Here is a 51,512-nt window from a genome sequence, read left to right on the forward strand (position 1 = left end):
CGCAGGTGTGAGGCGAACCAATCACCATCTTCGGGAAAGCTCAGCTGGCCTTGCGCGTGCACCACCTGATAGTTCCAGGTAGGCACCACACGTCCATGAACCTGCTTATCGGGATACCAGCTCGGGGAGATATAGGCATCCGGGCCCTGAAACACCGCCACCGCGTGCGCCAACCGGCGTTGCCACAGACGATTGCCACGTGCGATGTGCCCTCGCAGTACAGTACCTCCCGACGTCTCCGTGTACAGCAGCGGCAGGTGGTTGATATGCATACCATCGTCGCCATGGGTCACCAGTGTTGCGAAGGGATGGCGCTGCATCACTGCCACCATGGCGGCATGCTCCGTCATGGTAAAGTGCTTGGGTTGGTACATAGTTCGTGTGTCCTTGGTAGGGGTATAGAGGCGTCAGGTGTGGAGTGAATGGTGGCGCGTCAGATCTACGCACCACGCTCGACAACCGCCTTTGTCATGGCGGACAGTGACCGCTTCTGCCGCCCGTGCTGATCAAAGTTGTCAGCTGCCAGCCACTCACGATAGAGCGGCTCCAGCAGGCGCCATTCGTGATCCAGCAGAGAAAACCAGGCGGTGTCGCGATTGCGGCCTGCCACTATCCGGTGCTGGCGAAAGATGCCTTCAAAGGTGAAGCCAAGCCGCTCGGCGGCACGCCGCGAGGGCGCGTTCAACGCATCGCACTTCCATTCAAGGCGGCGATACCCCAGCGCAAAGGCATGAGCGGCCATCAGTATCAGGGCTTCACTGGCCATGCGCGTGCGCGACAGAGCGCGCGAGAAGCTGATGTGTCCCAGCTCGATGGTGCCATGCTCAGGTTCCAGATTGAGCCAGGACGCGGTACCCAGCGCCTGGCCTGTGTGATGGTCGACGATGGCCACAAACACGGGGTCCGACTGCTTGGCCCGTTGCTCTGCCCAGCGGTAGCAGCCAGCTGCGTCATGGAAGGGACGCCCGCCCAGGTAGGTCCAGCGCCCGACACCATCGTCTGGATCGCTCGGATCGTTGCCTTTCCAGGCCTCCCACAGCGAGCGCGCGTGACGCTGGCCATCGAGTCGCTCGACCCGGCATTGCTGACCTTGCAACGCCTCGCCAGAGGGGATTGGACAAGGCCCATTCCAGCCCTTCACCTCGGCACCCACTGGTTGACCGAAGGCACTTTTACCTTCCCTGCTACCGTCCATCGGCATAGTTCACTCCTTTCTCTCTTTGCTGCCCGAGGGTAGCTGCCTGAGGGTCGCTGCCCGAGGGTCGCTAGCTATGCCATCAAGCGCCGGACGAGGGGGCCAAGGTCAGGGTGTAGCCAAAGAAGGCATCGTTGCGTTGCCAGCCGAGCGCTTCATAAAGCCGCTGGGCAGTGTGGTTGTGGGTCTGCGTCAGCAGGGTCAATTGGCCAACACCGTGTTCCTCGGCCAACCTGACGGCTGCCTTCATCAACGACCTTCCCACCCCCTTGCCACGCCCTTGCGGGGCCACGAAGAGATCGGCAAGCGTCCAGCGTGGACCTAACCGAACCGATGACAGGGTGGGATACAGTTGGACAAAGCCCGTGAGCCCCCCGTCGGCCTCCCACACCAGAATGCGCGAGTCCGCCAAGGCCAGCCGCGTGGTCAGGAAGTCACGAGCGGCAGCGGGATCACTTGGCTGGTCGTAGAACACGCGATAGCTGTCGAACAACACAGACAAGCGATCAAGATCCGCCGTTGTGGCGGGACGAATCATCGACATGTGACTTCCTCCAGAGGTGACAGACCCTGAGTGTGAGAGCATAGTGGTTCTACTTGAAGCACCAGTTACGAATAAATTGAGGGAACCAGTGAGCCACTCATCGTCCCATGCCTCGTGGGTTATCGAGGCCCTGGCACTGACGTTTGCCACAGATGCGGAGGGTACGCTTTCTCATCGGCTGTATATGGCACTGCGCAACTGGATCGTCCAGGGAGACCTCCCCCAGGGCTGCGCCTTGCCATCGTCGCGCCGACTGGCTTCAACTCTGGGGATGGGACGCAACACCGTTCTGGCCGCGGTGGAGCGGCTCAGCGCCGAGGGTTTTGTGGTGTCTCGACCGGGAGCGGGCCTTTACGTGGCGCGTCTCGACCTGCACGACGCCTGGCCACGAGACGTCGATGTTGCCGCCTCCCTCCCCTCCTCAGAACCGACAGCCATCCCCTACTCCAACCGCGGTCAACAGCTGCTGGCCAGCTGCGGTGCCATGGACGGGCAGCGCCGGGCCTTTACCCCCGGGATGCCGGCCATCGACCAGTTTCCCCGAGAGCTGTGGCAACGCTTGCTCAAGCGACACCAGCACCGTGCCGATGACGATGTCTTTGGCTACGCCACAGGAGGTGGCCACGGGCCGCTACGGGAGGCATTGTGCGACTACTTGCGGTTGTCACGCTCGGTGCGCTGCCACCCACATCAGATCCTGATCACCCAGGGCGCTCAGCAAGCGTTCGAGCTAGTGACACGGCTGTTGGCAGACCCAGGCGACCGGGCCTGGGTCGAAGACCCCGGCTACGCGGGGGCCAAGGCGTGCTTCGCCTCATCGGGACTCGAGCTGACGCCCATCCCGGTGGACGATGAGGGCCTAAAGACTGACGCGGCGGACAGCGCCAAGCCCCCTCGCCTGATCTATGCAACACCGTCCCATCAGTACCCCAGCGGTGCGACCATGAGCATGGCCCGGCGACTGGCGCTGCTCGAGTGCGCCCGACGCCATGGCGCCTACATCATCGAAGATGACTATGACAGCGAGTTTCGCTACACCACTCCTCCGTTGGCATCACTGCAGGGGCTCGCCGGAGGAGACCCGGTCATCTATGTAGGAACCTTCAGCAAGGTGCTCTACCCAGGTCTGCGGCTTGGCTATCTGGTCCTGCCGGAGCCGCTGTTCGATGACTTTCGACGGGCCAACGCGAGACTGCACCGGGAAGGACAATATGTGGCCCAGGCGGCGCTGGCCGACTTTATCAAGGAGGGGCACTTCTCTCGCCATGTTGCCCGCATGCGGCGCTGCTACCGTGAACGCCAGGCCTGCCTGCGACAGGCCTTGGCCCCCGCCGTGGCGTCAGGCCTGTCACTGTCATCGGGGCAATCAGGCATGCACCTGGTGGCCCATCTCGATTCGGTGGCTCAGGAGCAACAGCTGATACGTCGTGCACATGAGGCAGGCATTACGTTATCCGCACTGTCCGATCACTATCTCTGTGCATCACCCAGGGCGGGGCTGGTACTTGGCTACGCGGGATCTACACCGGTACAGCTAGAGCAGGCCGGGAGCTGGCTGGCAACAGCCTGGCTAGCGCAGCGCGGGGGGTAAGCCAGCAACCACGGGCTCCGCCGCTCCCTAGCCAACAACGAAAAAGGGCACCCCTTAGGGGTGCCCAACAACGTCAATCGACCAATACGCACTACCGGGGTGTCTTCTTTCTGCCCTTCAATCGCCCGGCGTGGTATGGGCCGTCTTGACCGCCATCCGCTTTCTGAGGATGGGACCCACGATATACGGCAGGATCAGGCCAATACCGGCGAACAGCCACAGACCGATGGCCAGACCGCTGTCCCACAGGATCGTCCAGTCACCGTCAGAGATATCCATGGCATGACGCAGGTTCTTCTCCATTTCCGGACCCAGCAGCAAGCCCAGGATGACCGGTACCAAAGGTATCTCGAGCTTGCGCAGGACATAGCCACCGACCCCAAAGGCCACCATGAAGTACAGATCGAAGGTGGTGTTGGAAATCGAGTAGATCCCCACGAAGGCCACCATGGTCACGATCGGCAGCAGGTACATCGGCGGCACCGATAGCAGCTTCACGAAGATGCCCACCAGCGGGATGTTCAGCACCAGCAGCAGGAAGTTACCGATCAGCAGCGCGGCGATGACGCCCCAGACGATATCGGCGTTCTGGGTGAACATCAGCGGACCAGGGGTGATGTTCAGGGAAATCAGCAGCGCCAGCAGTACCGCAGTGGTGCCGCTTCCCGGCACACCGAGGGTCAACATCGGCACCAGGGCGCCGCTGGAAGCCCCGTTGTTACCGGCTTCAGGGCCTGCCACACCGCGCGGGTCGCCCTCACCGAAGTAGCCCTTCTTGCCCACCACCTTCTTCTCGAGGGTGTAGCCGATAAAGCTGCCCAACGAGGCACCGGCACCTGGCAGCACGCCAGCGATGAAGCCCAGGATGCCGCCGCGAATGCTCGAGGGCATGATGCCCTTGATGTCTGCCCAGCTCAGCTTGAGCTTATTGACCTTGATAAGCTTCTGACCTTTACCGACACGGTCCTCGATAAAGAACAGCAGTTCCGAGATGGCAAACAGGCCAACGATGGCGATGATGAAGTCGACGCCCTCGAACAGCTCCAGGGTGCCGAAGGTGTAGCGCTGAACACCGGTGTTATCGATACCGATCGTCGCAATCATCAGACCGATACAGGCTGCCACGACGGTCTTCATCGGGTTCTTGCCAGTGATGCCGCCCAGGGTCGCAAAGGCCAGCAGGAACAGGGCGAAGTACTCCGCAGGTCCGAAGGTCAGAGCGAAGTCGGCCAGCACCGGCGCCAGCAGGATCAGTCCCACGGTGGCGATCAGGCTGCCCATGAAGGACGCCACCGCAGAGATGGCCAGAGCCTCGGCCGCCTTGCCCTTCTGCGCCATGGGATAGCCATCGAGGCAGGTCATCATGGCCGGTTCGTCACCGGGAATATTCAACAGGATCGATGAGATACGCCCGCCATACATGGCCCCGGCGTATACCGCGGTCAGCATGATCAGGGCCGTTTCCGGCTTCAAGCCAAGGGTGAACGCCAGCGGAATCAGGATCGCCACGCCATTGGCCGGACCAAGTCCAGGCAGGGCCCCGATCAGGGTACCGAGAAAGGCACCCAGCAGAGCAAACATCAGGTTATGAGGCGCGAGAGCGACCCCAAAACCATCGATCAGGTAGCCAAGGGTTTCCATCAGCCCACCTCCAGGAAGGACAGCACGCCCAGAGGCAGGGGCAGGTCCAGCGCAAAGTTAAAGATCAGATACACCGCGACACCGGAGATGCCACCCACCAGGTATGCCTTGCCGGGACGCGCGCCCATGCGCCAGCACAAGGTACCGACCGCCAGCAACGTCGACAGGATGAAGCCCAACGGCTGCAGCAGGCCGGCGTAAAGTACCAGCACAACCAGTGCGATGATCAGCTCGACACCCGTACGACTCCACGGCCAGGCATTGTCCGGGTCAGGGCGCACCACCATATAAAGGCTGGAAAGACCCAGCACTACCGCCAGCAGGTAGGGAAAGGTCTCGGGGCCGACCGCTTCGGCCCCACCAAACGGCTCGGGAAACTGGGAAGCGCCCCAGCCGTACGCGACGGCCAGGACGATCATCAAGACCCCGAAGATGCGGTCGTTGAACATGCTCATTGCTGAATCAGTCCGATGTCTTTGGAGAGCTGGTTGATGTCGGCGATCTGATCCTTGACGAAGGTTTCAAATTCCGCCGCGCTCATGTGGAAAGGCATCAGGCCGTTGCTTTCCATCACGTCCTTCCACTCTTGGCTCTGGTAAATGGTGTCCATGGCATCGACCCAATACTGCTTGGCGTCGTCGGAGATATCAGCCGGCATGTAGAAGCCACGCCAGTTGGGGCCCACCGCATCGATGCCCTGCTCCTTGGCGGTCGGAATATCACTGAATTCCCCCGGCAGCCGCTCATCGGACAGCACCGCCACGACGCGCAGGTCACCGGACTCCATAAAGCCCTGGGCTTCGGTAATGTCACCGGTGAAGGCGTCGACGTGGCCACCGACGACCTGAGTCATGGCTTCGCCACCGTTGTTGTACGACAGGTACGGAATGCGCGGCAGGCTCTCGACGCCAGCTGCCTGTGCCGCGATCAACACCTTGAGGTGATCCCAGCCACCCTTGGCGCTACCGCCTGCAAACTTGACCGAGCGGGGATCTTCCTTCAGCGCGTCCATGATGGCGTTGAGGTCCTGGTACTCGCTATCAGCACTCACCGCGATAACGCCGTAGTCGGCACCCAGCGCACCGACCCAGTTGACCATGTCAGCGGTCATGCCCGGGAACTGGCCCTGGGCCAGACGCGTCGTCGTCGCGGTCGATGCCGCCACCAGCAGCTGCTCATCCCCTGCGCGCTTGCTCACGGTGTGGGCGTAAGCCACACCGCCGCCAGCGCCCGCCATGTTGACGGTCTGGACGCCACGGGGCACCAGATCCAGCTCCTCCAGCACCGTACCGACGCTGCGGCAGGTGAAGTCCCAGCCACCACCCGGATCCGCCGGCGCCAGACACTCCACCTTGCCCTCTGGCTCAAAGGCAGCAGCAGAACCGGCGGCGCCGGTGATGGCAGCAATGGCAATCCATTTGACTGGCGTGTTCATGGACATGAGATAGCCCTCTGTTGTTGTCGGGTGAGCGATGTCACCGCTGATGACATCTGGTCACGGTTGACGCCGGGATGACGTCTGAAAAAGGTCCTTGTTGGGAGCTGACGCCTAGCTTACAATTCTGTAAGGCAGAATGCCGTTCCCTTGGGTGGAAAGCTAAGCCCGTGCCGTTCCGCGGTCAACGCGCAAAGGCACAATTCCGACCAAAGTTGAATGCAAGACGCATCGCGTTATTGCCACAAAAGGAATGTCCCAGCCATGGCACAGGATCGCGTTGAAGCCGTCGAAAGAGCCCTATCGGTGCTGAACGTCTTCGATACACCCCAGGAGAGTTTCAGCCTGGCAGAGCTCGCCGAGGCGACGGGCTATTACAAGAGCACCCTGCTGCGACTGCTGGCATCTCTTGAGCGTTTCGACTACACACAACGTGGCAGCGATGGTCGTTGGCGGATCGGCAGTGCGCCGGTGCGACTAGCCCGCAGACACGCCCCCAGCCGTGAGCTCGCTGCTCAGGTACAACCTTGGCTTGACGAGCTATCCCTCGAGCTTGGCGAGACCGCCAGCTTGCTCGAGATGATCGATGGCATCGTCCAATGCCGATTGGCGGCGCGGCCCGACCACAGCCTGCGTCACGATCTATTGCCAGGCCATCAATGGCCTGCGCCATCCCCCAGCGACCCGTGCGCGGAGATGCCAGGGGGAATCATGGTCTGCCGTCCTCTCGAGCTGGTGGACCAGCCAGCCATGTGGCTGGCCGTATCCGGCCCCAACGGGCGTGTGAATGAAGATCAGGCCACACTCAGGCTGGATCAGGCGGTCAAGGCACTGACCGCGGGACATGATCATGACGGGAGACACTGATGACGCTGCTGCTGGTGGAAGACGACAGGTTGCTGGCTGAGACATTGGTCGATGCACTGGGCATCGGCGGCCAAGACGTCCACCACCTGGACAACGGTGATACGGCCTACGCCCTGCTGAAACGACAGCACGACTACGAATTGATCCTGCTTGACCTCAATCTTCCCGGGCGCGGGGGACTCGACGTACTCGAAGCCCTGAGAGCACATGATACCGTCACGCCTGTGCTGATACTCACGGCTCGCGGGGCCGTCGAAGACCGAGTTCGCGGGCTGGATCTTGGCGCGGACGACTACCTTGCCAAGCCTTTCTCGCTGGAAGAGCTGGAGGCCAGAGTGCGCGCGCTGCTGCGACGCAGAGCGCCATCTGGGCTGATGACCGTGGGAGAACTCGGTTTTGACAGCCTGGCGCAGCGTTTCACCCTGGGCGACGAGGCGCTCGCCCTGCCCCCGCGCGAGCAGCGACTGCTGGGCTGTCTGATGCGCCATGCAGGCCAGCCGGTGGACAAGGCGACCCTGGTCCATGAAGCCTTTGGCGATGAGGAGCTGGGCGACAACGCCGTCGAGGTGTACGTGCATCGTCTACGCAAGCGACTTCACGGCCACCAGGTGACGCTGCGTACCGTGCGAGGACTGGGCTATCTACTGGAAGCCTCATGAGAGGCGATTCCCTGCACAGCCGACTGCTGACCTGGCTGCTGTTGCCCATGTTGCTGGTGGGTACCGTGGTGCTCTGGCGCGCCTGGCTCGATGCGCGCCAGACGGCAGATCGTGCCTTCGACAGACTGCTGGATGCCGCGACCCTCGCCATCGCCGAGCAAGCCCAGTGGCAGGAAGACCGACTCTGGCTCGACCTACCACCAGCGGCTCTCGAGATGCTGGCCACTCAACATGATGAGCGGGTGTTCTACCGTCTGGTGGACGCCCGCGGTGATCACGTCACCGGCAACGCTGACCTACCCGGCATCGATCTCAGCGGTCGTCGTGCCAGCGACATGGGCTACGCCAACATCAGCTGGAATGGTATGCCAATGCGTCTGGGCGTGCGGCGCTCGCGCCTGGAGGATTGGCGCCTGAGAGAACCCTATGAAATCCGGGTCGCCCACACCCTGGAGGGTCGTGACGCACTCAGCCAGGAGCTCTTCCGCCAAAGTCTGGCCTACCTGCTGGCGGTGGCAGTGCTGTCCGTCGCCGCCCTGATCGTTGCCATACGCCTTGCCCTGGAACCGCTGACCAAGCTTCGACGCCAGATCAGAAGCCGAGACCCGCGCACGCTGGCCCCCCTGGAGCTTGCGTTGCCACGGGAGCTGGCCGAGTTGAGGGACACGGTCAACGAACTGCTGGCTCGCATGCGCCGCGTCAAGGCCAATCAGGAGCGGTTCATCGGCGATGCCTCCCACCAACTGCGCACCCCTCTTGCAGGCCTTTCCGCCCGCGCCGAGCTGGCCTTGCGTCAGACTGATCCGCAGGCCTGGCGGACTGCCTTGAGCGCCATGCATGCCACCAGCCAAGGCGCATCGCGACTCGCCATGCAGCTGCTGTCGCTGACCCGCCTGGACAACCCTGAGTACCAGCCCCAACTGACGCCCACAGGACTGGTGCAGGTAGCCCGCGAGGCCGTGATGACCCACTGGCAACGCTGCCAGCGCAGCGGCGTGGACCTGGGCCTTGATGCCCCTGAAGGGGAGGTCACGGTGCTCGCCCTGGACTGGCAGCTAGGCGAGGCGCTGGCCAACCTTATCGACAACGCCTGCCGCTATGGCGCTCGCCACGTCACGATCGTCGTTACCGATACACCCCCCACCCTGTCGGTAGTGGACGACGGCCCCGGCATCCCCAGCGAACGGCGGCTACTGGCGCTGCGCCCATTCCATCGCGGCCAGCAATCCGGCGAAGGCTCAGGCCTTGGCCTGGCGATTGTGGACGGTATTGCCAGGACCCATGGTGCCAGGCTAACCCTGGCCGATGGCGGCACTGCACCTTCTCCCGGCCTTAGCGTGAGCATGGAATTCCAGGCCACGGTAACGCCCGACGACCCACCGGTGACGACAAGGCACTCGCTATCATGACGCTGTCCCGCTACGCCTCATCCTCCTGGCGCCGTCTGGGCGCCGTGCTGCTGCTTGGCCTCGCGGGGGTCGTCAGTTCGGCGATGGCGCAGCAGGACGAGACTCCCCAGCAGCCCCTGCCCCCTCACGAGCAGGCGCATTTTGCAGCAAAGACGGATGAAGGCGTGCCCCTGATCATTCACGCGGCACTCGACATTCCGTACGCCATGCCGCTGCTCGAGGACTTCCACCAGCGTCACCCGCAGTACGACATTACCTACCGCAACTTCTCCACCCTGGACGTGCATCAGCGTTTTCTCGATGCGCCCGCAGAGGCCGACGTGGTGATTTCCTCCGCGATGCCGTGGCAATACCTGCTGGTCAACGCGGGTCACGCGCAAAGCATCGAAACCCCCACGACGCGACGCTGGCCCAGCGACGCCAAATGGCGCCACGAACTCTTCGCCTTCACGTTCGAGCCCATCGTCATGGTTGTCAGTCGGGCCCTTGAAGAGCGCGTTGGCCCAATCAACAGCCATGCCGACCTGCTCAGCCTGCTGGTGGAACAGTCCGACGCCCTGCAAGGGCGAGTCGTTACCTACAGCCCCGTCAGCGCGGGTGCCGGCTATACCTATGCCATTGAGGAGTCACGCCTGTCACCCCGCTATTGGGATCTGGTAGCGGCACTTGGGCGTGCCGACACCCAGCTGGTGGACACCACCAGCAGCATGCTGGATGGCCTGGCCGACGGGCGCTTTGACATCGGCTACAACGTGCTCGGCAGCTACGCCAGAGAAAGCGTCGCCGCTAGCCCGTCGCTGCGCATGGTGATCCCCGACGATTACGCGTTGGTGATCCGGCGACTGGCCTTTGTCCCTCGCCAGGCCCCCCACCCCTCAGCGGCACGGCGTTTCATCGATTACCTGTTGGGCAGCCACGGACAACGCGTGATCGCTGAGGCCAACGAGCTGGGGGCGTTGCACCCGGAGCTCGATGGCCCAGGCACCGCCAATGCATTGCGCCGCGCACAGCCGGAAGGCCTGCGTCCTACGCCGCTCAGCCCCGGCCTGCTGGCCACGCTGGATGACCTCAAGCGTCGAGCCCTGCTAAGCCGCTGGCAGAGAGAATTCCACGACCAGATCGCCGGCAAGCCAGTCCACGGTCGCTAGACTGGCGTCACCAGCACAAACGCAAGAAGGCCCGCCCGTTGAACACATATCCAACAGGCGGGCCTTCTCATTTGACGACTTAGCGACTTCAACGACGTGCCGGCGCTTGTGACCCCTGGGAGATGCTGTGGCGTTGCTGGCCAAAGCGCCCTGTTACCACTCAGGGAAGGTAGGTCAAAAGGACCGGCGCGGTACCGCGTTTCAACATGCCAAGCTGGCGAGCTGCCTGCTTGGAGAGATCTATCACACGTCCCTTGACGAAGGGGCCGCGATCATTGATCTCCACTTCCACACTCTGTCCCGTATCCCGTCGAGTCACCAATACCTTGGTACCAAAAGGCAGGCTTCGATGGGCCGCGGTAAGAGCTTGCTGGTCGAAGGTGTCGCCACTGGCCGTGCGACGTCCCTGGAACCGATCACTGTAGAACGACGCTTGGCCACGCTGGGAGGCGACATCGCCGTCATCCCTGGCCATCGCCGGGTCACTGGTCAGTGACGTTATCGACAGCAGGATAGCGGCCGCCCAGGCGGCCTGGATCGATCGCGCAAAGCGTCGACGTTTACGCAAATGGGAGAACATCATCTTGACCTCAGCTAGCCCGCGATGCGCGGGGTTCGTTGCCTGGTGCGACATCTCCAGCAAAGGCGCGCGCTCAATCCGAGCGTTCCCGGGGCGACGGATGCTTGCCATGCATCCACCCACTACTCCCCGCTTGCGCATTATCGAACCAGGCTAATTGTTTGTGCAGCGACACAACGCTACCAACAATAATCAAGGTGGGCGGACGAATAATATCCCGATCATTCAATGTCGGCAAATCACCCAGACAGGTCAGATGGACGCGCTGACGTTGGGTAGTGCCCTGCTCTACCAGCGCTACCGGCGTGTCAGACGCCAGTCCTGCTGCCCCAAGCCCATGGCTGATATGCTCAAGACTGCCCAGTCCCATGTAGAACACCAGCGTCTGCCCGGGGCTGGCGAGGGCCCGCCAATCCAGCTCGCAGCCGCCCTCCTTGAGATGTCCGGTGATAAACCGCACCGACTGAGCATGGTCACGATGGGTCAGCGGGATGCCTGCGTAGGCGCTGCATCCGGAGGCCGCCGTGATGCCGGGCACCACTTCCACCGTCACCCCAGCCTCCACCAGCGTTTCAAGCTCCTCACCGCCTCGCCCGAAGATAAAGGGATCGCCCCCCTTCAGCCTGACCACGCGCTTGCCCTCGCGGGCCCACTTGACCAGCGCCAGATTGATGTCTTCCTGGGGCAGACTGTGATCCGAGCGCGCTTTGCCGACGTAGTAGCGCTCAGCCGTCTCCGGCACCAGCTCGAGGATCTCCGGACTCACCAGACGATCATGCAAGACGACCTCGGCCTCGCCGATCCGCCGCCATGCTCGCAGCGTCAACAATTCAGGATCGCCGGGCCCAGCCCCTACCAGACTGACGCTGCCTGCCGGGAACGGGCTTCGATTCGGCAAGGGATTGTGACTCATGGGATGCGACTCCAACGTCAGAACATACGGACGGCGACAAGGCGCCATTATGCCATAATGGAATCAATCATCCAGTTCTTATTCCCTTACTCCCTTTAAAACGAAAGACGCCGCGACGACTGACACGTCACGGCGTGTTGTGCTCATGCCGCAAATGGCTGCGACGTGTGAGCGTTGATCTAGTCGCTGGTCTGCAAGCTGCGACGCAGCCTCGGGCTTACCAGTTCACCGGCCAGGGTCAGGACCAGCAGAATCAGTACCAGCCACAGCCAGTGGGCACCGAAGTCCACGGCCACCAGACCCAGCGCATCCACAAAGATCACCAGGATGGCCAGCGGGCTCACGTAACGCACCATGAACAGCCACAGCGCGTAGATGCCGGCCGGCAGATTCAACTCGTCCTTCACCGCCTGACTCTTGAGTACGAAGCCAGCCAGCAGCGCCATGCCAAGACCACCCAGCGGCATCATCAGTCGCGATGTCAGGTAGTCAAGCCAGTCAAAGAAGTGCTTGCCTGCCAGCGTCCAGTCGGCGCCAACGTTGAAAGAGAGCATCGCCAAGGTACTGATCACCCATAGCACAATGCCGGTCCCCCAGGCGGCAGCCTTACGGCTGACCCCCTTGTTATCGGCAAGCCATGACACGGTTGCCTCGACCATGGAGATGGACGATGTCAGGGCGGCCATGGACAGCATGATGAAGAACAGGATGCCGAAGAGCGTGCCGAGTGGCATCGCCTGAAAGGCCAGCGGCAGGCTCATGAAGATCAGCCCCGGACCGCTGTTGGGCTCCATGCCATTGGCGAAGATGACGGGAAAGATCGCCAGGCCAGCCATCAACGCCACCAGCGTGTCGGCAATCGCCACCGTCAGGGTGGTGCGGCCGATGGAGGCGCGACGCGGCAGGTAGCTGCCATAGGTCAGAATGGCACCGGAGGCCAGGGACAGGGTGAAAAAGGCATGGCCCATGGCCGCCAGCATGCCCTCGCTGGACAGACTGGAGGCATTGAAGGCAAACAGGAAATTGACGGCCTGACCGAAACCTCCGGAGAACATGCCGTAAATGATCATGACCAGCAGCATGACCACCATCCCCGGCATCATCCAACCCACGCTTCTTTCGATGCCTTGCTGAACGCCCTTGCCCACAATCACCATCGTGGCGACCGTCACCAACGTACTCCAGGCGCCAAGAGTGAAAGGATTGGCGTTATTGGCACCAAAAATCGCCGCCATATCGTCGACGCTGGACCCGGCCAGGCCACCGGAGACCATCTTCCACAAATAGGCAAAGGACCAGCCCGCGACGACCACATAAAACGACAGGATCATGAAGCCACAGAGCATCGCCATCCAGCCCAGCAACGACCAGCCAGAGCTACGGCCCGACTCGGTGACAACGCGCCGAATGGCATCGATGGGACTACCTCGACCACGACGTCCGAGCGCAATCTCGGTCATCATGATGGGCACGCCGACGCACAAGATGCAGGCCAGGTAGACCAGTACAAAGGCCCCTCCGCCATACTCTCCGGTCATGTAGGGGAACTTCCAGATATTGCCCAGACCGACGGCAGAGCCGGTAGCGGCCAGAACGAAGCCCCAGCGGCCAAGCCACTGAGTACGAGAGGGTTCGTTGGTTGTCATGAATCACCAGAGATCGCTTGCGCACTATTGTTTGCCCACCATGGCGGTGGCGTCCTCCACATCAGCCTGTGGCCGAATCAGGGTGGAGGCCAGCGCGCCATTGTGACGGATTTTGTCGCGCTTGGGCAGGCCCGTCATCGTCGCGACTGGCTGCCAACGCAGTGTATCCCGGTTGACGCCACACCAGCCTCGACGATAACGCTCCTGCCTTGTGCTCAATCGGCGTCGAGCACACCTCGGCGGATCTGGTCTTCCTCGATGGATTCAAACAGCGCCTTGAAGTTGCCCTCACCGAAGCCGTCGTTGCCCTTGCGCTGAATGATCTCGAAGAAAATCGGGCCAATCACTGTCTCGGTGAATATCTGCAACAGCACGCCCTGATCAGGCCCGCCATCGATCAACAGGCTCAGTTCGCGCAGGTCCTCTACCTGCTCTTCGTGATTGGGCACGCGCACATCGACCTTTTCGTAGTAAGTATCCGGCGTGGAGAGGAAGCGAATACCGTTGGCCCTGAGGGCTCGCACCGTGGCGTAGATATCGTCTGTCGCCATCGCCAGGTGTTGAATGCCCTCACCCTTGTACTCGCGAATGAACTCGGCGATCTGTGAGTTATCGTCGGCTGATTCATTGATCGGAATGTGCATCTTGCCGCAGGGCGCTGTCATGGCCCGGGAATGCAATCCGGTCTTCTTGCCCTCGATATCGAAGTATCGATTCTCCCGAAAGTTGGCGATCCGGGTATAGAAATCTGCCCACGGATCCATCTGCCCCCGCTCCACATTGTGCGTCAGATGGTCGAGGTAGCGCAGACCAACGCTATTGTCGTTGGCTGAGCGCCCCTCGATGGCGTCGAAGTCAATGTCGTAGATGGTCCTGTTGTGCTCATCGGTTCGCTCGTCGACAAAGTAGAGCAGCGAACCTCCGATTCCCTCCACGGCAGGAATACCCACTTCCCCTGGCCCCACCGGGACATCAACGGGACGCGCGCCTTGTTCCACCGCATAATCCAGCGCCTGTCGTGCATCAGCGACCTTCCATGCCATGGCGCAGGCACCGGGCCCATGCTGCTGGGCGAAGCGCGCCGCGTGGCTGTCAGGTTCCGCGTTCAGTACAAAATTGACGCCCGCTTGCTGGAACAGACTGACGCCTTTGCTGCGGTGGCGCCGGGTCTCCGTGAACCCCATCGCCACGAACAGCTCACGCAGGGCCGCAATTCCTTCCGCGTCGGGAGCACTGTACTCAACGAACTCGAAACCATGGGTGCCGATAGGATTATGTATGTCGATGGGAGCTACTGCGGTCATGTGTGCCTCCGATAGTGTCATGGTGGTGTCCGTAAGAGCCGAACCCATGCATCTATCCTAGGCGCCCCCTCCTTCGAGCCACATGCCTCCGAGCGGCGGGCTGCCAGCTGTGTGGCTGCCCAGGCTACCCTGAAGAGCCGCGAGGTGTAGCGCTGGCCTGACAGCCCTCGACCTTGCACAGGCCCTGCGTAACGCTAGCGTGACAGGCCGTCATGAAACGCTGACAGTTGACGACCTGGTACTAGGCGGGATCCAAGATGAGGATCTGCCACGCCACCAACAGCATCACCGCCGCGATAGCGCCATCGACCCACTGCCAGGCGCTTGGACTGGTCAACCGAGGCGCCAGCGCGCGGGCCAGTGCTACCAATCCGAAAAACCAGGTGAACGATGCCATGGTCGCCCCCATGTAGAAGCCCAACGGGCTGTCCTGCAGTGAGCCGATGGCTCCCAGCATCACCAGGGTGTCGAGATACACCTGGGGATTCAGCAGCGTCACTGCCAAGGTGGCCACAATCACACTGCCTAACGTGGTGCTGGCGTCCCTGCTGGCTTCCAGCCCTCGCGGATGCATGACGCGCTTGAAGGCCAGCCACGCCTGCCAGACCAGGAACCCTGCACCTCCAATACGCGCCAGCCACATCGCTCCCTCGCTTTGGGCAATCAGTGCGCCGAGCCCGAGAACCCCCAGACCGATCAATAGCGCATCGCACAGGGCGCAGATGCCGGCAACCCACCAGATGTGCTGGCGCCGAAGCCCCTTGGCCAGGACAAAGGCGTTCTGCGCGCCAATCGCGATGATCAAGCCTGCGCCAGTTACCACGCCTTGCAACACTGACAACCACATGCCGAAAACTCCTTTATCAAGGGCAACACCGCTGATCTCATCTCTCGCCACGTCAAGCAAGGCGGGGCGCGACAAGGCCGGCATGCCGGGCAACGAAAGCCATACAGGTCCGGGTGCAAGCCACCCAGGTAGACAAGAGTAAGGAGCGCGCTAGAATTAGAGAAACAACTTATCCGACTGCCTCATTAGAAATTCTAATGAGACAGCGTCACTTCCAGGGCGACCCATGCTCGATTACAAGTTATTGAATGCCCTCGCCGCGGTACTCGAGCATCAGGGTTTTGAACGCGCCGCCCGAGCGCTGGGACTGACACAGTCCGCCGTGTCACAGCGCGTCAAGCTATTGGAAGCACGCCTGGGACAGCCCGTACTGATCCGCGGCACGCCCCCTACCCCCACCGGGCTGGGCCGGCGACTGCTCAACCACGTCCAGCAGGTTCGCCTACTTGAGGCCGAGCTTATCGAGGAGGCCCCCTCACTGACCGTCGGCTATCGACAGCTGCGCATCGCCATCAACGCCGATAGCCTGGCGACCTGGTGGCCCCAGGCGGTGGGCGACTATCTCAAGCATCAGGCCATCACCCTCGATTTGGTCATTGAAGACCAGGACGTGGGGCTTGAGCGCATGCGCAAGGGGGAAGTCGCCGCCTGTCTATGTGCCAGCGACACCCCTGTACAAGGAGCACGCGTCATTTCACTCGGTGCCATGCGCTACCGAGCGCTGGCGAGTCCCGACTTTCTTGCGCGCCATTGTCCTCAAGGCGCTACCGCAGAGGCGTTGCAGCACTGCCCGGCCATCATCTTTGGCCCCAACGATCAGCTTCAGCACCGTTTTCTGGATGCCCAGGGCGTCACCGGGCCCTTCCCTCACCATCGCTGTGCCAGCGTCGAGGGATTCATAGGACTGGCCAAGGCGGGTCTGGGCTTTGGTCTGGTGCCGGACATTCAAGCCCGGCGAGAGCTGGCCGAGGGAACGCTGGTCGACGTGGTCGACGGCTGGTATCTCGATGTGCCGCTGTTCTGGCATTTCTGGCGCCACGGTGGCGATCCACTTGAACGCCTGGGACATCAATTGGCACAGGCTGCAGCCCATCACCTCATTCCTCTTACCTAAGCCTTAGGAAGGACGGAGCACGAGAACGTGCCTAGTGACTACTGCAACAGCACAGCCGACATGGCGCTGGCGAGCCTTTTTAGAGCGCGCGTCATCGGCGCAAGAAGTTCCTGTAACACAATGTATTACATACACATTTGTCACAGGCGCCCGCAGCATCCAGATACTGCATACCTGTAAAAGCAGAAAAACGTCGTTTTTTCTTAGCCCTTAAGGCTGATATACCCCTTTCGGCTAGCCCTTAAGATGGTGAGTTAAGCCCGATACCTCGGGTTGATCACTCTTCCTGCGGCCAAGGACTGCCTGACCATGGATGACTGCGCTAACACTTCCGCGACCAAGACGCATGCCGATGCGCAGCGTCTTGCTTGCCTACAGCGCGTACCCGGCGTGCTCTTCACTCTTCAACGTGACGCCAGGGGTCGTCTGCAGCTTCCTGCCTTGACCGGCGACGACCCGATGACCCGACGGCTCGCTCCCCTGGCCACTGCCAATGACGTGCGCCAGCGGCTCGGCGACCTGCTGGGAGAAGCCTACGGGGAATTTATCCGCGCCATCGAGCATTCCGCCCATTGGCTGTCTCCCGTGTCCACTCGGCTGCGCCTGCCCGTGGGCGAACTCAACCCCCACTGGTATTCCCTGGAAGCCCTGCCGGAGCGCTGTGACGACAGCATTCTGTGGCATGGGCTACTCATCGACATCGAAGATCAGGTCGCGGAAGAGCAGCGCCTGCGCTACCTCTCTGGTACCGATGAGCTGACAGGACTGGCCAATCGTCGCTCGCTAGTCAGCCAACTGGACAAGGCAGTGTCCATGTCCAACCGCCACGGCGTGCCGCTATCCCTGCTGTTCGTCGACCTGGACCATTTCGCCCTGATCAATGACACCTGGGGGCGAGGGCTTGGCGATCGCGTGCTCTGCCAGATCGCCGCGCTGGCCTCCAGCCAGCTGCGCCAGGAGGACTATCTGGCACGCATGGGCAGCGATGAATTCGCCCTGCTGCTGCCCATGACCCCCGCCGGCCGGGGGCGCGAGCTGGCGGAGCGCCTGCGCGAGAACATCTCACGCCATGACTTCGGTATCGGCCGGCACAAGGTGACGGTCAGCGTGGGGGTCAGCGACTATCAGAGAGGAGTCACCGGCGCCCAACTGATGCAGCAGGTGCACGCCAACCTGGTGGAGGCGAAACAGCAGGGGCGAAACCGGGTCATCCAGCGCTGGAGCCCACAGCGTAGCGATTAAGCCTCGGCCCTTTCTGTACGCTAGCGAGTGTTGCCCAGCGTGTTCCCACGGTGTCACTGCTGCGGGCCGACTGCCAACCTGTACTTCATCCCCGGCCCACAACAAGGTAGCCTGTCACGCTGCAAATACTGCCACGTCACCCCAGCCTGTCCGCTAGGTGGCAAGGCTCCATTTTAGAGACTACCTATATTGCCTTCTGCCTCTCCCCGCATCGATGACACCTTGGCATCGGTCTTCGGATATCGTGAGTTTCGTCCCGGCCAGCGCGAGACGATCAACGCCCTTATCGCGGGTCGCAGCGCTGCCGCCATTTTCCCTACCGGCTCCGGCAAGTCACTGTGCTATCAGTTGCCCGCCCTGCACCTTCCTCATCTGACGCTGGTCGTGTCGCCGCTACTGGCGCTGATGCAAGACCAGCTCGCGTCCTTGCAACAGCGCGGTATCGCTGCTGCCAGCATCGACTCCAGTCAATCGCCAGAGCAAACGCAGCAAGTCATGTCGGCGGCTCGATCGGGCCACCTGCGTGTGCTGATGGTATCGGTCGAGCGTTTGAAGAATGAGCGCTTTCGCCACTTCTTGCAGGACGTACGGGTATCGTTACTGGTCATTGATGAAGCGCACTGCCTGTCGGAATGGGGACACAACTTCAGACCCGACTACCAGAAGCTGCCGCACTACCGTCATGAATTCGGCATCCCTCAGGTGCTGCTGCTGACCGCTACCGCCACGCCCAAGGTGATTGACGACATGCGGGCCGCGTTTTCCATTGCCCGTGAAGACGTGATCACCACGGGCTTTTATCGCGCGAACCTCGACCTCACCATCGCTCCCGTGCCCGCCGATGAACGGCCCCGATATCTTGCCCGCTGGCTGATCGCCCAGCGCGACCAGGCCCATGGGGAACATGGCAGCACCGTCATCTATGTCACGCTACAGCAAAGTGCACAGCGGCTCGCCGCCTATCTCAAGGCCGCTGGCCTGGAAGCGGCGGCCTACCACGCGGGCCTGGACGCAGACACCCGTGCCCAGCTTCAAGCGGCGTTCATGTCAGGCCAGTTACCGATCATCGTTGCCACGATTGCCTTTGGTATGGGCATCGACAAGTCAGACATTCGCTGCGTCGTGCACTTCGACCTGCCCAAATCCATTGAAAACTACAGTCAGGAAATTGGTCGAGCAGGCCGCGACGGTGCCCGCGCCGAGTGCCTGATGCTCGCCGGGCGAGAAAGCCTCCCTGTGCTCGAGAACTTCGTCCATGGCGATGTACCACCCCGGGCAGGCATCCAGGCGGTACTGGATGATCTGGCGGCGGCGCCGGGTGCCTGGGAGCTATCGCTCAATGCATTATCGCGGCAGACGGATATTCGCGAACTGCCGCTGAAGACGCTATTGGTCAAGCTAGAGCTGATGGGCATCATCCGCGCCAGCCACAGCTATTTTGCCGAGTACCGTTTTCGCCTCGAGATTGAGCAGGAAGCGCTTCTCGCTCGCTTCCCTGGAGAAAGAGGGGCTTTCCTGTCCGCCATCATCGAGGCGTCCGACAAGGGGCGCAGCTGGTATCGCCTGGACTTTGAACGCCTGTACCAGCTTGGCAAGGCGCGAGGCCTGGATACCTCCCGGGCAAGAGTGCTGAAGGCACTGGACTATCTCGACCAGCAACAGTGGATTCGTCTCGAGAGCAAGCAGATCACTGAGGTGTATAGCGTCCTGTCCGACGTGGACTCCCAGCATCTGGCCAGCGAACTCCATCAGCAGTTCGTGGCCCGTGCCGACATGGAGCTTCAGCGCCTGGAGGCCATGCTGGCGCTGTTCGAATCCACCACCTGCATCAGCGCTGGTCTTGCGGACTGGTTCGGAGATAGCGACGCGCCAAGGGCGTGCGGACATTGCTCGGCCTGCCGCGGAGAGCGGGCGAGCCTGAGCGCCGCCTCGCCGACGCTGCCTGCCGATGAGCAAACCTTGCATGGCTGGTTGACGGAGCTCAGCGACGCGCTGAGCGCAACGAAACCGCCCAGAAAGCTGGACGCTGACCTGGCCACACGTTTTCTGTGTGGCATCGTCAGTCCTGCGCTAAGTCAGGCAAAGGCGCGTAAACTCGCCGGCTTTGCGAGTCACGAACAGGTTCACTATCCCCAGGTGCGTGCCGCCGTGATCCAGGTCATAGGATCCTGACACGCCCTGCTCAGGTGCCCCCCAGCCCGTAACGCTTCAGCTTGTTGGCAATGGTGGTGTGGGAGACGCCAAGCCGTCGTGCTAACTGCCGGCTGGAGGGATGCAGCGGATACAGCGCGGCCAGCACCCGACGCTCCACGTCGGCCAGAATATCGTCGAGGGTGCCGTCCAGCTCGATGCCGGCCAGATCGCCAGAGGCCGGCCCCTCAGGCAAGCGCAGGTGCTCCGGCTCGATGCGACCGCTTTCACACAGCGATACCGCCTGGAACAGCACGTTTTCCAACTGCCGCACATTGCCCGGCCAGTCATAGCCGGCCATTCGCGCGACAGCGGCGCTAGAAAGCTCGGGCAACGGGCAGCCAATCTGCCGGGCAGCGCGGTCGACGAAATGCTCTGCCAGTGCCTGAATCCCGTCCAGGCAGTCTCGCAATGGCGGAACGTTCAAGGACAGCACGTTCAGGCGATGGTAGAGATCCTGGCGAAACAGCCCCTGATCGCATAGCGACAGCAGGTCCTGCTGAGTGGCGCACACCACCCGCACATCAAGATAGGTCTCTTCGTCAGCGCCAACTCGACGGAAGCCGCCGTCCTGCAAGAACCGCAGCAGCTTGGCCTGAAGGCGCGGACTCATCTCTCCCACTTCATCGAGGAAGATGGTACCGCCCGAGGTCAACTCCAGCAGGCCCAGCTTGCCCTCTGGCCTGGCGCCATCAAAGGCCCCCGGTGCGTAGCCAAACAACTCCGTCTCGGCCATGGACTCCGGCAGGCCAGCGCAGTTCAAGGCCATGAAGGGTGCCTGCCCACGGGGGCTGGCCAGGTGACACGCCCGCGCCAGTAACTCCTTGCCGGTGCCTGTTTCACCGAAGATCAGCAGCGGGGCATCCAGCGGCGCCATTCTACGAGCTTCATGAATCAGCGACGCAAGCCGGGGGCTTGCGGTGAACATCGCCTCGAAACCGCGCATTTCCTGGCGCTGTATCTGGTAGATCCGCTCGCCAATGCGATCAGCGCTATGCAGTGTCACCACCGCCCCCGCCAATGACTCGACATCGTCATGATGCTCACGGTGCAGCGGAGCGATATCGGCAAGAAAGGTCGCGTTCTTCAGGCGGACTCTGAGTCCGTTGACCCTGGCATTGTTACGCCGAATCACATCGGGCAAGTCACAGTCCGGCAGATATCGATCCAGGGACAGACCTGGCACTTCATCTACCCGCACCCCCAGCAGCTGACTCGCCGCGCGGTTGGCCGCGACCAGATGCCCCTCCATGTCGATGGACATGACCGGGTCTGTCAGCGATGAAAGCAGCGCCTCGAGCTCCAGCTGGTGACGCTCACTCGGCATCAGGCTGACCTTGCGCACGCCAAAGACGCCAGACACGTCTTCCAGACGAGGCTTCAACGTCACCCATTGCGCGTTAAGCAGCAATGGCACGTGGAGATAGATGGCATTGCCGCGCTCGCCACCCACTTCGCCACGCGCCACGTTGGCGCCGTAGTCAGCAAGAAGGGACACGATGTCACGCAGGATACCGATGCGGTTCTGGCAATGTACTCTCAGGCGCATGCTGGCTTAGCGCTCCTTATCGATAGGCAGAAGACCCACGGGCAGAAATTTGCTGTCACGGCGTCCGACCTCCATTGTCACGTTTTCCTTACAGCTTATCGAAGTCATTGCACACGAGACCTGCCTCTTTGGTCGAGCTATGGCCATGGGCTAGTGCCCTTGCGGCCCTGCTGTCACGTTTTTCTTACACTCGCCTCCCCTTCGTCACCAGATCGACCCGGTTTCTCTACCATAACCCCCTCGCACATGGCCTGCACTCGACCGACACTCTGTTGCAGGACAACACCCGCCTTTTCCGCTCACCATTATCTGGAGGCGCCATGAGCGCACCGTCTACGCACTCGCCTCTCGTTGGCTCACTTCACTCTCCTTCGAACCACTCCGCGGATGCGTCCGTCTCTGGCAAAGCGACGGCCTACGAGGCTCACACTCCTGACCACGATGGCAAGATCCACTGGAGCGAGACAGAGCACCGCACCTGGCAGACCTTGATGGAACGTCAACTGGCGCTGATCGAAGGACGTGTTTGCCACCAGTACCTGGAGGGGCTGGAGCGCCTTGCCCTGCCCACCGATCATATCCCGCAGCTCGATGCGATAGATCGGGTGCTGGACGACGCCACGGGATGGCGAACCGCCGCAGTCCCGGCGCTGATCCCCTTCGATACCTTCTTTGAGCTGTTGGCCAACCGGCGCTTCCCCGTCGCGACCTTCATCCGCACCCCGGAAGAGCTGGACTATCTCAAGGAGCCGGATATCTTTCACGAGATCTTTGGCCACTGCCCCATGCTGACCAATCCGGCCTTCGCTGAGTTCACCGCCACCTACGGGCGGTTGGGCCTAGCAGCCGAGCCCAAGGATCGGGTGTATCTGGCCAGGCTCTACTGGATGACGGTCGAATTCGGCCTGGTGGACACGCCAGAGGGCCGACGCATCTATGGGGGAGGCATCATTTCATCGCCACGGGAGACGCTCCACGCGCTTTCCGACGCACCGGTAACGCGTCGCTTCGATGCCCTCGATGCACTGCGTACGCCCTACCGCATCGACATCCTGCAACCGCTTTACTATGTTCTCGACAGTCTTGACGACCTCCAGACACTGGCCCAGCAGGACCTGATGGCGCTGGTGGAACAGGCCAAGGCGCTAGGACTCTTTGCCCCGCTGTTCACGCCCAAGGCGCGGTCACCCCGCGCCTGACGACCGGCAATTTCTGCCCTACCACTAGCATTTGGAGCTATCCCATGAGCGAACACCCATCGTCCCTGTCACAACAATCCTGCGAAGCCTGCCGCTGGGACGCCCCTCATGCCAGCGAGAGCGAGATGGCCAGCTGGCAAAAACAGCTGCCCGAGTGGCAGATCGTCGAGCGCGATGGCATCATGCAACTGGAGCGGAGCTATCGCTTCCGCAACTTCAAGCAGGCCCTGGCGTTCACCAACAGAGTCGGCGAGATCGCTGAAGAGGCTGGTCACCATCCGGCGCTGTTGACCGAGTGGGGCAAGGTCACCGTGACCTGGTGGTCCCACGAAATGAAGGGCCTGCACAAGAACGATTTCATCCTAGCGGCTAGAACCGACGAGGTAGCAAGTTAAATGTTCGAGAAGATTGAGCGGGTTCCCGGGGATGCCATCCTCGGGCTCATCGAGGCCTTCAAGAAGGACACCAATCCCCAGAAGGTCGATCTTGGCGTCGGCGTCTACCGCGATGCAAAGGGCAACACTCCGGTGATGCGTGCGGTCAAGGAGGCCGAGGCCCTGCTGCTCAACAACGAGACCACCAAGACCTACATCGGCTCACACGGTGCTCCCGAGTACGGTGCCGTGGTCTTGCCCATGGTGCTGGGCCAGGACTCACCGGTGCTGGAAGCTGGGCGTGCCAGTGCCACCCAGTCTCCCGGTGGCACCGGCGCTCTGCGCCTGGCGGCCGACTTCGTTGCCAGCCAGCTGCCTGGCAAGGGCATCTGGGTCAGCGATCCCACCTGGCCAAACCACCACGGCATCTTCACCGCCGCCGGTATCGCACTGCACAAGTACCCCTACGTGGATGCCGACAACCGTCTCGACTTCGACGGCATGCTGGCGGCTCTGAAGCAGATTCCCCAGGGCGACGTGGTGGTCCTGCACGCTTGCTGCCACAACCCGACGGGCTTTGACCTGAACCACGAGCAGTGGCAACAGGTGCTTGAGGTGCTGCAGGAGCGTGACCTGCTGCCGCTGGTGGACTTCGCCTATCAAGGTTTCGCTGAAGGCCTGGATGAAGACGCCTACGCCGTGCGACTGTTGGCCGCGAACCTCGACAATGTGCTGATCACCAGCTCCTGCTCGAAGAATTTCGGCATCTACAACGAGCGTACCGGTGCGCTGATCGTGGTCGCGAAGAACAACGAAGAGATGGAAAACGTTCGTTCGCAAATCGCCATTGTCGCCCGCGAGAACTATTCCAACCCGCCCGCCCACGGCGGAGCTATCGTCGCCGAAATTCTGCACTCGGCCGAGCTCGCAGGCGTCTGGCGTGAGGAACTCACGGAAATGCGTGACCGCATCAACACCCTGCGTCGCGACTTCGTCGAAGCACTGAAGCCTTACGGGCTGAGCGAAAAATACGCGCACATTGCCGAGCAGCGTGGCATGTTCTCCTACACCGGTCTGTCACCGGAACAGGTGGATCGCCTGCGCGATGAGTTTGGCATTTATATGGTGCGCTCCGGCCGTGCCAACGTGGCGGGCTTCTCTCAGGAAAACCTGCCCTACCTGGCCAAGGCGGTTGCCGCGGTCAATAGCTGAGACACCACTGACGCCTCGCCACTACCGCTAAGCGGTGAGGCGTCAGTGGAGAAAGAGATAACGCCCGGGTCCAGCCCGGGCGTTGTCGTATACAGGTCAGCGCAGCAATGCCAGTAGCGCCGTTCAGCCCAGGCCATGCTTGGTTGCCCACACCGCCGCTTCCACTCGGGAGCGCAGGTCCAGCTTCTTGAACAGATAGGTCGCTGCGCTCCCCCAGAGCCTGCGGCTCTAGCTCTCCTAGAGAACACACGTTCACAACAGGAGCTAGGTTATGGCTACATTCAGGCAACTCAAGTCCGGAAACTGGAATGCTCAGGTGCGCATCAAGGGCAAGCCTGCCCAATCTGCTACCTTCCTCACAAGGGAAGAGGCTGAACAATGGGCTAAGCAAAGAGAGGCATCCTCGAAGGAGCACAAGGTACACACCATCTACACGGTGGGGATGTCCTATTGTGAAAATATATTGAGGGATAAGCCTTCCCTTCGTAATGCGAGAAGGATAGTGGAGAGCCTAGCCCTTGCCTTTCCCCAAGCAATACAAGACATAACGCCTCAAGAGATCAACGCTTATAAGCATGAACGGTTAAGGAAGGTGAAGTCCTCTACTTGTAGGGCGGACCTCTCTTTCATGTCTCGCTGCTTCCGTTACGCAAGGAGAGAACTCCTGTTGGAAGGGAGTAAAGGGGAGCCTTTAACCAATCCTGTAGAGCTTATAGCTCTTCCTCAACCATCCAAGCCTAGTGATAAGGTGGTAAGCAAGGAGGAGCTAGAGCTTCTCTTGAAGGCTATGTCTCCTCTCATGGCCACCATTACCGAGCTAGCTTACGAGACAGCTATGAGAAGGGCAGAGATAGTTAAGCTAACGCCCTCTCGCGTACACCTAGAGGAGCGGATAGCAGATGTAGTGGATGGGAAGAATGGTACTAGGTCTGTTCCTCTCACCTTGCGTGCTGTAGAGCTTCTAAAGCAGGTTATGATAAAGCCTCTAGGTCCGAAAGAAAGGCTCTTCAATGTGAGGGTGAACAGCGTGTCTGTAGCCATACTGAGGGCGAGAAAGAGGGCTGGGTTAGGGAAGGACGTTAGGCTTCACCAGCTACGCCATACGAGGATAACCAACATAGCCAAGAAAGGGTTTAACAATGCTCAGATCATGGTGGTATCGGGCCATAGGGATACGAGGAGTGTGGCTAGGTATTCCCATTTGAGCGTTAGGGATGTCATCCCCCTGCTAGACTAGCTAGAGGCTACGGCTCCCCTGCACCAGACATCAGGAATAGCCCTATATCGAGCCAAAAGTGACCTAGGAGACGTTCTAAGCCCCTTACCCATCCTGCCCTACGCCTCCCCTCTACAAGCCCTCACAGAGTCTCGTGGGGGCTTCCTGCCTATAGTACTTTTGCCCTCTCCCGTCCCTACGGAACACCTACTCTCAAATCTTTTTCAATATCCTTGTCTCCTTTTTTCTCAAATCTGGGTATATATCTATAGGGATATAAATAATAACAAGTCCAAGTAAGTAAGCACAACCAACAGGAGAAGTAAATGTAATGACAAGCTTAAAAGAAATTGAAGCTCTTCCGCAAGACCTTACCCTTACATCCAGAATCTATTACCTACTGATTAAAGACAAGGCTGACGGAGAAGGTTGGTCCGCTATCAGTCTTTCTGAATTCATGCGAGTGACAGGTATGACACAGCTAGGTGTACAGCAGGCTCTGAAGAAGCTGATAGAAAGGGGGCTGATTGAGAAAGCTCCCCGAGTATCTCCTAACGCAACCAATCAATATAGAATCATCAATAAGGACTGAACAATGACTAATGCATTTGAAGAAAAATCTAAGGAACTGGAACCTATCGCGCGTGAAGGAGAGGGTCCTGTTACGAATGAAGGACAACCTACCCCACCACCTGTCAACATGAAAGACCTCTCCCCAGAAGAGCAGATGAAGAAAATTAAGGAAGAAACCCTAAAGCGTCTCTATCAGAACGATCCTGTTATCCGTGAGGGTATTGATGCTCAACTAGCAATCGAGGCAAGTAAGGCTAAAGCTGCTCCTGAAGAGCCTCCCTTTCAGTATGACGCAGAAGGGAACCTCATTGGTGTTAAACCTGAGTATAAGCACAAGGTTAAGCCACATGAGCAGATGGCAGAGATTAAGAAGAACACCATGCGTAAGTTTGGAGGACAAAAGCAATGAGAACGCAAGAAGAAGTAGATCAGGACTATCTTAAACAGCAGCGTGAGCGTAAGCAAGCCATTGCTGAACAGGCTAAGGCTGATAACGCTAAGCTTGCCTATCCCAAAGACTACAGGGGCGTACGTTATTACAAGACTCAGTATTCTACGTATATAGTTCCTGATGTAGAGGGGCTAGAAGGGAGCTTCACCACCCCTCGTGAAGTACATTTTGCTATTGATAGGTACTTGCTCCTGAAGGAGAAAGACCTTGTCAGTAAATGACATTATCTATTCCGCATTAAGGGACCAGCCAGGCTCCACGCTTAGTGGGAAAGTTTGCAACTGGTAAGGCTCTCAGGGTACACGTCCCCGTGTATGAAGCGAGTAGCTAAGTATGAGTATGGCAGTAACAAGGGTTGGTAGCTGTGGTGGAGAAGTTTACAGGAGACCCTTAAGGAATCTACTAGGTATATCTCTGGGGAGGAACGACTACTGCTACGTACCCCCACTAGACCTAAAGGTATACGCTGAAGGGAAGGAAGTAGTAGTAACCTTCCTCTTCAGGAAGTCCTAACATATACCTAGATGCCCTTGACCTTATTCTTTTCATGCGTATGTCGAACGACAGTGAGACGGTACGAGCTTGGCGAGTCAACTGGTCTAGCTCATAACGCAGCTCCGCTGCACGTATAGGAATACATATTGACAAACAAATCTAGTCGATTCAAAAACACCCTACCCTATTAAGAAAAAAATGTATCAGTCTAGTTGGTCTAATCTAAGTGAGCGCTAGAGTATATATCAGAGGGAGGTAATGATTGCCCCCCTCTCAGGCTATTCTTAAACATATACCTACACACAATGTTTTTGTCTTTTCCCTTTCTGCGTTAGTGAGCGTAGCGAGCATGGGTTTCCATGGGGGCAAAGGGGTTGTTTGTCCCTCTTCCTTCCTCCTAATTCTTAACATACTCCTGACGCAGCGGAGCTGCACATATTCCCTAGCTTATATCCTAGCGAAACAGCTCAGAAAACCTCTTCCTTTTAGGTGATGTAAAAAACGGAAGTGTTTTAATTATACGCTGAATTATCAATAACTTATATTACTCCCTCCAATGGGGGAAGCCAATCCCTAAAACAGGGTCTTGTAAAAATTATTGGAGATTGAATGAAGGTACAAGTACTAGACGCCATCATGGGATATGGCAAGTCTACCTACGCTATCTCAACTATCAATTCAGAGCTTGATAATTACTACTTCGTAGTGTTACCCCTGCTAGATGAAGTGGAGCGGTACAAGAGCAACTGTATCAACGTGGAACTAGTAGAGCCCTCTGAGGAGGAGACAAGTAAAAGCAATGATCTCTTAGATATTATCCGTAATCGTCAGAATGTGGTGACTACCCATCACCTATTCGAGCGTCTAACAGATGAGCACTTGTCTACCCTACGTAAGCTTCCAATGGTCAAAGGAGAGAAGGTGCTCATCCTCGATGAAACTATCGATCTTGTACGTAGCGCTAGTGACGCTAGTCTGACCAACAAGAACCTTAGAGCGGATAGAGACAACGGCTACATACTCGTGCACGAGGGTACCGGTAAGGTGGCTTGGAACCCCCTAAAGAATTGTGGGTATAACCACCATGAACACCTAAAGAATCTTTGTGATACAGGTATGCTCTTCTTCCTTGATGAGGAGTTCGTGGTAGTCGAGGTATCTACCGAGTTCTTGTCTTGCTTCGACCGTATCATCGTCATGACTTACCGATGGGATAGCTCCATCATGGCGGTACAGCTTGGGCAAGTACATGGAGTAGAGGTTGAGAATCTCCCTCTTATGGAGGATAGGTTACTTGAATGCTATCGCTACATTGCTGACCATCTTGTTATCCCTGACGACTACTGTTCAGAAGACTTCAAGCTCTCTTGGTATCAGATGAGGGGGCGCACTCAAGAAGCTGCTTCCTTAGTGAACAAGTTCACGAAAGAGGCAATGAAAGACTACGACATCCCTCTTGAACTTACACGCTATACCACCTTCAAAGAGGCTCATGGCTTCGACTTTATCGACTACTTTAAGTCCGTGAAGATTGGTCAGTGGTGGAAGAGGGATAGTAAGGGCAAGACCATACCTGCTTCGTTCCTTAGTCATACCGCCTTAGGTACTAACGAACATGCTCATTGCAAGCTGATGGTGTACGGATTGGATAAGAACTTAAACCCTGGCATAGGGCGGTTCTTCAGCAAGCATGACGCCTCTATTAGCTACGATGAGTGGTCCCTATCTAGCATGCTTCAATGGTTATTCAGGGGATGCGTAAGGAACAGGGATGCTAACGAGAAGATGATAGCGGTAATCCCCTCTCCTCGTATGCGTAAGATGGCTCAAGACTGGCTAGCTGCCATCGCCTACCAAGCTGAACATGGCATCAATCCGTATGACGGAGCCTTTGCTAGGTTGGATAGGGTGAAGAGAGGTAATGTAAAGAGAGCGCACAAAGGCTTTCTTAAGAACTACCCTCATGCTTCTCACATCACCTTAGATGAGTTCGCCCATAAAGGAATGGCTAAGCTCAAGAGAGAATACAAACAGGCCGCATAAGGAGCCCCTATGTCTATCAACACCAGCCTCTATAAGCCCAACCAACAGGAAGGACTTCCCCATCCCTATCTAGACCACTTCTACCAAACCCGTCTCTTCTACCTTCAAGTCCAGTTAGACTATCTCATTGCGTCTAACGGTAATGGCCTTTGGGAGATGCAGCAAGTAGAGGCCAAGATAACCAACACTAAACAAAAACTAAAGGAGCTTCATGACCATGTCTAATTCTCAACTATTCCTGTCGGATGAAGTAAAAGAGAAATATATTACTGCTCACTCCCATAACCTACTAGCCAAAGAGCTAGGCATCAGTCTTCTCTCCCTAGACAAATACGCTAAAGAGCATTTCTGGGATGAAGAGCATAAGCTTTATTGGCAGGACCTGGCTACAGCCAAACTTAAAGAGGGAGCTGAAGGGGGCAACCACTTGGCAATTAAAGAACTCCTCAAGCTTGTAGGCTTAGCCCGTCCAATAGGAAGACCTCCGAAGGCTGAAGTAGAGCGGAAGCTAGCAAAGGAAGTGCAAATAGAGAAAGAGTACCAACAAGATATGAAGAGACTAGCGACTATTAACTAATAGGCTAGTCCTTCCTGTCCGCCTCTCTACGCGCTTCTAGGTCCTACCCCTAGTCGCCTCCTCCCTATCCCTTAGAACGCCTTATAGAGCCTCCTAGGCCCTCGTACATGTATACACATGCCTAAAAGGATAATTATTTATTAAAAGAGGAGAGGGGCCTTGTCTTTCAAGGAGTAGGACCATTGCTATAACAAAAGATTTTTTAGCACTAGCACTACCCACTCTCTAGGGATAAGCCACTTCGTCTCTCCACCTAGCTAGTATCAGCTTCGAGACTCCACCACTGCCTTGCCATGCCCCTCGAAGCGTAACGCGGCTGTACTCATAGCGACTCGAACTCGGACGCTACCCGCAAGCTAACTACTAGTCTGACCTTCACAGACTGTACGCTTATACTATTCGCAGACAATCACAGGGTCCGTAATCCGCCTAGGCGTCAGCATTGACTAGCATAGCTACGCTTAGACCACTTATACCTATGTCTTTGCTTAGTACTGGCGTAGATTCGCCTTTGCTTCACCGATGTCACGCCTAACTTATAGGAGCGAGGTTATGGACAGATATACTTCAATCTCTTGTACTCCCATAAATATACGCTTGTCAAGACTTTTCTAAAAGTGGATAATTTCACTTAGAAAATATAAAGGGGCTATGCATATATGTAGCATCCCCCTATGCCCCCCCTCCCCCTCTGCAACAAGGTCGGGGATAACTTACGCAGAACTCTCCTACCCGCTCTCTCCTCTCCCTGCAAGGCCCTCTGAGGCGTTCTAAGGGTCCGCCCTATGCCTACCCCTACCTCTCTGCCTATCGTTGCCTAGAGGAGCTCCTAGCTGGTCAGTAGCGTATGCCTTCTCTACTAGATAGTAGTCATCCCTTCTCTTTCAGTAAGTTAGCTTGACGTATTCACACTCAGAGCTGTGAACGTATGCCCGTTCTCTTGCTCAATGTGAACGAGGCCCCTATATTGTGAACGTCCTCTAGGAGACGTGAGCCAAGAAGTAGCGCCTTTCAGCCCAGGCCATGCTTGGTGGCCCACACCGCCGCTTCCACTCGGGAGCGCAGGTCCAGCTTCTTGAACAGATGCTTGACGTGCACCTTGACGGTGCCCTCGGCGATGTCGAGTTCACGGGCGATCATCTTGTTGGACAGCCCCCGGGCCAGGGTGCGCAGAATATCTCGCTCTCGCGCGGTGAGGCAGGACATGCCATCGTCCCCCCCCGCCGGCAGCTCGCCCTTGACCACGCTGGCCAGCAAGGACGCCATTTGCGGCCCCAGCACCACCTGCCCCTGCGCGGCCTCGCGGATCAGACGCAGCACCTCCTCCGGATCCATGTCCTTGAGCAGGTAGCCGTCGGCACCTTCCTTGAGCGCCCGCACCACATCATCGTCGGCATCGGATACGGTCAGGATCACGATACGACTCTTGACCCGAGCGTCACGCATCCGCCTCAGCACCTCAATCCCATCGATCGGATGCATGTTGAGGTCCAGCAGGATCAGATTGGGCTGAAGGTCAATCGCCTTGCGCACCGCTTCCGCACCGTCGGAGGCCTCGCCCACCACCACCAGGCTCGGGTCCATGTCCACCAGCTGGCGAACGCCACGCCGAAAGAGAGGGTGATCGTCCACGATCATCAATCGAAGCATGCTCATTGCCAAATCTCCTGAGTGAGTGCGTCCGACCTATGCCGGACGACACGTTCAGCTGACCGCGACAGGTAGCTGTACCAGCAGGCGCGGCAGAAAGCGGACGGTCACCACGGTGCCACATGGCTTGATGCCATTGACCGAGAGCTTTCCACTCAGGCTCCTCGCCCGCTCTTCCATGATGGCCATCCCATGGGAAATGGATGGATCTGACTGGGGACCGATACCGACCCCATCGTCCTTGATCGACAGCTGATAATGACCCGTATCTTCTGCGGCAAGACTGACCGTACAGTGGCGGGCCCTGGCGTGGCGCGCCACGTTGGACAACGCCTCGCGCACAATCTGCAGTACATGAATTTCTTCGTTGGGCGTCAGCGCAAGCCCGCTCCATTGCCCTTTCAAGGTCAGCTCGAAGTCGCCCCGCTTGGAATACTCCTGCACCGTCTCATCCAGCGCCGCCTCCAGGCCCGCCTCGTGGATGCGCAGACGGAAGGTATTCAGCAGTTCGCGCAGCTGACGATAGGACGAGTTCAGCCCATGCCTCAGCTCGGCCACCACTTGCGCGACCTGTTCGTGGCGCTGCTGGTCCAGCTGCATCTGCAATCGCGTCACCTGAATCTTCAGGTAGGACAATGATTGCGCCAGGGAATCGTGAAGCTCTCTGGCAATGACGGCGCGCTCATCCATCAGCGCCAGCCTGCGCTGCTCATCGGACTTTTCCGACAATGACAGGGCCGCTGCGATCAGCCCTGCCACGGTCTCGACCAGCTCGATCTTCCACTGTGCCAACATGTGCCCAGGGGGCTGCTGGACCCGCAGTTCGCCGAAGTCGCGCCCTGCCTCGCGCACGCGCACCGCATACTCATTGCCGCTGCCTGGCGATGGAGAAGATGTCATGCGACTGCACGACTCCAATCGCGCTGTCGCAGTCTCGGCTTGATGATGGGCCGCGGGCCGAGGCACAAGGCGAATCATTTCCTTGCCGGCCCCACCGGTAGTGAGCCTCAGCTCGAACGGTCCCTCGTCGGTGACCGCCTCCAATTGACGCAGGACGTCTTCAAGTTCCTCACGGGTCAATGGCGTCACGCCATTCAAACGTCGCGCCGTCAGGTAAAGCATCCGCAGCGCATCATTACTGCGCTTCAACTCATGCGTCTTGGCCGCCACTCGCTTTTCGAGCTGCCCATACATTTCCGAAAGACTGGCATTCATCTTGTTGATCGTACGCGACAAGAGGCCAAGCTCGTCATTCCCACGGTAGGTCGTTCTACCGGAGAAGTCACCCACCATTACACCATTTACCACCCGAATAAGATCTCTAAAAGGCGGCATGACGCCACACACAATTCTGTACACCACCATCACCATAAAAACAACAAGAATGGTCAGCGACACACCCTGAAAAACTTCCAGAAAGACCACCTTAGACTCCGCATATTTTTGCAGACTCCCAACTAGAATATCCACTTTATCGACGAACTCTGCCACCTGGTCATCGAGGCGAAAGGCATTGCCGCCGTCAAAGGCATGGATATTGGGTCGCAGGTTTTCGTGCCAGCATTCGACCACTCTGTCATAGGCATCTCTCAGGGGGTCATCCACATCGCCAGGAATCAGACTGACAATGGCTGGGCTGGCAAGAGTGGCTTCCATCTGTTCCTGCTGCCAACGGCGCCGGGGATGGTCGGCAGGCAGCAATTCACTGGTCGACAGCAATCGGTAGGCCTGCATCCTCAGCGACCCCGCCTGATTGATGGCATCGGCGTAGCCACCCGCGCTCTGGGCGATAACGATCGAGCCCAGCAGGCTGACCAGCGCCAGACAGGCAATCGCGGCCATCGCGACCAGCATGCGCAGCATCAGAGAGCGGCGCAGGTAAAAGGCGCCGTTCATGGCTGCCCCTCGTGTCTTGTCTTCCACCACCCACTTCTATTGACCCAGATCAAGGGAGTTATCACCTAACCAATATCAGAATGTCTCATTTATGTTTCGAGGCAGATAATACGTGACGAATCTCTTAAAAACACCCGCATACCCCCATGGAGGTAAGAGATCAACGACGCTGGATATACCCTCCCATTCTGTTGATCACAATCAAGTGCCTTGCAGATACATTGTAGCAATGTTTAAGGGGACAAACCGGCACCCCTACTGAGGAAAGCATATGCTTCAACATGACTCCGTACCGCGGCGTCAGCAGAATCAAGCGCTAGGTCTGGCCACCCTGGCCTTCACTCTCTGCTTCGCCGTCTGGACTCTCTTCTCGATTCTCGGCATTCAAATCAAGGAAGACTTCGGTCTTTCTGACACTCAACTCGGCCTGTTGATGGCCACACCGGTGCTGACCGGCTCCATTAGCCGTCTATTCCTCGGCGTACTGACTGACCGTTTCGGTGGCCGTTGGGTGTTCGGCCTGCTGATGCTGATCACGGCCACCTGCGTCTATCTGCTGACCTTTGCCAACAGTTACTCGATGCTATTGGTCGGCGCCCTGGGTATCGGCCTTGCGGGCGGTTCCTTCATCGTCGGCGTCGCCTACACCTCCGCCTGGTTCGAGAAGGAACGTCAGGGTACCGCTCTGGGCATCTTTGGTGCCGGTAACGTGGGCGCTGCCGTGACCAATTTTGGCGCCCCTTTCCTGCTCCTGGCACTGGGCTGGAAGAGCACCGCGCTGGTCTATGCCACCGTCATGGCCATCATGGGCGTCGCCTTCATTGTGCTGGCCAAGGAAGATCCCGGCAGTCGATCTCGCAACGCCGTGCGCCAGCCGCTATCCGAGCAATTTGCGCCGCTGGCCGATCTGCGCGTGTGGCGCTTTTCTCTGTATTACTTCTTCGTCTTCGGCGGCTTTGTGGCCCTCGCCCTGTGGCTGCCCCACTATCTGATCGAGGTCTACGGACTCAGCCTGGGAGCGGCGGGTATCGTCGCGGCGCTGTATACGATTCCAGCCTCGCTGTTCCGCATCCTCGGCGGCTGGATGTCGGACCGCTACGGCGCTCGCCGGGTGATGTACTGGACCTTCCTGGCCTCGGTCATCTGCACCTTTCTGCTGAGCTATCCGCCGACTCACTATACCGTTGCCGGTGTCCATGGCCCGGTCGAGTTCACCTTCGCCATGCCCCTGGTCGGCTTTATCCTGCTGACCATGGTGCTGGGCTTCTTCATGTCCCTGGGCAAGGCCGCCGTGTACAAGCACATCCCGGTCTACTATCCCAAGAGCGTGGGTCTGGTGGGCGGCGCGGTAGGCATGGTCGGCGGACTCGGCGGCTTCTTCCTGCCACTGACCTTCGGCATGCTCAACGATGTCATCGGCATCTGGCAGAGCTGCTTCATGCTGATGTTCGTCGTGGTCGCCGCAGCGCTGCTGTGGATGCATCACGCGATTCGTAAAGCCGAACGCATCGAGGCTCGCGACCGCTGCGAATCCACCGATCTGCCGGAGCTTTCTACCCCCAGCAAGTTCGTGCTGCAGGACTGGCGCCCGGAAGACGAGTCTTTCTGGCAGACCACCGGCCGCAAGATTGCCAGTCGCAATCTATGGATCTCGATCCCCTGTCTGCTGCTGGCCTTCAGCATCTGGATGGTATGGTCCATGGTGGTGGCCAAACTGCCCCAGGTGGGCTTTGACTACAGCCCGAACCAGCTGTTCTGGCTGGCCGCCCTGCCGGGACTGTCCGGCGCTACGCTGCGCATCTTCTACAGCTTTACCGTGCCGATCTTCGGCGGGCGTCGCTTCACCGCTTTCTCCACGGCCTCACTGATTCTGCCGGCACTGTGGATCGGGTTTGCGGTACAGAACCCTGACACCCCCTACCTGGTGATGGCGATCATTGCCCTGCTGTGTGGCTTCGGTGGCGGTAACTTTGCCTCCAGCATGGCCAACATCGCGTTCTTCTATCCCAAGCGCGAGAAAGGCAAGGCACTGGCCATGAACGCCGGTCTTGGCAACCTTGGCGTATCGGTGATGCAGTTCCTGGTGCCCGTGGTGATTTCTACCGGCAGCTTCGTGATGTTTACCGGAGACGGCCAACCGCTGTCCGACAGCGGCATGCTGTGGCTGCAGAATGCCGGCTTCGTGTGGGTGCCGTTCATCGCTATCGCCACCGTTGCCGCCTGGTTCGGCATGAACGACATCGCCAGCGCCAAGTCCTCGTTCAAGGAACAGTCGGTCATCTTCCAGCGCAAGCACAACTGGCTGATGTGCATCCTCTATACCGGCACCTTCGGTAGCTTCATTGGTTTCTCTGCCGGCTTCCCGCTGCTGACGAAGACCCAGTTCCCGGCCATCGACGCCTTGCAGTATGCCTTCCTCGGCCCGTTTGTCGGCGCCCTCAGCCGTGCCTGGACCGGCGGTCTTGCCGATCGCTTCGGCGGCGCCCGGGTCACCTTCTGGACCTTCCTGACCATGATCGCCGGGGTCATCGGCGTGCTGTTCTTCCTGATGAACAAGACCATGCCGATGGCGTTCTACGGTTTCTTCGCTTCGTTCATGCTGCTGTTCTTCGCCACCGGCGTCGGCAACGCCAGCACCTTCCAGATGATTCCGTCGATCTTCCGCAAGGAAGTGCCGCGTCTGATGCCCAACCTGACCAGTGCTGAACAGCTGGTCCATGCAGAGCGCGAATCGGCCGCCACCATTGGCTTCACGTCGGCGATCGCCGCCTACGGCGCCTTCCTGATCCCGAAGTCCTTCGGCACCTCGATTTCGCTGACAGGCGGACCGGAAGCCGCCCTGCTTGGCTTCATCGTCTTCTACCTGCTGTGTACCGCCCTGACCTGGTTCTACTACAGCCGCAAGGGCGCAGAAATCGAACTCAATCTGGACGCCGGGCCTGCCTGCAAGGGCCGCAGCAAGGACCATCCCAAAGAGGCTTCGGACGCATAGCACTGACATTCAGGGCTGACGTTGAGAGCTAGCTCTGAGCTTCAAGACTCCACCAGACCGTGACATTCGAGTCCACAAGGACCGCCTAGCATGGCCCCCGCAAGGGGGCCTTTGAGGAGACCCCCCATGAGTCACTTTCTCGATCGGCTGAGATACCTGACCAAGCGTCCTCCCCAGTTTGCCAATGGACATGGCGAAACGAGGGAAGAGACCCGCGACTGGGAAGATGGCTATCGCGCTCGCTGGCAGCACGACAAGATCGTGCGCTCCACCCACGGGGTGAATTGCACCGGCTCATGCAGCTGGAAGATCTACGTCAAGAATGGCCTGGTGACCTGGGAAACCCAGCAGACCGACTACCCCCGCACCCGCGCCGACCTGCCCAATCACGAGCCACGTGGCTGCCCGCGTGGCGCCAGCTACTCCTGGTACCTGTACAGTGCCAACCGCCTCAAGTACCCGCTGATCCGTCAGGAGCTGGTCAGCCTGTGGCGTCGGGCGCTGGACAAGCACGAAGACCCGGTGGAGGCCTGGGCCTCCATCGTCGAAGATCCGGTGCTGGCCAACCAGTACAAGCGTGCCCGTGGCATGGGCGGCTTCGTTCGCGCCGACTGGGACGAGGCCCAGACCCTGATCGCTGCGGCCAACGTCTACACCGCCAAGACCTATGGACCTGACCGCATCATCGGTTTTTCACCGATTCCCGCCATGTCGATGGTCTCCTACGCCGCCGGGGCCCGCTACCTGTCGCTGATCGGCGGAGCCTGCCTGTCCTTCTATGACTGGTACTGCGACCTGCCGCCGGCCTCCCCCCAGACCTGGGGCGAGCAGACCGACGTGCCGGAGTCCGCTGACTGGTACAACTCTGGCTATATCATCGCCTGGGGCTCCAACGTGCCCCAGACCCGCACGCCGGACGCCCACTTCTTTACCGAGGTGCGCTACAAGGGCACCAAGACCGTGTCCATCACCCCGGACTACGCCGAGGTGTCGAAGCTCACCGACGAGTGGCTGTCAGCCAAGCAAGGCACCGACGCCGCCCTGGCCATGGCCATGGGCCACGTCATCCTCAAGGAGTTCCACCTCGACTCCCCCAGCGCTTACTTCACCGACTACGTCAAGCGCTACACCGACATGCCCTTCCTGGTGGCGCTGGAGCCCCGGGAAGACGGCAGCTACGCGCCCGGCAAGCAGCTGCGTGCCGCCGACTTTGATGCCTCCCTGGGCCAGGACAACAATCCCGAGTGGAAGACCGTCGCCTGGGACGAAAAGCGCGATCAGCTCGTCGTGCCCCGTGGCTCCATCGGCTTCCGCTGGGGGGAAAATGGCGGCGAGGAAAAAGGCAAGTGGAGCCTTGAGTCACTCGACGCCGACGGCCAGGAGGTCGACCTGCGCCTGTCCCTGGCCGATGCCCATGACAGCGTCGCCAAGGTGGCCTTCCCCTACTTCGGCGGTATCGCCCACGAGCACTTCGACCACGTCGAAGGCAACGAGGTGCTGCACCACTGCCTGCCGGCCAAGAAGCTGGCCCTGGCAGACGGCAAGGAAGTGCTGGCCGTCACCGTGTTCGACCTGATGTGCGCCAACTACGGTATCGACCGTGGCCTCGGTGCTGACGGCGAAGACGACGGCGCCACCTCGCTGGACCAGCTGCGTCCCTATACCCCGGCGTGGCAGGAAAAGATCACCGGTGTGCCGGCCAGCCAGTGCATTCGCATCGCCCGCGAGTTCGCCAGCAATGCCGACAAGACCCAGGGTCGCTCCATGATCATCGTCGGTGCCGGGATGAACCACTGGTACCACATGGACATGAACTACCGTGGCCTGATCAACATGCTGGTGCTGTGTGGCTGCATCGGTCAGTCCGGCGGTGGCTGGTCCCACTACGTGGGGCAGGAAAAGCTGCGGCCCCAGACCGGCTGGCTGCCGCTGGCCTTTGGCCTGGACTGGCAGCGTCCGCCGCGCCAGATGAACGGCACCTCGTTCTTCTACAACCACTCGAGCCAGTGGCGCTACGAGAAGCTCGAAGTCAAGGAGCTGCTGTCACCGCTGGCCGACCCCAGCAAGTACGACGGCAGCCTGATCGACTTCAACGTGCGCGCCGAGCGCATGGGCTGGCTGCCCTCCGCCCCTCAGCTCGGTATCAACCCGCTGCGACTGGCGGGCCCCGCGCTTGAGGCCGGCATGTCCACCGCCGCCTACACGGTCAACGAGCTGAAGGCGGGACGGCTCAACTTTGCCGCAGAAGACCCGGACAACCCCCAGAACTTCCCGCGCAACATGTTCGTGTGGCGCTCCAACCTGCTGGGCAGCTCCGGCAAGGGCCACGAGTACATGCTCAAGTACCTGCTGGGCACCCGTCACGGCTTGCAGGGCAAGGACCTGGGTGAGTCCGGTGGCGCCATGCCCAAGGAAGTCACGTGGCACAAGGAAGCCCCGGAAGGCAAGGTGGACCTGTTCACCACCCTCGACTTCCGTATGTCCACCACCTGTCTGTACTCCGACGTGGTGCTGCCCACCGCGACCTGGTACGAGAAGGACGACCTCAACACCTCGGACATGCATCCCTTCATCCACCCGCTGACCGCCGCCACCGATCCGGCCTGGGAGGCGCGTAGCGACTGGGATATCTACAAGGGCATCGCCAAGAAGTTCTCCGAGGTCTGCCCCGGCCACCTGGGCGAGGAAACCGACCTGGTCACCCTGCCGCTGCAGCACGACAGCCCAGGCGAGCTGGCCCAGCCCGAGGTGCTCGACTGGAAGCGCGGCGAGTGCGAGCCGGTGCCCGGCAAGACCATGCCGAGCCTGGTCGAGGTCAAGCGCAACTACCCCGAGACCTATGAGCGCTTCACCTCGGTGGGGCCGCTGCTCGAAAGCATCGGTAACGGTGGCAAGGGCATCAGCTGGAATACCGAGAAGGAGGTCGAACTGCTGCGCGGCCTCAATCACGTCAAGCTGGACGGCCCGGCCAAGGGGCAGCCGCGCATCGAGACCGCCATCGACGCCGCCGAGGTGATCCTGTCACTGGCACCAGAGACCAACGGCCAGGTTGCGGTCAAGGCCTGGGACGCGCTTTCGAAAATTACCGGACGGGACCATACCCATCTGGCGATTCCCAAGGAAGAGGAAAAGATCCGCTTCCGAGATGTGGTGGCGCAGCCGCGCAAGATCATCTCCAGCCCAACCTGGTCAGGCCTGGAAGACGAGCACGTGTCCTATAACGCGGGCTACACCAACGTCCACGAGCTGATCCCCTGGCGTACCGTGAGCGGACGTCAGCAGTTCTATCAGGACCACGCCTGGATGCGCGACTTCGGCGAAAGCCTGCTGGTCTATCGTCCGCCCATCGACACCAAGGCCACCAAGGCCATGGCGATGCCGCGTCCCAACGGCAACCCGGAAATCGCGTTGAACTGGATCACCCCGCACCAGAAGTGGGGCATCCACTCCACTTACTCCGACAACCTGTTGATGCTGACCCTGTCCCGGGGCGGCCCCATCGTCTGGCTATCCGAGGATGACGCCCGCGCCATCGGCGTCGAGGACAACGACTGGATCGAGCTGTACAACGCCAACGGCGCCATTGCCGCCCGTGCCGTCGTCAGCCAGCGGGTCAAGAACGGCATGGCGATGATGTACCACGCCCAGGAGCGCATCGTGAACGTGCCCGGCTCCGAAGTCACCGGCACCCGCGGCGGCATCCACAACTCGGTGACTCGGGTATGTCCCAAGCCGACCCATATGATCGGCGGATACGCCCAGCTGGCCTACGGCTTCAACTACTACGGCACCGTCGGCTCCAACCGCGATGAGTTCGTCATGGTGCGCAAGATGAAGCACGTCAACTGGTTGGACGGGGAAGGACAGGACAGCGTTCAGGAGGCAGTGAAATGAAGATCCGTTCACAAGTGGGCATGGTGCTCAACCTCGACAAGTGCATCGGCTGTCACACCTGCTCGGTGACCTGCAAGAACGTGTGGACCAGCCGTGAAGGCGTGGAGTACGCCTGGTTCAACAACGTCGAGACCAAGCCGGGCATCGGCTACCCCAAGGAATGGGAAAACCAGGCCCGCTGGAAAGGCGGTTGGCTACGGCGCGAGGACGGCACCATCGAGCCGCGTATCGGCGGCAAATGGCGGGTGCTGGCGAACATCTTTGCCAACCCGGACCTGCCGGAGATCGACGACTACTACGAGCCGTTCACCTTCGACTACCAGCACCTGCACCAGGCCAAGCGGGGGCGCCACCAGCCGGTGGCCCGTCCGCGCTCGCTGGTCTCCGGCCAGCGCATGGAAAAGATCGAGTGGGGCCCGAACTGGGAAGAAATTCTTGGCACTGAGTTCGCCAAGCGGCGCAAGGACGTCAACTTCGATCAGATCCAGGCGGACATCTACGGTCAGTTCGAAAACACCTTCATGATGTACCTGCCGCGCCTGTGCGAGCACTGCCTGAACCCTGCCTGTGTGGCCAGCTGCCCCAGCGGTGCCATCTACAAGCGCGAGGAGGACGGCATCGTCCTGATTGACCAGGACAAGTGCCGCGGCTGGCGGATGTGCGTGTCCGGCTGTCCGTACAAGAAGATCTACTACAACTGGAAGACCGGCAAGTCCGAGAAGTGCATCTTCTGCTACCCGCGTATCGAGTCCGGCCAGCCGACGGTGTGCTCCGAGACCTGTGTCGGTCGCATTCGCTACCTCGGCGTGCTGCTCTACGACGCCGATCGTATCGAAGACGTCGCCGCCTCCAAGGACGACCGCGACCTCTACCAGCGCCAGTGCGAGATCTTCCTCGATCCCCACGATCCCGAGGTCATCGCCCAGGCCAAGCGTGACGGCATCGACGACAACGTGATCAAGGCCGCCCAGGAGTCCCCTGTCTACAAGCTGGCCATGGACTGGCAGCTGGCCCTGCCGCTGCACCCGGAATACCGCACCCTGCCGATGGTCTGGTATGTGCCGCCGCTCTCTCCCATCCAGTCGGCGGTGGATGCCGGTCACGTGGAGAGCGATGGCGTGCTGCCCAAAGTCGAGTCCCTGCGCATCCCGGTGAAATACCTGGCCAACATGCTGACCGCCGGTGACGAAGCCCCTGTGCTGCGAGCGCTCAAGCGGATGATGGCGATGCGCGAATACATGCGTGGCAAGCACGTGGATGGCGAGGCTCGCCTCGACGTACTGGACGAAGTCGAGCTGAGCGTGGCCCAGGTCGAGGAGATGTATCGCTACCTGGCCATCGCCAACTACGAGGACCGCTTTGTCATCCCGACCAGCCATCGCGAACTGGCCCGTGAGGCCTTCCCGGAGCGTGGCGGCTGCGGCTTCACCTTCGGCAATGGCTGCCAGGGCGGAAGCGACGATGTCAGTCTGTTCGGCGGACGCAAGCAGACCACCACCCTGGTCGACGTTGAGCAGTACGATCCCGCTCATCCGGAGGTCGAGCATGACTGATGCCGCCACTCAAGGGCCACTCGCCCAGGGCCTGCGTGCCCTGGCCCGGCTGCTCGACTATCCCGACCGAGAGCTGATCGCGGCTATCGATGAGGTCAAGGCCGCCATTGCCGCCATGCCACTGCCGGGGGGAGCCCCCCGGCAGGCCTTGCTTGACTGGTGCGATCGCCTGCGTGATGCCCGCCTGCTGGACGTCCAGGCGGCCTATGTCGCCCAGTTCGACCGCGGCCGCGCTACCTCGCTGTTGCTGTTCGAACATGTCCATGGCGAGTCCCGAGACCGCGGCCAGGCCATGGTCGACCTGCTCAGCGAGTACGAGGCGGCTGGCTTTGCCCTGGACAGCCGCGAGCTACCCGACCACCTGCCACTGCTGCTGGAATTCCTGTCTACCCGCAGTGCCCACGACATCGCCAGCTGGATCGGCGATGTCAGCCATATCCTGGCGCTGCTCACGGCCCGCCTGGAGAGCAAGCAGTGCGATCAGGCGCTCATCACGCGCACGCTGCTGGCCATGATCGGCGCCGAGGATCAGGTGGATGCCCATCGCGAGGCGGTCGAACAGGAGTCACCCGACAACACCCCTGCTGCCCTGGACGCCGTGTGGGAAGAAGAAGCCGTGCGCTTCTCGGCCGAATCGGATCAGGACTGTGCACTGACCTCGGCGGAAGGCAGGCGTCTTGCCGAACGTCGTGGCAGCGTCCAGCCCGACACCATTCGTCTTCCCGATGCCATGCCCTCTCGACCCACTGGAGGTCTGTCATGAACTACCTGCATACCCTGCTGTTCGGCCTCTACCCCTACCTGGCGGGCAGCGTCTTTGTCATCGGCAGTCTGCTGCGCTTCGACCACGGTCAGTACACCTGGAAGACCGGTTCCAGCCAGATGCTATCGTCCAAACGCATGCGCCTGGCCAGCCCGCTGTTCCACGTTGGCATCCTGGTGATCTTCTTCGGCCACCTGGTCGGCCTGCTGACACCACACTGGGTCTACGCGCCCTTTATCAGCGCTGGCACCAAGCAGGTGTTTGCGATTCTGGTGGGGGGCCTTGCCGGTATCGCCTGCCTGATCGGTGGCGCCATGCTGCTTCACCGCCGCTTCACCGATCCCCGGGTCAAGGCGTCCTCCAGCGTCATGGACAACCTGATCATCGTGCTGCTGGTGGTCCAGGTCACTCTGGGCCTGTTGACCATCCCTGCCGCCATGCACCACCTGGACGGTGGCGTGATGATCAAGCTGGCTGAGTGGGCCCAGGCCATCGTGTTCTTCCAGGGGGGGGCCGCCTCCCATCTCGAAGGCATTGGCTTCATCTACCACCTGCACATCCTGGTGGGACTGACCATCGTGCTGATCTTCCCGTTCACCCGTCTGGTGCACGCCTGGAGCGCCCCGCTTGGCTATCTGGGCCGCCGCTATCAAATCGTGCGGCGACGCGCCTGAGGACCCTGATGATGAAAACCATTCCCTTGGAAACCTTGCCGGCCACACCTCGCCTGAGCATCCGCGTTGGCGGCGCCGTCATCGATGAGGCAGATATTGCCGGGGAAATGCAGTTTCATCCGTCATCGGATCGCGAGGCCGCCGCCAAGGCGGCGGCCCGCGCCCTGGTCATCCAGGCCCTGCTGCGACAGCGCGCCGAGATTCTGGGGATCGAGACGGGCACCCTGCATGAACCCGACGAGCGCGCCATTGCCGTCATGCTGGAGCAGGAATTGCAGATTCCGGCACCCGATGACGACGCCTGCCTGCGCTACCACGCCGCTCACCCTGAGCGCTTCTGCGAGCCCGCTCGCTACAAGGTCAGGCACATCCTGCTGGCGGCCGCCCCGGATGACGTAGCGGCCAGGGACGCCCAGCTGGCCCAGGCGGAAACCCTGATCAAGACCCTTCGCCAGCGCCCTGAGCGCTTCACCGAACTGGCCCAGCGGCATTCTCAATGCCCGTCCAAGGACCAAGGCGGCAGCCTCGGCTGGGTGGCGCGGGGTCAAACCGTCAGCGAGTTGGATCGCGCCCTGGACACCTTGCCGGAGGGACTGCATGACCGCGCGCTGCCCTCACGCTATGGCTGGCATGTGGTGTGGGTCGATGCCCGCCTCGATCGTCAGCCACTGCCCTACGCCGAGGTGAAGGAAAGCGTTCAGCATGAACTGACCGAGCAGGCCACTCGAGTGGCCCTGCGCCACTACCTGCTGGCCCTGGAAAGCGAGATTGGCGTGGAAGGCTTCACCCTCGCCGACGAGGACGCCGACGGACCGCTGATGCGCTGAATTCAAAGCGTCTAGCTCGCAGCGCTGAACTCGAAGCACCGTGCTCCCGGACGGATGCGCACCCGTACCCTTTGCATGCTTCACGGAGGCCTTGCATGTCACATACGTCAACGAGCGCCGTCTTCATTCCTCTGGATATTGCCCTGCTGACCGTGTCGGATAGTCGGGGCCTGGCGGAGGACGACAGCGGCGACTTGCTGGCTGAACGTCTTGCCCACCACGGCCATCGCCTCACCGAACGGGCGCTGGTCCCGGACGACATCTACCGCATCCGCGCCCAGGTCAGCGCCTGGGTCCTGCGCGAAGACATCCAGGTGGTGCTGGTCAACGGCGGCACCGGCTTTACCGCACGGGACAATACCCCGGAGGCACTGACGGTGCTGTTCGATAAGGTCGTCGAAGGCTACGGCGAGCTGTTCCGCCAGCGCTCGTTCGAGAGTATTGGTACCTCGACGATACAGTCCCGTGCCATCGCCGGCATCATCGACCGTACCCTGGTCTTCGCCATGCCCGGTTCCCCCAAGGCCTGCGCCATGGCCTGGGATGAGATACTGGCGGCCCAGCTCGATGCCCGCACGCGTCCCTGCAACTTTGTGGCCATGGTCGTCAACGACCCCCAGCGCTGCGCCAGCCGCCAGTCCTCGCAGGCGATGGACCACCGTCTGGAGGAGGTCTGATATGAGCGACACCTGCAGCTGCGACACTCCCAGGGAATCGCGCCCACTCATCGACCTGTGGCAGGCCCGGGATCAGGTCATTGCGCTGGCCACCCCGGTGACGGGAACAGAATGCGTGCGCAGCCATCACGCGCGAGGCCGTGTGCTGGCGACGTCCCTGCATGCCCGCATGGACGTACCCAACGTCGATAACAGCGCCATGGACGGTTACGCGCTGCGCCTGGCCGACCTCAAGGACCATGTGGGGCTACCGGTACTGCTGCGAGTGCCCGCTGGAAGCATGCCTGAACCATTGCCCTTCGGCGGCTGCGCTCGGATTTTCACCGGGGCTCCCATTCCCCATGGCGCCGACGTGGTGGTTCCCCAGGAACACGTGCGACTGGACGACAAGGGGCAGATCTACTTTCCCAAGAACCTGCGCCAAGGCCAGCACATTCGCCGTCGCGGCGAAGAGCTACGCGAGGGCGCACTACTGCTGGACGCCGGTGAGCGTCTGGACGCCATTCGCCTGGCCTTGCTGGCCGCGCAGGGCTTGACCGATGTGCCCTGCCGTCGGCGTCTGCGTGTGGCGATCATCAGCACCGGTACCGAGCTGGTCAACCCGGGGCAGGCGCTGTCGCCCGGGCAGATCTATAACTCCAATGCCGAGATGCTGCATGCCCTCGCCCAGGACCAGCATGTCGAGCTGGTGGATCTGGGTAACATCGAAGACACCCGTCAGGACCTCGAGAGCGCCCTGCGCTATGCCTCCCGCCAGGCAGATCTGATCGTCTGCTCCGGTGGCGTATCCGTGGGTGAGGAAGACCATGTCAGGCCCTGCCTGGAGCAACTTGGCGGCATCAGCCTTAGTGGCGTGGCGATGAAGCCGGGCAAGCCCTTCACCCTGGGCTACATCGGCGAATCCCAGGCTAGCGGCACCCCATTGCTGGGACTGCCCGGCAACCCCACCGCAGCGCTGGTGTCATGGCACCTGCTCGGGCTTCCGCTATTGCAGCGGCTGCAAGGGCGCAACCTGGCGCCCCTCGCCCGCTTTCCCGTCCATGCAGGGTTTACCTTCCGCGCCAATCCAGCACGCCACCAATTACTGAGGGTATATCTCGACCACAGCGATGTGGCCCCGGTGGCACGCATCGCCGGCGCCCAAGGCTCCAATATGCTGAAATGTGCCGCCCACGCCGACGGCTATCTGGTGGTACCACCAGGCCTTCAGGTGGTGCCCGGTCAACGCCTGGACTACCTGCCCCTAAGTCAGTTCGCCCGTTGATGCTGACACCGCAGCGACGCCGCCAACAGAGGGGCCGAGTATGGACCGTGGCCTCTCTCTATCAGCACCCGACAACGTGATAGCGCCTGCGTCGGCGCCTGCACCTATCGGTGTCACAAACCATATTCCCGCTCTACCCGGGAGACTCGGACCTTGTAGCTGGCATACCAGCGCTCGCGCCCCATGGCCTGAGCTTGACGATGATCGAGCTGGGCCTTCCAGGCGCGGATGGACGCCAGGTCGGCCCAGTAGGATACGGTGATGCCGAGGCCATTTTCGCCGTCCTCACGGGCCGATTCGATGCCAAGAAAACCCGGCTGCTGCGCGGCCAGCTCGACCATCTTGTCCGCCATGTCAGCGTAGCCGTGATCGCCGGCAGTGCGTAGGGACGTGAAGATGACCGCGTAGTAGGGAGGCGTGGGGGTAGCGGCAAAAGGGCTCACCGGGGAAGGTCTCCTTGGGCTGTCTGATCGTTCACTCGGGCCATGGAGTAGGCGCTGACGTAGGTCCCGTTTCTGAAGGCAAAATGTCGCGACTCGCCCTCGATGTCAAAGCCGGATCTTTGGTACAGGGCAACCGCTCGCGCATTGTCGACGTAGACCGTGAGCTCGATGCGTGTCACTGCCAGCCAGTTGTCGCATAGATCCAGCATGCTGGCCATCAGCGCGCGGCCCACCCCCTGTCCCTGGACATCATCTCTCACCCCCATGCCGAAGGTCGCCACGTGACGTCTTCGCGGAGAACGACACTGCTCGAGCCCCAGGCTACCGACAAGCTCATCGTTGAGCGTCGCCACAAGGAAGTGGAAGTGATCATCGAACGACGCCAGGCGTTCCTTCCACAGACGGGTGCTGGGAAATGGCAGTTTCAAGGTGTCGGCAAAGACAGGGGCTCGTTCATAGAGGCTCTTGAGGCCTTCAGCATCATCGGGCTCTGCCCGCCTGACGACAACGTCCATATGGCTAACCTCCCTTCAAGCCATGCTCATTGACGTACTCATCGACGCGACGCCATTCATTGCTATCGATGCTCTGCAGATCGACTTCCTCGACGCTGTCCCAGAGCAGACCTGGCGCCACTCTTACGGTGCGCCTCAAGTAACCCCTCGCCCCAATGTCTTTCATCTGCAATTCGATAGCGACGTCCGGATTATCGACATGCCGATAGAGGATGGTCTGTGTTTTATAGGGCGTGACGAGCTCGAAAAGACGCAGCGTTGTCGTCGAGTGGATACTCTTTTCGATGCCAAAAAACACACTGACAAGCCCGACAACCAGCACAACAACAACGAGAAACCCCTTCACATGACGTCACCTCGCGGTACTTTAGCTTGCAGAGGTTTACCCCACAGCGCCTTTTCAACGCCTCAGCTCCTCTGCCGCGGCTGTCCCGAGACACATGACTTGCGATGATCGCCAAGGGGCCAACGCAGTCAGCTTACCTGCGCTCAGTAGTAAACGCCCCACCGTGCCAGTGCCGAAAACGGCACTGGCACGGTGACCTCGGGTCGTTGCCAGGCCCCTAGGCGCTGGTGTCTAGTTGATAATACGTCGGCAGCACTGCGAACAATGGACGCCAATCGGCAAGGGCGGCGGCCACCGGCTTGAAATCGAACGCGACGTCCTTGCGGGTGGGATCACAGGGCCTGCAGCGCCTCTCGATGCCGGGCTGGTGGAGCTGGATGCAGGTATAGAGCTCCCGGCCATGGGCGTCGATGGCGCTGACACACAGCTCACAGTCGATCGACTGGGCCATCTGTGTCTTGATCTCCAGGCGCCTGCCCTTGAGGCGGTAGACGATCGCCCCGGAGGCGTGCTCTACCTTGCCGTCCCCTTGTTCCAGTACCTGTCCACACAGGCACCACTCATAGTCGACCGGAAAGGCCACGAGCCTCGGCCAAGCCTCGAAGATACCCCGTCGACTCACCGGCCAGGCGCGACAGGACGCGCAATCGCGAGTGGTATACGTGCTCATCTTGCCGCGCTCACCCACCGTCCATCTTGCCGCGATATCCAAAGAGGGTGTCGGTGTATCGAAGGTCACCCAGCTGAGGTTCAGGGCCCCAGCCTCGATGATCGAGCGCCAGGCACGTAGCTTGGCCAGGCGACCCTCGCTGGTGCGCATGCCGAAGACGACATCATGATGCGGCAGGACGGGGAACCCCGGCGGATAGGTGAAGGGAATCAGACCAAGCGGGATCTGCTGGGTGGCCAGCGGCAGTCGGGAGATCTGTACCGGCGTCAGCGCCCCGAAGGAGATGCCCGTCACCGAAAGCCCGCTTCCACCGGCGGCACTCAGGCCGCTTTGGGGGTGCCAGGCCAGGTCTGCCCCTGGTCGAAGCTCGGGACTAACGATGCCAGTGTCCAGGTCCAGCGAGAAGCCACCGGCTGCCACGTGCCCGCCTTGGTGCTTCACCGGTACCGATACCGAGCGCACGATGTTTGAGCGAAGCTCCAGGTCATCGAGCACGATATCGGTCAGCGTCAGGCCACCACCAATGGGGCCCAGCGGGATGGCTGGCAGTCCACCGATCGCTCCGCTGAGGCCATCCGATATCAGGCCATCGGCGATACCCTCGGCCACCGCCTCGACGATGGCCAGCACCACGGCGGCGACGATGACCCCGACAATGCCGCCGAACAACCCGCCCAACCCAAGGGAGGCAAGCCACACCCACCAGGCCAGGTCCACGTCGGTATCCACCACTGGGGTGGTAGCGGTAACGGTGATGGCACCGCCATCGAGCCCGATGTCGATGAAAAACGAGAAATTCGACTCCGCCAACCAGCCGGTACCGGAGTCGGTGGCACGCCCGGTGACGGATATACGATTGCCGATGATCCTCGCCTCGAGATTGCGCAGCGTCCCCTCGCCTCCCGGCGCCGGGATACTGCGATTGAGCCTCAGCGGCGTATCGAAATCGCTGACAGGTCGCCCCAACGACGCCGCAATACGCGTACGCATCACCCTGGCCAGCAGCCAGAAGTTGCTCATCATCACCAGCGACTCGCTGCCGGCAGGGATCATGCTCGATGTGACGTTGTTGATATTACCGCCACCATCGCTGGACATGCGCACACCGAATGCCAGGCAATCTCGGTCCAGTGCCGAGGTGTCGTTCACGGTGGTGACATCGATATCGAACACGGTGGTCGCGTCGTCATCGTCGACCACCGGAATCGGAGGCGTTAGATCAAGCCGACCGATACTGGTCTGAAGCTGGTCGAGGACGATTCCCGCCATCATGTTTTGTGCCTGCGCCAGACTCAATCCTGCAGCACTCAAAAGCGGCCCCAGTAACGTCGCTGACGCAGGGTCGAACGCCACACTGACCGCCGGTGCACCCGCATTGAAATCCATGGTGACCAGCTGATTACTGCCCTCGGTCATCACGGCGACCCTGTCCACCACTGTGATGGCGCCGCCGATCGGGGCCACCGTCAGGGGCAAGGGCGCGGTGATCTGCAGCTGAGAATCGCTGAAGGGAAGCGTCAGACCCACGGCCGGACGCGGGCGGTCCAGGTCGGCCACGGGAGTATCGAAGTTGAGATCGGCGCTCCCGCTCACCCCGCCCGCGTTGACCGGCACGCTGATACTGGGGGGAAAGATGCCACCGGCAAGAAAGGCGGTGGCCAGCTGATTGTTGAGCTCGTCCTCGGACACCTGAACGAGCATGTCGAAGCCGGCAGTTCGATCGAGTGCCATGACCTAGCCCTCCTCGCGTTGTGCATCGCCGTCATCGTCCTTCGGCATTTCGTCCGGCGATATCTGGCCGACTCGACCGCGGGGAAAGGTCGCGATCTTGAAACCCGCCACCTTGACTCCGGGACCGATGACTGCGGCCTGCTCGACCTCGCGGTGGACCCGATGGATGGACTTCAGTTGCTGCCGTGACAGCTTGATACCGGCCTTGAGTAACGCCTCGGCGGGGCGCGCCATGTACAGCAGGGCGTTGGCCTCACTCTGGGACAGCCACTCGATCACCGCCTGGTCAGCTTTCTGGAGCATTTCCATCACCTCATCCGGCAACGCCAAAGGCTCGGCGTCTCGACGTGGCGCTCCCTTGCGCGGTCGACAGCGCAGCGGTCGTCGGGGGAGAGCGAAGTCCTGTCCGGGAACGAGACGAATACTGATGTTGGTATCAAACCCCTGGGGCACTTTCGCGACCACCAGTTCTTGCGCCTTGCCCTGGCCCAACGCCACCTTAGGGCTGCATTGGCAGGGATCATCGTCACTTGGCTTCTTCATGGGTTGGCTCCTTGACGAGAGATTGACATCAGATACTTCGCGGAGCAGCGCGGTATGAGTCGTCAACAAGAAGCATGGCGAGAAAGAACGCTACCCCTGGCCCATCGCTCGCGCTGGACAGCGGAAGGTGATCAGTCTCCCCCACCCGTCTCCTCATCAGGGGCGACGTTGTGGGGGCCGACGATGGAACAATGCATGAAAAGGCGGGCACAGCCCATGGCTGGAAGTGGATAGTCTGCACCAAGCGCAGGTCTCGATGCTGGTGCACGGTTCGCCTCCGAAGCCTCGCATCCAGCAGCCCCGGCTCCTCGGCAGCATCGTCAACGCACTAAAGCACGCACAGACGCCATGGACCATCACCCCACCGGTTGCCTCAAAATAACTTTCTACCAAGTTCTCCCTGTTGTTATCGCCGGATTGACCACCCTCCCAAAGGCCTCTTCTCCCTAAGTAAACTTGGCCTTTTCAGCATAGACCTACATCTTCGATCTGACGACAACGAGTCACAATCCCTGGCTTTTTCACCCCATAAACGACGACACCCCAACGGGGGCCGTCGGGGTGTCCAGGTGAGTACTCAGGTGATGAAAGCCAGTGGCAGCCTGTAATGCCCCCCCGGTTTCTGCACACCCTACGCCGCTAATGACGGGTGTGCTCGGGGTGCCACATAGCCTAGAGACTGATGTGGCCGCTCTTCGTTGTAGTACCGAATCCAGCGGCTGATCACCGCTCGGGCCTGGCCCAACGACTCGAAACGATGCTGCCAGATGCATTCTTCCTTCAGGGACCGGAAGAAGCGCTCAACCAGGCCGTTTTGCTCCGGGGTGTAGGGCGTCGTGAATTCCTGTGTGAGCCCGTAGGCCTTCACTGTCGCCGTATAGTGCCGACTGCTGAAGACGAGGCCGTTGTCAGAGCGAAGGGCCAGCGGTTGATGAATCCGACCCAGTGCGCCGAATCGATGTACCAGAGCCTCTTCCAGCGCGGCTTCAGCCGTCTTGCTGCTGCCGTTGTCCGACAATCGCCAACCAAGGATCTCTCGGGTGCAACAGTCGATGATCAC

Annotated in this window: 46 protein-coding genes (1 of these 46 cut by a window edge); 26 read left to right on the forward strand and 20 right to left on the reverse strand. The window is 60.3% G+C overall.

Annotated features, from left to right (window positions below):
• The 3 genes from JF545_RS19005 to JF545_RS19015 form a co-directional block, all read right to left on the reverse strand.
• Positions 1–374: the 5' portion of an FMN-binding negative transcriptional regulator gene (locus JF545_RS19005; protein WP_206944677.1), read on the reverse strand. 244 nt of this gene lie to the left of the window's left edge; only the first 374 of its 618 coding nucleotides appear in the window; it begins with the start codon at positions 372–374; its stop codon lies off the left edge, out of view.
• Between the two features lie 65 nt (positions 375–439).
• On the reverse strand, positions 440–1,201 hold the full coding sequence (locus JF545_RS19010) for a GNAT family N-acetyltransferase (RefSeq protein WP_224907521.1): 762 nt from the start codon (positions 1,199–1,201) through the stop codon (positions 440–442).
• Positions 1,202–1,277: 76 nt separating this feature from the next.
• Positions 1,278–1,739 carry a GNAT family N-acetyltransferase gene (locus tag JF545_RS19015; RefSeq protein WP_206944679.1) on the reverse strand — a complete coding sequence of 154 codons (462 nt, stop codon included), beginning with the start codon at positions 1,737–1,739 and terminating at the stop codon, positions 1,278–1,280.
• A gap of 88 nt (positions 1,740–1,827) precedes the next feature.
• On the opposite strand from JF545_RS19015, the gene JF545_RS19020 reads away from it, so the two are divergent.
• Entirely contained in the window at positions 1,828–3,330 is a 1,503-nt protein-coding gene (locus JF545_RS19020) for a PLP-dependent aminotransferase family protein (RefSeq protein ID WP_206944681.1), read from the forward strand.
• Between the two features lie 117 nt (positions 3,331–3,447).
• On the opposite strand, the gene JF545_RS19025 is transcribed toward JF545_RS19020, so the two are convergent.
• The 3 genes from JF545_RS19025 to JF545_RS19035 are packed head-to-tail and all read right to left on the reverse strand — an operon-like array spanning position 3,448 to position 6,412.
• Positions 3,448–4,971, reverse strand: coding sequence for a tripartite tricarboxylate transporter permease (locus tag JF545_RS19025; protein WP_206944684.1), 1,524 nt, complete (start codon positions 4,969–4,971; stop codon positions 3,448–3,450).
• Positions 4,971–5,426, reverse strand: a complete 456-nt coding sequence (locus JF545_RS19030) for a tripartite tricarboxylate transporter TctB family protein (RefSeq protein WP_206944686.1) — start codon at positions 5,424–5,426, stop codon at positions 4,971–4,973. The genes JF545_RS19025 and JF545_RS19030 overlap by 1 nt, the downstream gene beginning before the upstream one ends.
• The gene (locus JF545_RS19035) at positions 5,423–6,412 is read right to left on the reverse strand and encodes a Bug family tripartite tricarboxylate transporter substrate binding protein (protein ID WP_206944689.1); all 990 of its coding nucleotides are present in this window, start codon (positions 6,410–6,412) and stop codon (positions 5,423–5,425) included. The genes JF545_RS19030 and JF545_RS19035 overlap by 4 nt, the downstream gene beginning before the upstream one ends.
• A 258-nt stretch (positions 6,413–6,670) precedes the next feature.
• Here JF545_RS19035 and JF545_RS19040 point away from each other — a divergent pair, with 258 nt between their 5' ends.
• The 4 genes from JF545_RS19040 to JF545_RS19055 are packed head-to-tail and all read left to right on the forward strand — an operon-like array spanning position 6,671 to position 10,489.
• Positions 6,671–7,273 carry a helix-turn-helix domain-containing protein gene (locus tag JF545_RS19040; protein WP_206944691.1) on the forward strand — a complete coding sequence of 201 codons (603 nt, stop codon included), beginning with the start codon at positions 6,671–6,673 and terminating at the stop codon, positions 7,271–7,273.
• Positions 7,273–7,932: a response regulator transcription factor gene (locus JF545_RS19045; protein ID WP_206944692.1), complete on the forward strand. Its 660-nt coding sequence runs from the start codon at positions 7,273–7,275 to the stop codon at positions 7,930–7,932. Before JF545_RS19040 ends, JF545_RS19045 begins: the two co-directional genes overlap by 1 nt.
• Positions 7,929–9,341, forward strand: a complete 1,413-nt coding sequence (locus JF545_RS19050) for a sensor histidine kinase (RefSeq protein WP_206944693.1) — start codon at positions 7,929–7,931, stop codon at positions 9,339–9,341. Before JF545_RS19045 ends, JF545_RS19050 begins: the two co-directional genes overlap by 4 nt.
• Complete coding sequence (locus tag JF545_RS19055; protein ID WP_224907520.1) at positions 9,338–10,489, forward strand: ABC transporter substrate-binding protein; 1,152 nt, start codon at positions 9,338–9,340, stop codon at positions 10,487–10,489. Before JF545_RS19050 ends, JF545_RS19055 begins: the two co-directional genes overlap by 4 nt.
• A gap of 160 nt (positions 10,490–10,649) precedes the next feature.
• Here the strand turns inward: JF545_RS19055 and JF545_RS19060 are convergent, their stop codons facing one another.
• From JF545_RS19060 to JF545_RS19080, 5 genes are all read right to left on the reverse strand, one after another.
• On the reverse strand, positions 10,650–10,964 hold the full coding sequence (locus JF545_RS19060) for a septal ring lytic transglycosylase RlpA family protein (protein WP_224852091.1): 315 nt from the start codon (positions 10,962–10,964) through the stop codon (positions 10,650–10,652).
• A gap of 178 nt (positions 10,965–11,142) precedes the next feature.
• Positions 11,143–11,982, reverse strand: a complete 840-nt coding sequence (gene cobA, locus JF545_RS19065) for a uroporphyrinogen-III C-methyltransferase (protein ID WP_206944694.1) — start codon at positions 11,980–11,982, stop codon at positions 11,143–11,145.
• 179 nt (positions 11,983–12,161) lie between these two features.
• Positions 12,162–13,628 (reverse strand): sodium-dependent transporter, encoded by a 1,467-nt coding sequence (locus tag JF545_RS19070; protein ID WP_206944695.1) that lies wholly within the window; start codon positions 13,626–13,628, stop codon positions 12,162–12,164.
• 215 nt (positions 13,629–13,843) lie between these two features.
• A complete protein-coding gene (gene hppD, locus JF545_RS19075; protein WP_206944696.1) occupies positions 13,844–14,932 on the reverse strand; it encodes a 4-hydroxyphenylpyruvate dioxygenase in 1,089 nt (362 codons plus the stop codon).
• Positions 14,933–15,173: 241 nt separating this feature from the next.
• Positions 15,174–15,779, reverse strand: coding sequence for a LysE/ArgO family amino acid transporter (locus JF545_RS19080; RefSeq protein ID WP_206944697.1), 606 nt, complete (start codon positions 15,777–15,779; stop codon positions 15,174–15,176).
• A gap of 226 nt (positions 15,780–16,005) precedes the next feature.
• On the opposite strand from JF545_RS19080, the gene JF545_RS19085 reads away from it, so the two are divergent.
• The 3 genes from JF545_RS19085 (at position 16,006) to JF545_RS19095 (ending at position 20,307) form a co-directional block, all read left to right on the forward strand.
• The gene (locus JF545_RS19085; protein ID WP_206944698.1) at positions 16,006–16,893 is read left to right on the forward strand and encodes a LysR family transcriptional regulator ArgP; all 888 of its coding nucleotides are present in this window, start codon (positions 16,006–16,008) and stop codon (positions 16,891–16,893) included.
• A 309-nt stretch (positions 16,894–17,202) separates the two neighbouring features.
• Positions 17,203–18,135 carry a GGDEF domain-containing protein gene (locus JF545_RS19090; protein ID WP_206944700.1) on the forward strand — a complete coding sequence of 311 codons (933 nt, stop codon included), beginning with the start codon at positions 17,203–17,205 and terminating at the stop codon, positions 18,133–18,135.
• Positions 18,136–18,324: 189 nt separating this feature from the next.
• On the forward strand, positions 18,325–20,307 hold the full coding sequence (locus JF545_RS19095; RefSeq protein ID WP_206944702.1) for a RecQ family ATP-dependent DNA helicase: 1,983 nt from the start codon (positions 18,325–18,327) through the stop codon (positions 20,305–20,307).
• 10 nt (positions 20,308–20,317) lie between these two features.
• On the opposite strand, the gene JF545_RS19100 is transcribed toward JF545_RS19095, so the two are convergent.
• The gene (locus JF545_RS19100) at positions 20,318–21,874 is read right to left on the reverse strand and encodes a sigma-54-dependent transcriptional regulator (RefSeq protein WP_206944704.1); all 1,557 of its coding nucleotides are present in this window, start codon (positions 21,872–21,874) and stop codon (positions 20,318–20,320) included.
• Positions 21,875–22,194: 320 nt separating this feature from the next.
• On the opposite strand from JF545_RS19100, the gene phhA reads away from it, so the two are divergent.
• From phhA to JF545_RS19150, 10 genes are all read left to right on the forward strand, one after another.
• Positions 22,195–23,073, forward strand: coding sequence for a phenylalanine 4-monooxygenase (gene phhA / locus JF545_RS19105; protein ID WP_206944706.1), 879 nt, complete (start codon positions 22,195–22,197; stop codon positions 23,071–23,073).
• Positions 23,074–23,117: 44 nt separating this feature from the next.
• Positions 23,118–23,468: a 4a-hydroxytetrahydrobiopterin dehydratase gene (locus tag JF545_RS19110; protein ID WP_206944708.1), complete on the forward strand. Its 351-nt coding sequence runs from the start codon at positions 23,118–23,120 to the stop codon at positions 23,466–23,468.
• Positions 23,469–24,659, forward strand: a complete 1,191-nt coding sequence (locus JF545_RS19115) for an aromatic amino acid transaminase (protein WP_206944710.1) — start codon at positions 23,469–23,471, stop codon at positions 24,657–24,659.
• Positions 24,660–24,930: 271 nt separating this feature from the next.
• The gene (locus JF545_RS19120; RefSeq protein ID WP_206944712.1) at positions 24,931–25,896 is read left to right on the forward strand and encodes a tyrosine-type recombinase/integrase; all 966 of its coding nucleotides are present in this window, start codon (positions 24,931–24,933) and stop codon (positions 25,894–25,896) included.
• A 310-nt stretch (positions 25,897–26,206) separates the two neighbouring features.
• Entirely contained in the window at positions 26,207–26,467 is a 261-nt protein-coding gene (locus JF545_RS19125; RefSeq protein ID WP_206944714.1) for a hypothetical protein, read from the forward strand.
• Between the two features lie 3 nt (positions 26,468–26,470).
• The gene (locus JF545_RS19130) at positions 26,471–26,857 is read left to right on the forward strand and encodes a hypothetical protein (protein WP_206944716.1); all 387 of its coding nucleotides are present in this window, start codon (positions 26,471–26,473) and stop codon (positions 26,855–26,857) included.
• A complete protein-coding gene (locus JF545_RS19135; protein ID WP_206944718.1) occupies positions 26,854–27,120 on the forward strand; it encodes a hypothetical protein in 267 nt (88 codons plus the stop codon). The genes JF545_RS19130 and JF545_RS19135 overlap by 4 nt, the downstream gene beginning before the upstream one ends.
• Before the next feature lie 883 nt (positions 27,121–28,003).
• Complete coding sequence (locus tag JF545_RS19140) at positions 28,004–29,437, forward strand: hypothetical protein (RefSeq protein WP_206944720.1); 1,434 nt, start codon at positions 28,004–28,006, stop codon at positions 29,435–29,437.
• A gap of 9 nt (positions 29,438–29,446) precedes the next feature.
• Positions 29,447–29,662 carry a hypothetical protein gene (locus JF545_RS19145; RefSeq protein ID WP_206944722.1) on the forward strand — a complete coding sequence of 72 codons (216 nt, stop codon included), beginning with the start codon at positions 29,447–29,449 and terminating at the stop codon, positions 29,660–29,662.
• Positions 29,655–30,014, forward strand: coding sequence for a hypothetical protein (locus JF545_RS19150; protein ID WP_206944724.1), 360 nt, complete (start codon positions 29,655–29,657; stop codon positions 30,012–30,014). The genes JF545_RS19145 and JF545_RS19150 overlap by 8 nt, the downstream gene beginning before the upstream one ends.
• Positions 30,015–31,025: 1,011 nt before the next feature.
• Here the strand turns inward: JF545_RS19150 and narL are convergent.
• Complete coding sequence (gene narL / locus JF545_RS19155) at positions 31,026–31,670, reverse strand: two-component system response regulator NarL (protein ID WP_206944726.1); 645 nt, start codon at positions 31,668–31,670, stop codon at positions 31,026–31,028.
• Between the two features lie 48 nt (positions 31,671–31,718).
• A complete protein-coding gene (locus tag JF545_RS19160) occupies positions 31,719–33,560 on the reverse strand; it encodes a histidine kinase (protein WP_206944728.1) in 1,842 nt (613 codons plus the stop codon).
• A 271-nt stretch (positions 33,561–33,831) separates the two neighbouring features.
• Here JF545_RS19160 and JF545_RS19165 point away from each other — a divergent pair, with 271 nt between their 5' ends.
• The 8 genes from JF545_RS19165 (at position 33,832) to JF545_RS19200 (ending at position 46,204) form a co-directional block, all read left to right on the forward strand.
• Positions 33,832–36,552 (forward strand): nitrate/nitrite transporter, encoded by a 2,721-nt coding sequence (locus tag JF545_RS19165; RefSeq protein ID WP_206944730.1) that lies wholly within the window; start codon positions 33,832–33,834, stop codon positions 36,550–36,552.
• Between the two features lie 126 nt (positions 36,553–36,678).
• Positions 36,679–40,446, forward strand: coding sequence for a nitrate reductase subunit alpha (locus JF545_RS19170; protein ID WP_206944732.1), 3,768 nt, complete (start codon positions 36,679–36,681; stop codon positions 40,444–40,446).
• Positions 40,443–41,999 carry a nitrate reductase subunit beta gene (narH, locus tag JF545_RS19175; RefSeq protein ID WP_206944733.1) on the forward strand — a complete coding sequence of 519 codons (1,557 nt, stop codon included), beginning with the start codon at positions 40,443–40,445 and terminating at the stop codon, positions 41,997–41,999. The genes JF545_RS19170 and narH overlap by 4 nt, the downstream gene beginning before the upstream one ends.
• Positions 41,992–42,762, forward strand: coding sequence for a nitrate reductase molybdenum cofactor assembly chaperone (gene narJ, locus JF545_RS19180; protein WP_206944735.1), 771 nt, complete (start codon positions 41,992–41,994; stop codon positions 42,760–42,762). Before narH ends, narJ begins: the two co-directional genes overlap by 8 nt.
• Complete coding sequence (narI, locus tag JF545_RS19185) at positions 42,759–43,436, forward strand: respiratory nitrate reductase subunit gamma (protein ID WP_206944737.1); 678 nt, start codon at positions 42,759–42,761, stop codon at positions 43,434–43,436. The genes narJ and narI overlap by 4 nt, the downstream gene beginning before the upstream one ends.
• An 11-nt stretch (positions 43,437–43,447) precedes the next feature.
• The gene (locus JF545_RS19190) at positions 43,448–44,263 is read left to right on the forward strand and encodes a peptidylprolyl isomerase (RefSeq protein ID WP_206944739.1); all 816 of its coding nucleotides are present in this window, start codon (positions 43,448–43,450) and stop codon (positions 44,261–44,263) included.
• 95 nt (positions 44,264–44,358) lie between these two features.
• Positions 44,359–44,940 (forward strand): molybdenum cofactor biosynthesis protein B, encoded by a 582-nt coding sequence (moaB, locus tag JF545_RS19195; protein ID WP_206944742.1) that lies wholly within the window; start codon positions 44,359–44,361, stop codon positions 44,938–44,940.
• 1 nt (position 44,941) lies between these two features.
• Positions 44,942–46,204 (forward strand): molybdopterin molybdotransferase MoeA, encoded by a 1,263-nt coding sequence (locus JF545_RS19200; protein WP_206944744.1) that lies wholly within the window; start codon positions 44,942–44,944, stop codon positions 46,202–46,204.
• A gap of 113 nt (positions 46,205–46,317) precedes the next feature.
• Here the strand turns inward: JF545_RS19200 and JF545_RS19205 are convergent, their stop codons facing one another.
• The 6 genes from JF545_RS19205 to JF545_RS19230 all read right to left on the reverse strand — a co-directional run.
• Positions 46,318–46,647, reverse strand: coding sequence for an antibiotic biosynthesis monooxygenase family protein (locus JF545_RS19205; RefSeq protein WP_206944746.1), 330 nt, complete (start codon positions 46,645–46,647; stop codon positions 46,318–46,320).
• Positions 46,644–47,162, reverse strand: coding sequence for a GNAT family N-acetyltransferase (locus tag JF545_RS19210; protein ID WP_206944748.1), 519 nt, complete (start codon positions 47,160–47,162; stop codon positions 46,644–46,646). The genes JF545_RS19205 and JF545_RS19210 overlap by 4 nt, the downstream gene beginning before the upstream one ends.
• A gap of 4 nt (positions 47,163–47,166) precedes the next feature.
• Positions 47,167–47,508 (reverse strand): hypothetical protein, encoded by a 342-nt coding sequence (locus JF545_RS19215; RefSeq protein WP_206944750.1) that lies wholly within the window; start codon positions 47,506–47,508, stop codon positions 47,167–47,169.
• Between the two features lie 217 nt (positions 47,509–47,725).
• Positions 47,726–49,909: a hypothetical protein gene (locus tag JF545_RS19220; protein WP_206944752.1), complete on the reverse strand. Its 2,184-nt coding sequence runs from the start codon at positions 49,907–49,909 to the stop codon at positions 47,726–47,728.
• 3 nt (positions 49,910–49,912) lie between these two features.
• Positions 49,913–50,452, reverse strand: a complete 540-nt coding sequence (locus JF545_RS19225; protein WP_206944754.1) for a hypothetical protein — start codon at positions 50,450–50,452, stop codon at positions 49,913–49,915.
• Between the two features lie 631 nt (positions 50,453–51,083).
• Positions 51,084–51,512: integrase core domain-containing protein (locus JF545_RS19230; RefSeq protein WP_206944755.1), on the reverse strand; the 429-nt coding region annotated here is incomplete at its 5' end.

Source organism: Halomonas litopenaei (assembly GCF_017303055.1).
Taxonomy (GTDB): Bacteria; Pseudomonadota; Gammaproteobacteria; order Pseudomonadales; family Halomonadaceae; genus Halomonas; species Halomonas litopenaei_A.

Excerpts from the sequence above, each read along its gene's own strand:
- narI (WP_206944737.1), top strand. The coding sequence starts at position 42,759 with ATGAACTACCTGCATACCCTGCTGTTCGGCCTCTACCCCTACCTGGCG.
- JF545_RS19110 (WP_206944708.1), top strand. The coding sequence starts at position 23,118 with ATGAGCGAACACCCATCGTCCCTGTCACAACAATCCTGCGAAGCCTGC.
- JF545_RS19040 (WP_206944691.1), top strand. The coding sequence starts at position 6,671 with ATGGCACAGGATCGCGTTGAAGCCGTCGAAAGAGCCCTATCGGTGCTG.
- narH (WP_206944733.1), top strand. The coding sequence starts at position 40,443 with ATGAAGATCCGTTCACAAGTGGGCATGGTGCTCAACCTCGACAAGTGC.
- JF545_RS19070 (WP_206944695.1), bottom strand. The coding sequence starts at position 13,628 with ATGACAACCAACGAACCCTCTCGTACTCAGTGGCTTGGCCGCTGGGGC.
- JF545_RS19200 (WP_206944744.1), top strand. The coding sequence starts at position 44,942 with ATGAGCGACACCTGCAGCTGCGACACTCCCAGGGAATCGCGCCCACTC.
- cobA (WP_206944694.1), bottom strand. The coding sequence starts at position 11,982 with ATGAGTCACAATCCCTTGCCGAATCGAAGCCCGTTCCCGGCAGGCAGC.
- JF545_RS19115 (WP_206944710.1), top strand. The coding sequence starts at position 23,469 with ATGTTCGAGAAGATTGAGCGGGTTCCCGGGGATGCCATCCTCGGGCTC.
- JF545_RS19060 (WP_224852091.1), bottom strand. The coding sequence starts at position 10,964 with ATGGCCAGGGATGACGGCGATGTCGCCTCCCAGCGTGGCCAAGCGTCG.
- JF545_RS19165 (WP_206944730.1), top strand. The coding sequence starts at position 33,832 with ATGCTTCAACATGACTCCGTACCGCGGCGTCAGCAGAATCAAGCGCTA.
- JF545_RS19100 (WP_206944704.1), bottom strand. The coding sequence starts at position 21,874 with ATGCGCCTGAGAGTACATTGCCAGAACCGCATCGGTATCCTGCGTGAC.
- phhA (WP_206944706.1), top strand. The coding sequence starts at position 22,195 with ATGAGCGCACCGTCTACGCACTCGCCTCTCGTTGGCTCACTTCACTCT.
- JF545_RS19035 (WP_206944689.1), bottom strand. The coding sequence starts at position 6,412 with ATGTCCATGAACACGCCAGTCAAATGGATTGCCATTGCTGCCATCACC.
- JF545_RS19085 (WP_206944698.1), top strand. The coding sequence starts at position 16,006 with ATGCTCGATTACAAGTTATTGAATGCCCTCGCCGCGGTACTCGAGCAT.
- hppD (WP_206944696.1), bottom strand. The coding sequence starts at position 14,932 with ATGACCGCAGTAGCTCCCATCGACATACATAATCCTATCGGCACCCAT.
- JF545_RS19210 (WP_206944748.1), bottom strand. The coding sequence starts at position 47,162 with ATGGACGTTGTCGTCAGGCGGGCAGAGCCCGATGATGCTGAAGGCCTC.
- JF545_RS19015 (WP_206944679.1), bottom strand. The coding sequence starts at position 1,739 with ATGTCGATGATTCGTCCCGCCACAACGGCGGATCTTGATCGCTTGTCT.
- JF545_RS19050 (WP_206944693.1), top strand. The coding sequence starts at position 7,929 with ATGAGAGGCGATTCCCTGCACAGCCGACTGCTGACCTGGCTGCTGTTG.
- JF545_RS19220 (WP_206944752.1), bottom strand. The coding sequence starts at position 49,909 with ATGGCACTCGATCGAACTGCCGGCTTCGACATGCTCGTTCAGGTGTCC.
- JF545_RS19140 (WP_206944720.1), top strand. The coding sequence starts at position 28,004 with ATGAAGGTACAAGTACTAGACGCCATCATGGGATATGGCAAGTCTACC.
- JF545_RS19030 (WP_206944686.1), bottom strand. The coding sequence starts at position 5,426 with ATGAGCATGTTCAACGACCGCATCTTCGGGGTCTTGATGATCGTCCTG.
- narL (WP_206944726.1), bottom strand. The coding sequence starts at position 31,670 with ATGAGCATGCTTCGATTGATGATCGTGGACGATCACCCTCTCTTTCGG.
- JF545_RS19090 (WP_206944700.1), top strand. The coding sequence starts at position 17,203 with ATGGATGACTGCGCTAACACTTCCGCGACCAAGACGCATGCCGATGCG.
- JF545_RS19025 (WP_206944684.1), bottom strand. The coding sequence starts at position 4,971 with ATGGAAACCCTTGGCTACCTGATCGATGGTTTTGGGGTCGCTCTCGCG.
- JF545_RS19150 (WP_206944724.1), top strand. The coding sequence starts at position 29,655 with ATGTCTAATTCTCAACTATTCCTGTCGGATGAAGTAAAAGAGAAATAT.
- JF545_RS19125 (WP_206944714.1), top strand. The coding sequence starts at position 26,207 with ATGACAAGCTTAAAAGAAATTGAAGCTCTTCCGCAAGACCTTACCCTT.
- JF545_RS19170 (WP_206944732.1), top strand. The coding sequence starts at position 36,679 with ATGAGTCACTTTCTCGATCGGCTGAGATACCTGACCAAGCGTCCTCCC.
- JF545_RS19145 (WP_206944722.1), top strand. The coding sequence starts at position 29,447 with ATGTCTATCAACACCAGCCTCTATAAGCCCAACCAACAGGAAGGACTT.
- JF545_RS19120 (WP_206944712.1), top strand. The coding sequence starts at position 24,931 with ATGGCTACATTCAGGCAACTCAAGTCCGGAAACTGGAATGCTCAGGTG.
- JF545_RS19225 (WP_206944754.1), bottom strand. The coding sequence starts at position 50,452 with ATGAAGAAGCCAAGTGACGATGATCCCTGCCAATGCAGCCCTAAGGTG.
- moaB (WP_206944742.1), top strand. The coding sequence starts at position 44,359 with ATGTCACATACGTCAACGAGCGCCGTCTTCATTCCTCTGGATATTGCC.
- JF545_RS19045 (WP_206944692.1), top strand. The coding sequence starts at position 7,273 with ATGACGCTGCTGCTGGTGGAAGACGACAGGTTGCTGGCTGAGACATTG.
- JF545_RS19135 (WP_206944718.1), top strand. The coding sequence starts at position 26,854 with ATGAGAACGCAAGAAGAAGTAGATCAGGACTATCTTAAACAGCAGCGT.
- JF545_RS19130 (WP_206944716.1), top strand. The coding sequence starts at position 26,471 with ATGACTAATGCATTTGAAGAAAAATCTAAGGAACTGGAACCTATCGCG.
- JF545_RS19010 (WP_224907521.1), bottom strand. The coding sequence starts at position 1,201 with ATGCCGATGGACGGTAGCAGGGAAGGTAAAAGTGCCTTCGGTCAACCA.
- JF545_RS19160 (WP_206944728.1), bottom strand. The coding sequence starts at position 33,560 with ATGAACGGCGCCTTTTACCTGCGCCGCTCTCTGATGCTGCGCATGCTG.
- JF545_RS19055 (WP_224907520.1), top strand. The coding sequence starts at position 9,338 with ATGACGCTGTCCCGCTACGCCTCATCCTCCTGGCGCCGTCTGGGCGCC.
- JF545_RS19190 (WP_206944739.1), top strand. The coding sequence starts at position 43,448 with ATGAAAACCATTCCCTTGGAAACCTTGCCGGCCACACCTCGCCTGAGC.
- JF545_RS19080 (WP_206944697.1), bottom strand. The coding sequence starts at position 15,779 with ATGTGGTTGTCAGTGTTGCAAGGCGTGGTAACTGGCGCAGGCTTGATC.
- narJ (WP_206944735.1), top strand. The coding sequence starts at position 41,992 with ATGACTGATGCCGCCACTCAAGGGCCACTCGCCCAGGGCCTGCGTGCC.